Origin of the sequence: Halanaerobacter jeridensis (genome assembly GCF_016908315.1) — a bacterium.
GTDB lineage: Bacteria > Bacillota > Halanaerobiia > Halobacteroidales > Halobacteroidaceae > Halanaerobacter > Halanaerobacter jeridensis.
The window spans coordinates 173015-215706 of record NZ_JAFBDQ010000006.1 but is presented as its reverse complement, the minus strand read 5'-3'; the positions used below and the strand labels follow the sequence as shown (position 1 = coordinate 215706).

Genomic DNA, 42692 nt, shown 5'->3' with positions numbered 1-42692 from the left:
AGGCGAGTTGAACGTGGGTTATACGTTGATGATGTAAATGATTTAGCAATAAACTCTGATATTAATGGAGCAAGAAATATTTTAAAATTAAGTCCTAACTATCAAGAGCAGAAATGTACTAATTTTTCTAAACTCTGTAACCCAATTAAAGTAAATAGTGATTACGAGTTTGCCAAACTGCTTAAAGATAGCTGGGACTATGAAATTAAGAAGAAAGTAGTCTAAAAAGCACACCCGAGTCTTTTTTAAGATAGGGTTCGTGGATAAGAACACTGTAACTTTGGTGTTAACGCTGTAATCTACTCATTTGTTAATTTTGATTAGTTTTAAGCAGATATAAATCAGCGGTCAGACATGATAATCCACTCTTTGCAATTGGAAATTTAGCAGCTAATAAAAAAGAAATTTTGAATAAATTTATTAATTTTGCCAAACAGGATAAATATCAAAGATTAGCATCAAACTATGGATTTAATAAACTGGAGCAGTATGAGCCAGAAATGGAAGAAGCAGCGGGAGATACTATTATTCAAGCCCAGAAATTATGGAAAGAAAAGAAAGATGGTAATAATGAAATTGTGTCTGTCTTTGCTGCCGATGTATCAGGAAGTATGGATGGCGAAGCATTAAATAAATTAAAAGAGTCTCTGTTAACTGCTTCGCAGTATATTAGAGAAGATAATTCAGTGGGACTTGTGACTTTCTCTTCTAATGTAAATATTAATCTACCGATTAATAAATTTGATTTAAATCAAAGATCATATTTTGCTGGGGCAGTGGAAGATATGCAGGCTAGCGGTAATACTGCGATGTTTGATGCTATTGTTGTAGCAACTGATATGCTGATCAAGGCAAAAGAAAATAAGCCTAATGCTAAGTTAATGCTATTTGTTTTAAGTGATGGAAACACGAATCGAGGCCATTCATTTAATGATATTAAAAGTATGCTGCAAGTTTTAAAAATTCCAATTTATACTATAGGATATAATGCTGATATTAAAGTACTGCAAAATGTATCTAGAATTAACGAAGCAGCAAGTATCAATGCTGATGTCGATGATGTAACTTATAAGTTACGTAATTTATTTAATGCTCAAATGTAAGAGGAAAATTTAAATTTGAAGGGAGAGATGTAAAGAGTGGAATTTTCTATGGAAGTGATGGATAAAGAATCAGTAAAAGAAGAAATTGTGGAGCAGGTTGAGCCTGTCTCAGAAGAGATGACTAAATTAAAAGAGTTAGCAGCAGAGAATGCATCAGAAATTATGGAGCTTGACTTAGATTCCTTAGAAAAAAGAAAAACAGTAATTAATTCTGTTCAAGAGTTCGGAAAAGACACATTAGAAAATTCAGCCCAAAAAAATAAGTTATTAAAAACCTCAGTAGGAGATTTATCTAAAATGGGAGGAGAAGGAGGAGAAGTTGCAGATAGTTTACTGGATTTGCAAGAAGAAATTAAAGATTTAGATCCTAGTGCAGTTGATTTTGCTAAGACAGGTCTTTTAAGTAAAATATTTAATCCGATGCGCTCTTATTTTAATAAATATCAGCAGGCTGATGAGGTAATTAATGATATTATAGTATCGTTAAAGAAGGGAAAAGCAACTTTAAAAAATGATAATACAACTCTTGAAATTGAAGAAGTAGCTATGCGTGATTTGACTAAAAAATTGCGCAAAGAAATAGAGTTAGGCACAATGATGGATGAAGAAATATCAGCTCAAATTGAAACTGCACAGGCAAATAATGAAGACCAGGATAAAATAAAATTCATTAAAGAAGAAATTTTGTTTCCTTTACGACAAAAAATCATGGATTTACAGCAGATGATAGTTGTTAATCAGCAGGGGATTATGTCAATTGAAGTTATTAGAAGAAATAATAAAGAACTGATTAGAGGGGTAGATAGAGCTATAAATGTAACTGTTTCTGCGATGCGAACTGCTGCTATTGTGGCTAGTGCGCTGTATAATCAAAAGATTGTACTAAAAAAGATTAAGCTATTGAATGAAACTACTAATGATTTAATTAGTGGCACCTCAAAGATGTTAAAAGAACAAGGAACAGAAATTCATAAGCAGTCAATGGAAGAAAACATATCGGTTGAGACATTAAAAACAGCCTTTGCTGATGCTATATCTGCTATGGATGAAATAAGCACCTACAAACAAGAAGCGCTTCCTAAAATGAAGAATACAATTGATGAATTTAAAGAATTAGCAGATAAAGGGGAAGAACAGATACAGAAAATTGAAGAAGGAGATCAGATATCTCTATCTTAGGAGAAATGATCCTGGACTTAGTGTTCAGGATTTTTTATTTTTTGCTTGTAAAATTTCTAGAAGGTTTTTAATGGAATTAGCCAAAATATAATATATGATAATTCGATAAAATATTGTATATTTTATTAAAATTAATTTTTATAAGACAAAATAACTAATTCATGATATAATATCTATATAAGTTATTATTATAATTGATTAATAAAAAAATAATGGGGTGAAATTTTATGTTCAACTTTTGGACAAATATTTCAGTTAAGGCAGTGTTAGATTCTTTGTCAGTGAACATAGCAGTTTTAGATGATAAGGGAATTATAAAATATGTTAATCAAGCTTGGATTGATTTTGCACATGATAATGGTTTAGATCCTCAAGAATGTGGTGTGGGAGCTGATTACTTAGCTGTATTGGATAATGTAACAGGACATTTAGAGGAATGTGCTAAAGCTTTAAAGGCTGCCGAAGGAATTAAAGCTGTAATTACGGGAGAAAAAGAGGAATTTGTTTTTGAATATGCTTGTGATTCTCCACAACAAAAGCGGTGGTTTGAAATGAAAGTAACTACTTTTATTGGTGGTCATGATCGTCACGTTGTAGTTGCTCATGAGAATATTACAGATCGTAAGAAACAAGAGCAAGAATTAAAGACCATGAAAAATTTTCATAATAGTATTTTAGATAATTTAGAAGAGGTAATTGTGTATTTAAAACCTGGCTTTAATTTGAAATGGGCCAATCAAGCAGCTAAAAAATACTTTTCACTTAGTTTAGAAGAGATGAAGACACAACCTTGTTATAGTAAGTTTGGATTAGATGAACATTGTTCTAATTGTCCGATTATTAAATCTGAGCAGAGTAAAAAGAGAGAAGAAGCAATTGTAGAAAAACCAGATGGTAGTACTTGGCTTATTAAGGCTATTCCAGACTGTAGTTCTAATGGAGAATTAAAAGGAATTATTGAAGTTGCTCTCGATATTACTCAACGTAAAAGAGTAGAAAGACAGATGAAACAAGTAGTTAATAGATTGGAAGAGCAATTTGAAAAGGCTGGTCAACTCCATGACCAATTTTTACCTAATAAAATGCCGCAAATTGCTGGTTTGACTTTGGGAACTTATTATGCTCCTGCAGATAGATTAGGGGGCGATTTTTATAATTTCATTGAATTAGAGGATAAACTAATCTTTTATGTGTCTGATGTTAGTGGTCATGATTTAAGTGGTTCAATGCTGAATATATTTTTAAAAGAAACTATTAATTCTTATTTAATTGCTAATAATCAAACTGAAGATTTTATCAACCCGGTGGATATAATTGAATTTATTAATAACCATTTTAATGAAGAGAAATTCCCCGATGATTATTTTATTTGTTTAATAATTGGCATTATAGACGTGAATACCAAAGAGATTAAGTTTTCTAGTGCAGGAATGCAGTTTTCGCCGTTATTAATTAAAAATGATGGGATAAGTACTTTTTCTTGTGGAGGTCTGCCGATTTCAAATACAAGTTTTGACTTTGGTTTTGAATATCAAAACTGTCAATTTAAGTTGGCTGAAAAAGAGATTTTCTTTCTCTATACTGATGGGTTAATAGAACAAAATAATAGTTCAGAAATGTATGGAGAAGAACGACTCCAAAATTTATTAAAAGAAGACCAAGATTCTAATCCTAATGATATTATTGAACAGATTAATCTTGATTTTAATGATTTTAGAGATGAAATGCCAATGCAAGATGATGTGACCTACATGTTAATTCAACATGATAATAATTAAGTATAGGAAACCGAAAACTCCGAACCAATCAAGGTCCGGAGTAGAAATAGCTAGTCATCATTTATCATTTTTTTCACTGCTTCGTAGCGCGACCGTAAAATTTCTTCATGTTTTTCTTCATCTTGAATTAATTGTTCAAATAAGGCTTTAAGCTTTTGATCATCTGCTTTTTCTTTAAGTTTTTTATATTTTTTTTGATCAGCAATTTCTTCTTCAATAGCTGTTTCGATGCCTTCTAAAATAATATCCATAGTTATTTTCTCCTTTCTAGTTAAGATGTGTAAACAGATATAATTTATTACCGTGTTTATTACACGGGAAGACTTTAATTCCTTTGTTCTGTAATTGTGATAAATTTAAATTTTCAGTGATAATTTTTTGCCAATTAATTTCTTTTTGAACCCCAGATAGTGAAATCATAAAATAATCTCTATCTGCCAATGTTGTAATGGATAAATGATGTGTTTTTTGCCAGATCAAATCACTTAAATATTCAAAAGTACTAATTAATTCTTCGGGAATAGTGCTGAAGTCACTAAGATAAGAACTGATTACTTGTTGTTTTTTATTTAAATCATCTTTTTTTTCTTCGATTGTCCACTCTTTCAATTCACTATTGAGACGGGCAATAGTTAAATAGGTAATATCATCATCACCGTATTCTGAGCCAGTAACATTAAAAAAATCATGCCTGATGTTTTCTACTAAAACAGCAGGATGAAAATAATCTAAAGTGGTTAATTCATCTTTTAATTTATTATTGTACATTCCTGCTTCAACTGTTTGTTCTAATAATCCATCAGTGGTAAAGAACATCATTTCATTTTTTTTAAATTCAATAGTAGTTTCTTCTAGCTCAATAAAAGATTTATCAACAGAAGATGAGATAGGTAATCCTCCTGTATCAAGTTCATTTAAATTACCATCTTTACTCAGTTTATAAAAGGGAAACTGAAAGCCTGAAGAAGAGTAGGTAAATTCATAGTTATTCAAATCTAAAACTCCAACTAATAAGCAGACTAAATAATCATCAGGATACCCTTCTGCTCGATATTGTGTATCGATATATTCTAAAATTCTTTTAGGTGATACTTCCTCTCCTTCATTATGTTGTAATTTAAAATAGTCTTCAATAGTGTTATTGATAAATATAGATAGCATTGCACTATCAATTCCATGGCCAGAAACATCGAACATATAAATGAAATATTGCTCAAAAAAGACGTTCATTGAACCGTGATTTACTTTAAATACATTATAATAATCACCGCCTAATTCTGCAGCAGGTTGGTAAAAGGCGGCTACAGAGAGATCAGCTTTTTCTGGTAAACTATCTGGTAATGAATTTTGATGTATTTGACGTGCTTTGGTAAAATTATCTTGCTGCTCTTGTTTCATTTTAGCAATTTCTTCTTTAGTTTTTTGTCTATAATTGCTAAAAGAGATTAAAGTTAAATAATATATTAATTCTAATAATATTAAATTTAAATGTAGTGGTGGTACTATAAGTAACAAGCTAATATTAATTAAACATGAAGTAATTATTGTTTTCCAGTAAGAATAATTACTTAGCAAAATAAAGGAAGAAATTAATATAACCCTTAGCCATATAAAAAGATTCATTAACATTTCAGCTCCTGTTACAATAAATTAATTCTTTCATTAATTATACTTTCAACACTCATCGACAAAGTCCTGTTTATTTTATTAGTTATTTCAGGAAAAAGAAGCAATTACTCAATAATTATTGCTTTTGATTTTGGTTTATATATTATATAATTAAAGTATATCCGTTCTAGAAATTATTATTGTAATTAAGGCAGGTGAAAAAAATGAAAAATATTTCTAATAAACTGGAGCTTAGATCTGCTCTTGATTCTCTTTCATCACATATAGTTATTTTAGATAGCCAAGGTTTGATTTTATATTCTAATCGCGCTTGGGAAGAGTTTGCAGAGAACAATGGCTTAGCTCCTCAGCAATGTGGTAGTGGGACTAATTACTTAGCAACTCTCACTAATGTAGAAGGTGAGGAAAAAGTGAAGGCTGTAAAAGCTAAAACAGGTATTGAGAAAGTGATGAAAGGAGAAAAAGATCTATTCACTTTAGAGTATCCCTGCCATGCTCCTGATAAAAAGAGATGGTTTAAAATGCGAGTTACTCCTTTTGAGGGAGAAAATGATCAACAAGTGGTTATTGCTCATGAAAATATTACTGAACGTAAGCTACAAGAACAGGAAATGAAAGAGACTAAAGATTTTACTGATAATATATTAGACAACTTAGAAGAATTAATTCTTTATATGGACCTTGATTTGACAGTACAGTGGGCTAATAAAGGAGCACAGGAATATTTTAATTTAGATATAGAAGAGATGAAAGATCAATTTTGCTATAAGAAATGGGGTTTGGATAGTCCTTGTAATGAATGTCCAATTATTAAGTCTAGAACAACTCAAGAGCGGGAAGAGAAAATAATGGAAAAGCCTGATGGTAGTGTTTGGTTGATGAAGGCAATTCCGGATGTCAATCAAGATGGTGAGTTGGAAGGATTTATTGAAGTTAGTCTTGATATCTCTAAGCAGAAGAAAGCTGAAAGAAAAATTAAACAAGTAGCTAATAAATTAGAAGAGCAATTTGAAAAAGCAGGTAAATTACATGATCAGTTTTTACCATCAGTAATGCCTAAATTAGATGATATTAGTTTAGGAACTTATTATGCTCCTGCGGATAGATTAGGAGGAGACTTTTATAATTTTATAAATTTAGAAGATAAGTTGATCTTTTATATTTCAGATGTGAGCGGTCATGATTTGAGTGGTTCAATGCTCAATATATTTTTAAAGGAAACCATTAACTCTTATTTAATATCTAAAAATACTCCTACTAGTATAATATCGCCAGGAAGAGTAATAGAGTTTATAAATCAACAATTTGTTGAAGAAAGCTTTCCTGATGATTACTTTATTTGTTTGATCATTGGTGTTTTAGATGTAGATACTAAGAAAATAAGATTCGCTAATGCTGGAATTCAGTTTTCACCTTTATTAATCCAAGGGGCAGATGAAGTAACTACTTTTTCTTGTGGTGGATTGCCGATATCTTATGCTAGTTCAGAATTAGAATCATCTTACCAGGAAGTTGAATTTAAAATGCAGCGTGGAGATGATTTATTTTTATATACTGATGGACTAATTGAGCAGGATAATGGTTCTGAAATTTATGGTCAAGAGAGATTAAAAACCATATTAAAAGAAGAGCGACAAAATTTTCCGCAAGAAATTATCAAAAAAATAAATAGTAATTTTGATAATTTTAGGAAGAATATAGTGGTGCAGGATGATGTTACTTATATGTTAATACAGTATGATAAGTCTTAATTAAATTAATTGGTATTGGAGGGGCAACATGTTAGAAAAAGCACAGCAAATTTTAGAAGATTATTTTGGCTATCAATCTTTTCGACCAGGCCAAAAAGAAATCATAGATAATATTTTAAAAGAGAAGAATACATTAGGAGTAATGCCGACAGGGGGCGGAAAGTCAATTTGTTTTCAAATTCCTGCTCTTTGTTTTTCGGGAACGACAATTGTCTTTTCACCTTTGATTTCGCTGATGAAAGACCAGATTGATTCTTTGCATGCAGTAGGTATTGAAGCTACATTTATTAATAGTTCTTTAGGGAGTAAGGAAATTGAAGCTAGGATTAGGCAGGTTCAAACAGGACTTTATGATTTAGTATATATTGCTCCAGAACGACTGCGCTCAGAGCGCTTTGTAGAGTTGTTAGATGCAATTGAAATTTCCTTAGTAGTAGTTGATGAAGCTCATTGTATTTCACAATGGGGGCATGATTTTAGACCAGCTTATATGTTAATTTCTAGCTTTGTTGATGGATTAGCTGATGATACAACAGTAGCTGCTTTTACTGCTACTGCAACGGAGGATGTAAGAAAAGATATTAATGATATTTTAAATGTAGAAAAATCTTTTGTGACTAGTTTTGATCGAGATAATTTAACTTTTAAACTAGTTAAAGGTGAAGATAAACGAGATTTTATTGAGGAATATGTTAAAAAAAATAGTGCTGAAGCGGGAATTATTTATGCTGGGACTAGAAAAGAAGTTGAGCAATTACATTCTTTTTTAGAGGAAGAAGGATTTGCGGTAGGTAAGTACCATGCTGGATTGAGCAAAAAAATGAGAAAAGAAACACAAGAGAAATTTTTATATGATAAGATTAAAATTGTAGTAGCTACTAATGCTTTTGGTATGGGCATTGATAAATCAAATGTTAGATATGTAATCCATCATAATATGCCTCAAGATATAGAATCTTATTACCAAGAAGCAGGTCGGGCAGGTCGAGATGGTGAAGCTAGTGAATGTGTATTGTTATTCGCTCCTGGTGATGTGAGATTACCTAAGTATTTTATTAAACAGTCTAATTTATCGACTAAACGCAGGACCTTGGCCCATAATAAATTGCAAAAAATGATTGATTATTGTTATACAGGTAGTTGTTTACGAGGTTATATTTTAGATTATTTTGGGGAAGAAAATCCACCAGAGGATTGCGATAATTGTAGTAATTGTGAAACGGAGCAAGAACTAAAAGATATCACTGTGGCTGCTCAAAAGATATTATCCTGTATTTATCGTATGGAGGAGCAGTATGGAATTACTAAAGTAGCTAGAGTATTAGCAGGCTCAAAAGCAAAAGGAATTCTAGATTTAGGGCTTGATCAAATTTCAACTTATGGAATTATGAGTGAATATACAATTAAAGAACTTAAAAACTTAATTAAATTTTTAGTAGCAGAACAATATATTGATTTAACAGAAGGTAAATATGCAGTTACTAAATTAAATGATAACTCTTATAATGTATTACAGGATAAAGAACAGGTGTTGCAGAAAGTAAGAAAGCAAACAAAGCAAATTACTAATACTAATCAATTATTTGATAAATTGCGTGATTTGAGAATGGAAATTGCTACTGAAGAAGGAGTTCCCCCATTTATTATTTTTCCTGATAGTGCCTTGCGTGATATGGTCGATAAATTGCCAGCTAATAACAAAGAAATGTTAAAAGTAAAAGGTGTGGGAACTACTAAGCTTAAAAAGTATGGGAAAGAATTTATAGAAAAAATTAATGAAATTACGAATAGAGGAACAAGTTCTAAAGATAGTATCGTAGTTAATAGCGATAAAAGTTTTGTGAAAAGCTATAAATTATATCAACAGGATAATTCTTTAGCAGAAATAGCTGAGTTAAGAGATTTAACTGTCAATACTGTTCAAAAACATATGTTGAAAGCAGCAGAAAAAGGATTAGAAATAGATTTAAAATTCTTTGTACCTGAAGAATATCAACAGGTGATTTTAGAAGAAATAAAAGATAGAGAAGATACAAGGTTAACTCCAATTAAAGAAGCGGTTCCTGATGAAGTTAGTTATTTTCAAATCAGAGTGATGAGGTATCAATTTTTAAATAATGAGGCTAAGTAATTATTACTTAGCCTCATATCATTTTAATCAGATAATCCCAGTTTATCAGCAACTTCATTAATGATTTCTTTATCGCCTGGGATGTAGGATCTGCGGTCTATAATATCATTTGTTCCGACTGATATTTCATCAGCATTGAAGAGAGAATCTCTGTCGGATAGTAAATCTTCTAGTTCGTTATTGTTTAATGGATAACCTAGTTTATCAAATGGCATTTAAATTCCTCCCTTGATTTTATTTTATCCAATTGTAAAAGAAAAATTGTAAAATTATAATTGTAGTTCAGGTAAAAATTAATAATGATAGATGAATTTTTTGATTTAATGAAGGGAATATTATATAGTTATAGTATGATTTACATAGTTAGGGGGTTCATCTATGATTGAAGGACGAATTAATAAAATTTATTATGAGAAGAATGATTTTTATATATTTTCAATTGTCAGAGAAAATCATGAACAATTAACCTTAAAAGGAAATATAAGCGGAGAGCTAGCTAATAAAATAGAAGCAGGCAATGTGGTTAAGACTACTGGACAAAAGCAGTGGAATGATAAATATAAAAACCATGAAATTAGGGTTAATAATAATAATCTTGAAATTGAGGAACAAGGAGCAGCAGAAGAAGAACTAGAAATTATTGAGGGTGAAGTGAGTAGTATTGTTTATAAGGATGATGGGTTTAATGTGTTTAAGATTGATACCGAGGATTATGAAAAGGATTTTACTTGTGTTTCTAGCTCACCAGTCTTTATTGGAACTCAACTAGAATTAAAAGGTTATTTTGAAAAGAATGATTATGGATTGAATTTTAATGTAGTGCAAAGTAAAGAGTTACCTTTTTCAGATAAGCAGGCTTTGATTCATTTTCTTAGTTCTAAATTTTTCAAAGGGATCGGAGAACATTTTGCTAATAAGATTGTAGATAGATTTGGTTTAGATACTTTGGATGTACTGCGCGAAGAACCACAGCGACTGCAGAAAATTTCTGGGATTGGTACTAAAAGAGCAGCGACTATTATTGAGTCTTTTAAAGAAAAAATGAAGATTAAAGAAGTGATTAAGTTTGCAGTAGAGTATGATATTACTGAAAATATGATTTTTAAACTATATGAGAAGTATGGTAAAGAACTGATAAATTTATTACAGCAGAATCCTTATTTAATTACTGAGTTAAGGGGCATTGGATTTAAAAAGGCAGATGAAATTGCTCAAGAAATTGGGTTAGAAAAGGATAGTAATTATCGGATTAATAGTTTTTTATCCTATTATTTATCTTCGGGAGCTGGTGGACATACTTATTTTAAATTAGAGGAATTAGTAGAGACAATAGAAGAAAAGTTAGATTTAAGTAATGCTTTTAATCAGGTTTTAAAGGCTTACTATGAATTTGAGGAGATTACTTATACTGTACAGGAAGAAGATGAGATAGTAACTAAGAAATTTAGCAAAGACTTTGTGTTATTTACGGAAGAGGATTTGGAGCCTTTAGATGAAACTGAGCAGCGAGATTTTAGTTTGTTGGCCCAGCGTGAAGAATTATGTGTAGCTACTACAAAGAGTTTTCAACAAGAAATTGATATTTATCATAAATTGAAGACAATCAATTCTAGTTCTACTTTATCTAATTTAGAAAAAGAACAAATTGAGCACTTAATTCAAGAACAGGAACAAGAACAAGGGTTTCAGTATGCTAGGCAGCAGCGGGAAATATTAGAGCAATGTTTAGAAGAGGAATTAGTTGTTTTAACTGGTAAAGCAGGGACGGGAAAATCCACTGTCTCTAAAGGAATTATTCAGATGTTTAGTGAAAATGGAGATAAAGTGCTTAATTTAGCTCCAACAGGGAAAGCTGCTAAAAGAATTATTGAGGTGACTGATAAACAAGCCCATACTATTCATAGTGCCTGTTATAATCTTGAATTCAGTAACTATGATGTAATAATGGTTGATGAAGCGGGAATGTTATCAACTGCTGTAGCTCAAATGTTATTCAAAAGATTAAATCCTCAGCATACTCTTGTTTTAATTGGTGATGTAGCTCAAATACCACCTGTACAGCCGGGGAATATTTTTAGAGATATAATTAATTTAATTATTAATAAGCAAGTTGCTGGTTTGTTTGTTGAATTAGATGAAATTAAGCGTCAAGATAGTGATAGTCATATTGCTTCAGTCTGTAATAAAATAGCTGAAGGAACTAATCCAGGTAAGATTAATTATCCAGATATTAAATCAGTAAAAAAAGATAACGAAGAAATATTAGATTTTATTAAGCGTTTAATCAAACATGAATTAGAAGAAAAAGAGTCAGATTTTAGTGATTTACAAATAATTAGTCCCCAATATAATGGGATTGTAGGGATTAATGCTATTAATGAAATGATTCAAGAAAAATTTAATGAACAGAAAACATTAATCGATACTAAATATAAAAAGATAAAAAAAGATGATAAAGTAATGCAGACGGTTAACTTAAAGGAATTAGATATTGTAAATGGTGATACGTTAAGAGTGCTGCGGACTGAAGAACAGGCTAAAGAGGATGATGCTTTAGAGCGAGAAGGAAGTTCGGGAAAAGAAGAAGTAGTAGTTTGTAAATTAGATAATGGTTTAGAAAGTAGAATTATAAATTATCCTCGGGATGAGTTTATTAAGTATACTACTTTAGCTTATTGTTGTTCGGCTCATAAGATGCAGGGTTCTGAATATCCAATAGTGGTTTATGTGTTATCAACTTCACATTATATTATGCTGAATAGGAATTTGCTATATACAGGATTAACTAGAGGGAAGCATAGGGTTTATTTGGTTGGTCAGGCTAAAGCATTTCATATGGCTTTAAATAAAGAGGTGAACCAAACTCGAGATACTATTTTAGATTTGATTAAAGAACATCAAATTCAGTTTAGCCCTCAGAAACAAGGATATATCCAAGCCCAAATAGGATAAATAAAACAGGTTATTTATTTAATTGAAAAATATTCATTATAGACTTGACTCTTCCTATTTAAATTGGTAAAATATTGTTATAAAACAAAATAATAGTTACTAAAGCTAAGAACTACAATTTTTAATTGGCCACCTGAATTGTAGGGAGCTAATGGTGAACCCACTTTCTAAAAGAAAGTGGGTTTTATTTTTTTGCTCTTGTTTACATAATATTACAATAAATACATTTTTATTAAAAAAGGGTGGTTTTATAGCATGAAAGGAAGAAGGGTTCTGACTATTTATTTTTTAGTTAGGTTATTAATTATTTTCAGTATTTAAGTCTAAACTTTGCTGAAAATATTTCATTAATAATCCTAAAGTTATACCAAATGCTAAGGCAGCACTAATATCTAGTAATAAAATATTAACTGGTGAAATATTAATTACAGATTTAATATTAAAGAATGAACCCAAAACAAGCAAAATAATATTGGTACCCAGACCTAAAGTAATTCCCTTAATAATTGGAAAGCGATAATTAGTAATGAGCAAAATATAAGAAAGAATAATCCCTGAAACTGAGGCAAAAAAGAGATGATTAATAAAACCTGCAGTGATTTCTAAAAAACTATCAGCTTTGTGATGAGTAATTACCATATATGAAAAGTCAGTTGGTCTAATCTTTAAATATTTCAAATAATAAATAGGATAATTAATTAATTCCATGATAATACCTGCAATTGTCCCTGCCAGACCACCTCTGATTAATGGATCCTGCAATAATTTTTGTAGATTCAAATTTAATCGCTCCTTAAATCATTTATGATTAGTATGTGAATAGTTACAAATTATAATTACGTTTAAAATCAAAATACTATTGGTGAAATTTGTAAAACCCTATTAGGAGTTAATAAGTTTTAGTAAAACTGGTGGGAATTAAATTATAAAAAAATGGGGGGGTAGATATGAAAAAATTTAGGTTGCTAAGTCTCATTTTAATTTTATTGTTGAGTATATCATTGTTGGGTTGTTCTGAAATGTCTACCGAAGGACAACAGGCGTACAATGTTTCAGGAGTAGTAGAGGATCAAAGCGGACAAAGGATTGTTGGTGCTAAATTGAATTATCAGAATTTACAGCAATCAGGTGTGGTAAAGACGAATGAGGCAGGAAAATGGCAGATAAATAATTTAAACGGTCCGACCAAAATTACTTTAGAAGCAACTTCAGATCTAAAATCTCAAGTTAAAGAAGTTACGGGTGCGACTACTAATCTCAAATTCACCCAAGGTATTACCCAGTATGACTCATCTCAAATTAAAATTATTAAACAAGCTTCTACTTTAAATCATTTATTAAAAGTAACAGACAATAGTTTGATATTCACGCAAATGCCAGTAGAGTTAAAAGGTTTAACTTCTAAAGAAATAATTGGGATTAAAGAAACAAATCTCACTCCTAATGGTTTAGTCAGAGAAGTTGAAGCTATAACTAAAAAAGATGATAAAATAATAGTTGAAACTACTAAGCTCAGCAAATTTATTCCCTCAAGTGGGGTTAATAATAATTACCTTTCTGCATCTGTAGCTAATCAAAGTCTAACTCTTAATCTTCCTCCAAAAATTAATACAGAAAAAACGCTAACACTAGAAGGTACGACTGCTAATCGAAACTTATGGTTTGGTGGTATTTATCAGATTGTGTTTAAAGTTGATGGTAATAATGTTGGAACTGCTTATCCTTCAAATGGTAGTTATAGTTTTGATTATCAATTTCAAACTGTTGGCGATAGTATAGAAGTTACAGCAATTGCTTATGATATTTGGGGGCGTAAAATAAGTAATGTTAAGAAAACAATTGTTGTTTCTGGAGGAAATAATAATAATCAAGATACAACTGAAACAGTAACTACATTTACAGGAGATAGATATTACAAAATCATAGCTAAGCACAGTGGTAGAGCACTTGATGTTTCAGGTGGAAGTAAAGATGATGGTGCTAATATAAAACAATGGGATTATAAGGGATATGATAATCAACAATGGCGCTTTGAAAATGTAGGCAATGGATATTATAAGATTGTAGCGAAACACAGTAATAAAGTACTTGATGTAGAGTATGGGCGTATGTCAGAAGGAACAAATGTTCAACAGTGGGAGTATAAGGGATACGATCATCAGCAATGGCGTTTAGAGAAAACTGGAAATGGATATTACAAAATTATAGCTCAACATAGCGGTCAAGTGCTTGATGTAGCAGGTGTTAGTACAGATAATGGAACAACTGTACATCAATGGAGCTATGTTGGTGGGGAAAATCAGCAGTGGAAGATTGAAGAATTAAATTCTGATAATGAAGATAATTTTGATGATGGTAATAACGATTCTAATGATGATTATAATGATGAAAACAATAATACTACACAAGTAGTTAAGATTGAAGCAGAAGATTATGAATATATGTCTGGAATAGAAACAGAAAATTGTAGTGAAGGAGGGCAAAATGTAGGCTGGATAAATAACGGTGATTGGTTATCTTATAGACTTAATCTAGCAACTTCAGGACAATATAAAGTAGAGTATCGAGTGGCAAGTAATGGTGGTGGCGGAGTAATTAATTTAGAACAAAATTCTGGCCGAAGATCATTAGGAAGGGTAGATGTACCACATACAGGAGGATGGCAGAATTGGCAGACCATATCTCATGTTGTTAATTTAGAAGCTGGACAGCAGAGTTTTGGGATTGGTGTTCCTGATGGTGGATATAATATTAACTGGATTAAATTTAGCAAAATTGATGGTCAGCATGATGATAACAATGATGACCATAATGATAATAATGGACAATGGAGACTTGTGTGGAGTGATGAGTTTAATTATCATGGACTACCTGATTCTAGTAAATGGGGTTATGATGTTGGTGCTGGAAAATGGGGTAACAATGAATTACAGTACTATACAGAAAATCGTTCGGAAAATGCTCGGGTTGAAAATGGTAAATTAATTATCGAAGCCAGAAGAGATTATTATGGAGGTAGAGATTACTCTTCCGCTCGTCTAGTAACGGAAAATAAAGCTGATTGGAAGTACGGACGAATTGAAGTAAGAGCAAAGTTGCCTAGTGGACGGGGAACCTGGCCTGCAATTTGGATGTTGCCAACTGATTGGGTTTATGGAGGATGGCCTGACAGTGGAGAAATTGATATTATGGAGCATGTAGGCTATAACCCGACTAAAATTTATGGTACTGTGCATACAGCAGCTTATAATCATATGAAAGGAACTCAAAAGAGTGGTAATGTTGATGGCGGAAGTTGGGAAAGTTCTTTCCATACTTATGCTATCGACTGGTATAGAGATAGAATTGATTTCTTTGTAGATGATAATCTTTATTATTCATTCTCTAAGCATGGTGGATCAGCAGAATGGCCTTTTGATCAACGTTTCTATTTAATTTTAAATATTGCAGTAGGCGGTGATTGGGGTGGAGTCGAAGGAGTTGATCCTAATATTTGGCCTCAAAGAATGGAAGTGGATTATGTGCGAGTGTATAAACAAAATTAGTTCATAAATAAGAGTGAACTAGATGTCATCTAAAAGTTAGTAATAAATAGTAAATATGATTTTTAGATGGCATCAATTTTTACTTTTAGCTAGATGAATTGCAATAAATAATTATCTATAGATACGGGGGGCCAACTATGAAGAACAATAAAATATGGATTGTGTCGGTAATTTTATTGTTGCTTTTTTCTGTAGTAGGTTGTTCTGATGATGGTCAGGGCCAAGGAAAATATAGTGTGTCAGGGATAGTGCTAGATTAGTCAGACCAAGGAATTGCTGATGCTAAATTAAGCTATCATGGAGTAAATAACGAGCCATTGCAAGTACCATGGGGCGAAGTAAAAGGATACGCTGAGCAGGTAATTCCTGTTATTAGAAGTCATTCTGATAATTTGATAGTAGTGGGAACTCCAACTTGGTCACAAGATGTTGATAAAGCAGCAAATAATCCAATCAATGCCCATAATATTGCTTATACCCTACATTTCTATGCTGGAACTCATGGACAATATCTCAGAGATAAAGGTAATTATGCAATGAGTAAAGGTTTAGCTCTATTTGCTACAGAATGGGGTACAGTCAATGCTAATGGTGATGGTGGAGTTAACTATGGTGGTACAGAAGAATGGTTAAATTGGATGGACCAAAATAATATTTCTTGGTGTAACTGGTCAATTCATGATAAGAATGAAGGAGCAAGTATTTTCAACCCGGGAGGTAGTCTTTCAGAATCAGGGAAATATCTAAAAGATATTTTACATGGTTCAGCACCTTATGCTCCCTGGCGCTAAAGAGAAGATTAAAAGTTAGGAAATGAAAATTAAAATGATAGATTTTATTTAAGTGGTTTAGTATGACTAGACCACTTGTTTATTTATTACTTAGTCACTTATGACTATAAAATAAAAAAACAATAAAAAAAGGAACTAAATTATATACAAGTAATTAATGATATATAAGCTAGAATTTTATTTTTTATCAAAGTAATAATGGAGGTATTATAATGAATGAGAAAATTGCGGGAGTAAATTTGGAAATAAAACAAGGAGATATAGCTAATCAGTCTGATATGACTGCTATAGTTAATGCTGCTAATGCCCAATTAAAAACCGGTGGAGGGGTTGCTGGAGCTATTCATCGTCAAGCAGGACCAGAATTAGAAAAAGCGTGTCGCCCATTAGCACCTATTGAACCAGGAGAAGCAGTGATTACTAAGGGTTATAATCTACCTAATGATTATGTAGTTCATTGTTTAGGCCCCGTTTATGGGCGAGATAAGCCAGAAGATAAGTTATTAGCTAATTGCTATAAGAATGCTTTAGAATTAGCTGAAGAAAATAATATAGCTTCGATTGCATTTCCGGCTATTTCTACAGGAGCTTTTGGTTATCCACTGCGGGAAGCTACCAAGATTGCTGTCAAGAGTGTAGTGAATAAGGCACAAGATCTAAAAAATATTGATAAAGTTAGATTTGTGATATACACTGATAATGATTTGCAAGTATATCAAGAAATTATTAAAAATATCTAGTTAGTTATGATTAAAGGGAGGGGTAATATGGCAAAATTACCAAGTAATATTAGACAAAAAATAAAAGAATCACAAAAAGATGAAATTACTGAATATCATATCTATTCTAAATTAGCTGAGATAGTTTCTGATGAAAAGAATAGTCAGATTTTATATGAAATTGGTCAAGATGAATTAGAACATTATAATTTTTGGACTAATAAAATGGATCAACAAGTAAAACCTATTCTTTTTCAATGGCGGCATCTGAATATTTATCTGAAAAGTCAGAGGGAAAAGTGGAAACTGCTTTAACATCATCTTTATATACTGGTTTAGCCTATGTTTTTACAGTAGTAGCCTTAATAATTCCATTTTTAATTACTAGTAATTATTTGTTAGCCTTAGGTAGTACTTTAGTTGTTGCTGTCTTAATTATCTTTTTCTTTAATTATTATGTCTCAGTAGCTAAAGATTATTCTTTTAAGAAGCGTTTTACAGAAATGGCTGTATTAAGTATAGGAGTAGCTTTGATTAGTTTTATCATCGGCTATCTAATTCGAGTTACTTTAGGAGTAGAAATTTAAAATTGAAGGAGTGATAAATCTAATGAATAATTTAACTGAGAAGACTTTAGGGGTTGAAGATATTTATCAAGGGCAGGTAGTAAATCTAAAAGTGAAAGAAGTTGAATTGCCAGATGGTCAAATAAGTACTAGAGAAGTAGTAGAACATAATGGAGGAGCAGTAGTTATTCCTTATCATCAAGGGCAAGTAATTTTGATTAAGCAATTTAGAAAAGCTGCAGAAGAAGTATTATATGAACTTCCAGCTGGTATGTTAGAAGAAGATGAAGAACCTTCAAATTGTGCGCAACGAGAACTTGAAGAAGAGACTGGGTATAGAGCTACATCGCTTGAAAAAGTATCTCAATTTTATACTAGTCCTGGTTTTACAAGTGAAGAATTACATCTTTATTTAGCAACTGATTTAACTGAGTATGAACAGCAAATGGATGAGCATGAATTTGTAGAAGTAGAAGAAATCTCCATAGAAAAAATAGAAAAGAAATTAGCTAGTGGTCAATTTAAAGATGCTAAGACAATTATTGGTTTGCAATATTTATTACAAAATTATAAAAAAATAAAATAGTAAATTAAAAATATTAATTTCTCCTTGCAATGACCAGAAAAAAATGTTAGACTATTAGTAACAATAATTATTATCAGTTAATAAGGGAGGAATTAATATGTTTAAACAGAATTATTATGCGCAAAAGAGTGCTAGCCATGATTTTTATGGAGAGAATAAGGTCAATAATAATGAGGTGATGTCTTCTTATTATGCTGGATTAGAAGCTAAGCATAGAGAAGATTATTATAAGACAGTGGGCCTTAATAATGAAGAAGATTGTTATACTGGATGTCAAATTGAACTTAACTATAATAACGTAGCAGTTTCTATGTAGTTAATAAATAAAAAATTCATGTTGGATAAATATAAGTACTTACTAACTGAGTCTATTTAGGCTCAGTTTTTCTTTTGGAAAATATTAAAAAAATTGACTTTAAAGTCCTAACAGGATAAAATTATAAATGAGAGAAAAGATAATCTTTTAAAGTGTGGTTGAGTCACGAAATAAGAGAAGGAGTGGATTAGATGAGAACTAAGAAATTAGTATTAATTTTAAGTATGATAATTGGCTGTTTATTTATTTCTGTGTCAGGAGTTGCCCAGCAAGAACATGATTTAAGCTTAGATTTAAAATTAGGGCAAAGTTATAATTTAGAAATAAAAGCAGTACAGCAGATTCAACAAGATTTTTTCGGTAATCAAATGACAATCAAACAAAATTATAACAGTAAAAATAATTATCGGGTTAAAGCTATTGATAAAGAAGATAATTATATCTTAGCTGTAAAGTATGATGATTTAAATTTGCAAATACAAGAATTAGGTGGGAACTTTGGTGGAGTTCAAGAGAATCAATTTAAAGCTAAATTTAATAATAGTATGAGCAAAGCAACTAAGACTATTTTAGACCAAGAATTTACGATGAAGATTTCTCCTCAGGGAGAGTTGATTGAATTAAAAGGATATAGAGAACTTTTATCTCGGTGGCAATCTGCAGTTAAGAAATATCAAAAAGAAAACGATTTAATGATGAGATCAGGAATTGAAAATTTTTTTGATGAAAGATTTATGAAACAATTGTGGAAGAATCTTTTAGCTTATATTCCCCAACAGTCAGTAAAAGTAGGTGATAGTTGGGAAAGTAATTTTAAATTAACTGCTCCGTTATCAACTACTATTAATAATAAATATATTTTAGAGCAAGTAGGAAAGAAGCAAATTATAATTGCTACTGAAGCTCCAATAAATATTAATGATTTAGAATTAACTCAATTGCAAGGACAGGGGGTTTCCTATAATTTAACTGGTCAACAACAAGGGCAATTAATATTAAATCCGGATAGTAATTGGATTCAGGGGGGGAAGCTAAAATTTGATGTATCAGGAACAATGGAAGTTGAAAATTCGATGCTTGAACAAAAATTATCAATGCCGGTAAGTAGCTTTATAGATATTACATTAAATACTTATTAACTATAAGTCATTTGTGAGGTGTAGCCTAATTATTAGTTGGTGGTACATCTTTTTTTAAACTATCTATTTCCAAAAAAATACTTTTAATACTTTAAATAACTGGTAATTAATGGTATAATTTATTTAGTAAAAAGGGTAGCCTTTAAAGAGTGAGGTGAAAGTATGATAATTAAATGGAAATATGAAAGTAAAGGTAGAATTGAAGCGGGGGCAGCAATAGATAATGATACTATTTATATAGGTGATAAGCAGGGTTTTTTATATGCAATTGATACCTCTGGACAGTGTAAGTGGAAGTTTGATAGTGGAGGAGAGATAATTTCTACTCCGGTAATTGCTAACAATGGTGATATTTATATAAAAGTTAATAAATTAAATGATTATCAATTACAAGCAGTTACAGCAGCAGGGAATTGCAAATGGCAGTTAAGTGTAGGTCTAAGTGGGAAAGATAGTCCAGCAATAGGAAAAGAGGGCACAATTTATTTAGAGGGGTTTAAGTTGCATGCTATTAGTCCTGAAGGGCAACAACTATGGGCAGTAGAGTTGGATGCTGGAAATATTAGTAGTGCTAGTCCAGTAATTGATAAGCAGGGTATAATTTATGTTCGTAGTGACCAGCAGCCAAAGTTATATGCTGTGAATAAGAGGGGCCGACAAAAGTGGCAGTATAAGCTTAGTGAGGGAAGCTTTTGGGGAGATGCAGTAATTGACCAGCAAGGGACTATTTATGTTGGAAGTTCTAAGTTACATACACTTAATCAAGAAGGTCAAGAAAAATGGAATTATACACCTCAAAAGTGGATCACATCTAATATAGTGTTAGGGAATGATACTATCTATTTTGGTGCAGGAGAAAAATTATATGCTGTTAATCGCAGTGGAAATTTAAAATGGAGTTTTAAGACTGCTGCAGATATATTGAGATCACCAGTTTTAGCTAATGATGATTTGATTTATGTAGTGAGTGATAAATTATATGTTTTAAATAAACGAGGAAAAAAAGTAAAGGAATTAGAGACTGGTGACTTTCTAGGGGAAGCAGTGCTTGATAAAGAAGGGACTATTTATGTAGGTAGTGGTAATCAATTATATGCAGTTAGTGATCAAAATGGTGGTTTAGCTGATAGTCCCTGGCCAGTAGTAGGACAAAATTTAAAACATACTAGTTGCAATACTGATTTTTATAGAGAAGAGCAGGTAGCTTTAGATAATTAAATAATCTTTTTCAATCAGCCGCTAATAATACGGCTGATTTATTTTATTGTAAAAGATTGTTTTAATTGCTATAATAATAATATAAGATAATAATTTCTAATTCTATTAAAATTCACAAGTGAGGTGAGTTATATGTCTGCTAAAATAGTTATTTCTTTGTTAATATTAGGACATTTGTTAAATGATTTTGTACTGCAAAGCCGTCATGTTGCTTATAATAAAGGAGAAGATATTAAATTATTAATCCAACATTGTGTATCTGGAATTGTAGTTTCTATTATTTTGACTTGGTATTATTTATCTTGGTGGCTGATTGGAATTGAAATTTTAATTTATGTTTTTCATTTTGTGATTGATGGTTATAAGACTAAATTAAGAGAATTGAATTGGGGAATAGTAACGGAAGTGAGATTATTTATAATTGATCAATTAGCCCATTTAATAGTTATTACTGCTACTTATCCCTTATTAAAATTAGCTAATATAAGTTTAGAACCGTGGGGCGAATTCTTTAATAACCAAGTTTTATTTAGAATTTTTCCTATTTTTGATACCTTAAATTTAGGACAGAAAGATTTGTATATTATGATATTAACAATTATAGCTTATGTTTTTGTTTGGCGACCAGCTTCATTTTTAGTAGATAAAATTTTGCTTAACTTAAAAGAATATGCTAGTGAAGACGAAGAGGAACACAATCTGAGAGAATTGATTGCTAAGTTAGAAAGAACTATATTGTTGACTTTAGTTTTGAGTCATAATTTTCTCGGATTAGTTATAGTATTTGCTGCTAAGTCAGTAGCTTGTTTTGATAATTTCAGCAAAAAAAGTTTTGCTAGCTATTATATAGTAGGAAGCTTGTCTAGTTTGTTGATTGCGATAGTAATCGGTACTTTATTGAATTTAATTATTTATTTAGAAGGATATCAGGCCCGTTTCATAATTTATAAACTTTTTTAACATTTTATGGAAAAAGGCTTGACTTTTAACTAATTTTTTAAGATAATTAAAGTAGGATAGAAAAAGAAAAAAATTCCAAGAGATAAGATTAAGTTATACGGAGTGATTATTATTAATAGTAAAGATAGAATTTTAGATGTAGCATTACAGTTATTTATTCGTAATGGTTATCGTGGAACTTCTCTCAATGATATAGCTGATCAAGCTGGATTGACTAAAGGAGGAGTCTATCATTATTTTTCTAGTAAAGATGATTTATATTATCAAGCTGTAAAACGTTTCTTTGATTTTAGTCAACCTGGCTGGTTAGATAATACCGATGTGGAGATTAAAGAATTAATTTGGCAAGGTTTTCAATCAATTAAAGATCGTAAAAAGTGGATTAAAGATTTAGTAGGTGTAGATAGTAATGATGCTATTCTTCATTTTTATATGTTTTTATATGATGCAACGCGAAGATACCCAGAACTGCAAAAAGATATTGATCAACATGATGAAGCTAAACGTAAAAAATTGGCTAAAGTTTTTAGACAAGCTCAGCAAGAGGGTAAAATCAGAGAGGATGTTAACCCTGAAGTAATTGCTTTTGAGTTAGATGCTTTATTACAACAATTAGAATATTTAAGTTTTGTTAATCCTAATATCTATCAAGATTCGAATATGTATCAAAGATTATTTGATAATTATTGGTTGCGATTAAAAAAATAAATTTTTTGCTAAAAACATACCAACCGGTAGGTATCGAATTTTGTTGAAATTTGGTATTTTTTAAAGTTGTTGCTAATAATTTGGAGGAGGAGTTAAAAATGAAAACCATGATGCAGGGATTTTATTGGAATTGTATGCGTAATCTTGAAACTAGCTGGTATCAATTAATGAATAATCGAATCCCTGAATTAAAACAGGCTGGAATTGATATGATTTGGTGTCCTCCCCCCTCGTTAGGAATGGACAAGCGGGGTATGGGTTATGATATTAAAGAACATTATAATTTAAATAGTGCTTTTGGTAGTCAGGAAGAATTAAAAGAATTAATTAATAAAATGAAAGAATATGAAATTATGCCTGTAGTAGATACTGTTATGGCTCATATGATTGGTGGTTTTAAAGAATATAACCCTTATTATGAAGATATAAAATATAAAAGAGCTTATAGTTATACTAATTTTCCTGAGCCAGAATTCCCTAAAAACTACCAACATTTTTGTCGTCAATGTGGAGACTGTGAAAAAATGGAGAGTGACTTTGGAGAGAAAATTTGTCATTATGCTGATAATGCTTATATGAAAGAAGAATTAATCAATTGGGGTCACTGGTTGAGAAATGAAATAGGATTTGTTGGTTTTAGATTGGATTATGTGAAGGATATTAAAGATAAGTTTATCAAAGAGTGGACAAGTTCTGTAGAGTCAAAATTTGTAGTAGGGGAATATTGGAGCGGCAATAAAGAAGTACTTCAACAATGGGTCAATAATACTAATACTAAAGCTTTTAATTTCCCTTTGTTTTATGCTCTTAAAGATATGTGTAATAATCCGCAGAATTTTGATATGCGGCAGTTACAGGAATATCAATTACCACAGACCGTTTCTTTTGTTGACAATCATGATACTGATCGTGATGAACCAATTATTTATGATAAGAAATTAGCTTATGCTTATATTTTATTGTTTACAAAAGAAACATGTATTTTTTGGAAAGATTATTATAATTATAAATTGCAAGATGACATTAATGAATTATTAAAAGTTCGTAAGCAGTTAGAAAAACCTTTAGAAGTTGAGTATGCTGACCAAGATTTGCTAGTAGGTAGAGGTTTAGGAGTTAAAGTTTATATTAATAAGAGTAAGACCCAAAAACAGTATCAAAATAAATTGATTGAGTCACGAGATTATGAAGTTAATAGAAAAAAACGCCATTTATTCTTAACCCAAGAGTATGCTAATTGATATTTAGTGCCTAATTGATTATAATTAACATAAACAACTAATTTTAATTAATTATTTAATATGTACTAAATTCAAGTGGGGGTGATAAGGATTAGTTATAATGATTTAGATAAAGAAGAACTAGTAGTTGCTTTAGAAAACAAAGATGAAATTATGGATAAATTAGAAGAAAAATTAAAAAATTATCAAGAAATAAGTTTATATAAGAATAAATTTATTAAGGATACTGAATTAGGGAAGATATTCAAACAGATCCCAGCTGGATTATGTATTACTAATGATGAGGGATATTTTGAATTAGTTAATCCAGCTTATTGTGAGATATATGGATATTCAGAACAAGAGTTATTAGGGCAACATTTTAGTATGGTAGCAACAGAAGAGAATAAAGAAAAATTAACAAAGTTGCATGATCGGTTTATAACTGGCAAATCTGAATTGCGTGGTGAATGGGAAGTAGAAGATAAAGAAGGACAAAGAAAAATTATTTTAGCTGATGCAGTTAGAATTCAAGGACCTAATGATAACTATAAAAAAGTTACTTTTGTAATTGATATCACCGAACGTAAAAAAATAGAAGAAAAGCTAAAACAAGCTAATCAAAAGTTACAAGAAAAAGCTGTAACGGATGGATTAACGGGGTTGTATAATCATAAAGAAATTATCAGAAAATTAAAACTAGAAGTAGAACGAGCTACTAGATATAATTTAAATTTAGCTGTAATGATGGCTGATATCGATGATTTTAAAGATATTAATGATAGCTATGGTCATCAAAAGGGAGATGAAGTTTTAGAAAACTTGGCTCAACAATTAAAAAATATGACTCGACAAGAAGATATTATAGGTAGATATGGTGGAGAAGAATTTATAATCGTTTTTCCCCATACTGATGTCGAAAATGCTTTTGAAATAGGAGAAAGAATTAGACAGACTGTTGCTAAGCAAACAATTGCAGATGTAGAATTTACAATTAGTATAGGTATAGCTGATTTGAATTCTGATTCCCACCAGAAATTAATTAAAGATGCGGATTTAGCTCTGTATCAAGCGAAAAATTCTGGAAAGAATAAGGTAATTAAATCTAAAAAATAGAAAAAAATATATTTCAAGAAAACCTTTTCTTTCATTTTAGCTATTTATATTGCAATTAAGTAAAATGTCGAATATTAGCTTTACATGTAGAATGATAAAATATATAATGAAGAAGTACAACAGTTTATTATAGTTGCTAATCATTTGAATTGTAGGTGATGATATATGAAAATAGAAGTTGAAAAAAAAGACAATATAAAAATTATTCGTTTGATAGGTGACTTAGATGGGACTTCTGCGCCAGAAGTAAGAGAAGAAATAATTTCGCATATTAATGATAATAGTAAATTAGTTTTTGATATGAGTCAGTGTGAATATATTTCTAGTGCTGGCTTAAGGGTATTATTAATTATAGCTAAAAAACTAAAAGCTAAGGGCGGTCAAGGAGTTCTAGCTGGTTTAGTAGAAGAAGTGAAGGATGTGATGGAAATAACTGGATTCGATCATATGCTAACTAGTTATGAAAGTATTGATACAGCTATTAATAGTCTATAGGAAGGAAGATAACTATGGAACGTGTAGATAATTATCCAACTCATGAATATCAAGGATTAAAACTAAGACGAGGACATCCCTTACCTTTTGGAGCTACTTTAGTTCCAGATGGTGGGGTTAATTTTTCTATTTTTTCTAAACATGCTGAAGATTGTGAATTAGTTTTGTTCGAGAAAGGAGCTAAAGAACCATTTGCCGTAATTCCTTTTCCGGATGAATTTAGAATTGGGGATGTCTATACAATGATAGTGTTTGATCTTGACTATGAAAATATAGAGTATGGTTATCGAATGGACGGACCTTATGATCCCCAAAGAGGACATTTATTTAATAAAGAGAAAATCTTATTAGACCCCTATGCTAAAGCAATTGGAGGACGAGAAGTCTGGGGGGAAGAGCCAGATTATAGTGATGATTTTCAACATCGAGGTCGGATTGTAGACCATGATTTTGATTGGCAGGGAGAGCGTCCATTAGAAAAAGATATGGAAGATTTGGTTATTTATGAGGCACATGTGCGGGGCTTAACTAAACATCCTTCATCTGATGTGAAACACCCTGGTACTTTTGCTTCCATTAGAGAAAAGATACCATATTTAAAAGAATTAGGTGTTAATTGTATTGAATTATTGCCTATTTTTGAATTTGATGAATTTGAGCATTCCCGAATTTCTCCTGAAACCGGAGAACGGTTAATGAATTATTGGGGTTATAGTGCAGTAGGTTTTTTTGCTCCTAAGGCTGGTTATGCTGCTACTGGTAAGTATGGTATGGAAGTTGATGAGCTTAAAAACTTAATTAAAGAACTGCATGAGAATGGCATAGAAGTGATTCTTGATGTAGTCTTTAATCATACTGCTGAAGGTAATGAACGGGGGCCCTATATATCTTATAAGGGAATAGATAATAAAACTTATTATCTATTGACTCCACAGGGCTATTATTATAACTTTAGTGGTTGTGGTAATACTCTAAATTGTAATCATCCCGTAGTTCGTAATATGATTTTAGATTGTTTACGTTATTGGGCTTCTGAGTATCATATAGACGGATTTAGATTTGATTTAGCTTCTATTCTATCCCGAGACCAAAATGGACATCCTATTCCTAATCCTCCCATTATAGAAACTTTGGCTGAAGATCCTATTTTAGGTAATTGTAAATTGATTGCTGAGGCTTGGGATGCTGCTGGTTTATACCAAGTTGGTTCTTTCCCTTCAGGTAGTAGATGGGCAGAATGGAATGGAGAATATAGAGATGCAGTCCGTAAGTTTATTAAAGGTAATGGAGATGTAGCTGGGGAAATTGTACAAAGAATTGAGGGTTCGCCGGATATTTATGGAGAACGAGGTCCAACTGCTTCCATTAATTTTATTACTTGCCATGATGGATTTACTCTCAAAGATCTAGTTTCTTATAATCATAAACACAATAAAGCTAATGGAGAAAACAATTTTGATGGTACTAATAATAACAATAGTTGGAACTGTGGAGTTGAAGGAGAGACCGATGACCCTCAAATACAACAATTAAGAACTAAACAGATGAAAAATGCGATCACTATTTTATTATTGAGTCGCGGTGTTCCGATGATTTTGTCTGGGGATGAGTTTGCTAATACTCAGTTTGGTAATAATAATGCTTATTGCCAAGATAACGAAATTTCTTGGCTTGATTGGGATTTATTAGAGGAAAATGATAATATTTTTAATTATTTCAAGTCAATGATTGAATTTAGGAAACAGCATCCTGTATTAAGAACTGATCATTTTGATACTGATTATAATCGTACTGGATATCCTGAAATATCTTGGCATGGTTTGAATTTATGGGAATTTGATCCCTCAGCCTCCACTTTGACTATGGCGGTATTATTTGCTGAACCGAATGATAAATATGATACAGAAAGTGACCAATTTATTTATGCTGCCATTAATATGCATTGGGAAATGCATGGTTATGAATTGCCTAATTTGCCGCGCAGTAAGGAATGGCATTTAGTAGCTAATACAGGTATGGAGCAACCAGAAGACATTTGGTCTGCTGGTAATGAACCAAAAATAGATAGCCAAGATGAAGTATTAGTTGGACCACGCTCGATAATTTTATTAGTGGCAAAATAATTTTGGTGAAGGAATGATTAAAGTGCCCAGTATAAAATTACCGGCTACTATAGAAAATTTAGATCGGATGTTAGAATTTGTTGTTAATGGAGTTAATCATTTTGAAATTGCGACTGAAAATTCATTAAAGAAGTTGAGATTAGTTTGTGAAGAGATGTTAACTAATATTATTGATTATAGTTATCCTAAGCAGACAGGAGAAGTAAAAATAATATATAAGGTCGTAACTGAAGAGAAAAAAGTAATTATTAAGATCATTGACCACGGGGTGCCTTTTAATCCAGTTGAATATAAAAAGCCTAATCTATCTGCTTCGATTGAAGAACGAGATATTGGTGGCTTAGGGATTCACATTGCTAAAAGAATTGTGGATCAAATGAAATATCAACGCAACGAAGAACAGAATGTTTTAACTATAGTGAAATTTATCAATTGAACTTCAGAAGGTGATCTCTATGAAAAATAAAGAAATTGTGTTTGATTTTAATGAAGAAACAGATAATGTAGAATCAAAGTCATTATTTGAAGAAAAGAGCGGACAACTAAAATTTGCTGCTTCTGAAGGAAAGAAAGAGTTAATGATGCAAAGCCCGTGGAAAGTTTTAATCGTAGATGATCAAGAAGAAGTACATCAAGTAACTGAAATGGTATTAGATGATTTTGAATTTCAAAACCGAGGAATTAAATTTATAAGTGCTTATTCAGCAGCAGAAGCTAAAGATATTATCGCCACTGAAGATGATATAGCAGTTATTCTTTTAGATGTGGTGATGGAAGAAGATAATTCAGGATTACAATTAGTTAAATATATTAGAGATGAATTAGAAAATAATTTAGTTCGAATTATATTGCGAACTGGTCAACCAGGAGAAGCACCGGAAAAAGAAGTAATTAAAGCTTATGATATTAATGATTATAAAGAAAAAACTGAATTGACTTCTAAAAAATTATATACTACTTTGATGACTTCTTTACGTTCTTATCAAGGGTTAAAACAGTTAGCTGAAACTACTGCTGCTAAAAACAGAATTGAAAGTGAATTGAATGTAGCTACTAAAATTCAATCTAATATGTTGCCTAAAGATTTTCCTCCGTTTCCTGAACGTAAAGAAATTGATATTTTTGCCAGTATGACTCCAGCTCGTCAAGTGGGCGGCGACTTATATGATTTCTTTTTTATTACTGAAGATAAATTATGTTTTGTAATTGGTGATGCTTCAGGTAAAGGGGTTCCAGCAGCTTTATTTATGGCAATTGCTAAAAAATTAATTAAAACAGAAGCTTTAAAAAACATTCCTCTAGAAAGAATTCTCTATAATGTGAACAATGCTTTATGTCGAGAAAATGGTGAATTATTGTTTGTAACAGCTTTTATTGGAATTTTGAATGTAAAGACAGGTAAGTTAGAATTTATTAATGCGGGACATAATGCGCCTCTTATTGGACGAGATAAGTATTGGGAATTTTTAGATGTAAAAAGTAATTTTATTTTAGGAATAACTAGTGATTATAATTATCAAAAGCAGAGTTTATATTTAACTTCTGATGATATTTTATTCCTTTATACAGATGGAGTTACTGAAGCAATGAATGAGCAAGAAGAACAATATTCTTATTTGCGCTTAAAAAAAGTTTTAGAAGGAATAAAAACTACTGATGTAAGTATTATAGAAAATAAAATTAAAGGTGATATAGAAGAGTTTGTAGCTGAAAATTCCCAATCTGATGATTTAACAATGATTGTATTGAAATTTAATGGGACATAAGAGTTTATTTAATATCCAGTTGTTAGATTCACCTTAATTAGTATTAGTCTACCACAAATTGATAGCAAGATGTATGGGAGTTATTAACAATAAGCTAATATCGAATTAGCTTATTGCTGCCACAGGGCAGAGCCACAGTGGTTATTTGCGTTTGAATTTGTTTTTTGATATAATAAATGTAATAGTACAAATAATTTTATAATTTTATAAGTCTCATTAAGCTAACCCAGAAAGTTGTTTTTTAAAATTGTAAACTATGGGAGGAAATGATGATGATAAAGTCTAATTTAAGATGGGACTTAAATGAAAATGATGGTGTAGTCGAGGTGTCATTAGCAGGAGATTTAGATTCTACTAATGCGCTTGATTTTTTAAATCAGTTGAGAAATTACATGAAAAATTCAATTAATAAATTAGTCTTTTTAGTTGAAGGCTTAGAATATATTTCTAGTGAAGGAATTAAAGCGCTTTTTTATGCTGGCGAAGAAGCAGAAGTCGATGCTAAAATTGTCTTAAACAATAATGATAACTTTATCAGTGATTTGATTAAAGAAACGGGATTAGACGATTTATTTATTATTGAAAGAAGAACTAAGTAATCTATAATCTTAATCAATTAAAATAAAATTGGAATGTTGCTCCTGTTTAATTTAAATTCTGGGTTTAGGTTGTTAAGAATAATAAATGAGTATCTCATAGCTAAATAAGTTGAGTAGCAAAAAAGCTTCAGGGTAATCCTGAAGCCTTTTTAGGTTTATTAATTATTTTTCCTTTGTTTTGATTTTCAATTTTTTTAAAAGGCGGGGTTAGTGTGAAAAATAAAATTATAATTATTTTTATTATCTTATTTATAATCTCTTTTTTAAAATCTCCCGTATTAGCTAATAATGACTTACTTGATTTTAGTCAAGAATTAGAAATTAGAGATAAAATTTATAAAAGCACTTATAATTGGGGTGACCAAACAGTAGATTTTAATCAAATCTTGCCTCTCAATGACGGTTATATAGTAGTGGGGCGTCAACGTAGCAAACAGGGAGTGTTAATTAAATTAAATAATGATTTAGAGCGAATTTGGAGTTTGTCTTTTTCTTCAGTTTTACATGATATAATTCAATTAAAAAATGATCAGCTGTTAACAATTAGTACTCATCAAATAATAAAATTAGACCAACGTGGTCAAAAACAGTGGAGTAAAAGGTGTCAAGCTGATTTTAGGAGTCTAGAATTACTTGCAAATGGTAAATTTGTAGTGGCGGGTGAGAAAAGAGGGCAGGGATATTTGGCCCAGTTTTCAGCTGCGGGAGAGAAAGAATGGAGTCAAACTTATACCGAATTTAATCAAAGTATATTAAAGGCAGTGATTCAGACTAGTGATGGGGATTTAGTTGCAACTGGAGGAATCATTAATTCTAAGGATTGGCAGGTGGATTCTAAAGCATGGATTATCTGTGTTAATAATAAAGGGATTAAAAAGTGGAGTAAAACAATTAAGCGACCTAATGCTTGGGATGCGTCTTTTTCAGCAGTGCAAGAAACAAGGCAACAAGAATTAATTCTAGTAGGGGCTGATGGTTATTTAGTAAAATTAAATCAACGAGGAGAAAAGATTTGGACTCGTACTTATCCTGGCTTTACTGTTAATTATACTAGTATCCAGGAGAGTAATAATGGCTCTCTAATTGCTGTGGGACAGCAATCTGTAGGGCGCAGTTATGGTGGGGGAGCAAATGATTATCCGTATTTAGTAGTATTCGACCAATCTGGAGACCTAATGCAGGAGAAGGTATTTAAAAATGCCGTTGAAGGTGGATTGAAAGATATTATTAAAGTTAAAAATGGTCACTATTTAGCGGTTGGAAGCGCTCAAGGGCAGTCTGCTGTTCATAATACTCATGGTTTTTTAATTGAGTTTAATGTAACTGATACTCAGCATAAAAAGTTAATTAAGCCTCCTTTAAATAACAGTAACTTTATTGATTATCAAGCGCAAGAAATAACACTAGATTTAGATTTGTTGTCATTGTCAAATGAGGTATTAACAGAGGTACAATTACAACCGTGGACTGATTATTATCAACTAAAAGAATTAGCTCCTTTAGGTAGTACTTGGGAACAGGCAGGAGTGCCTATAATTTTAATCCATGGTTTTCAAGCTAAAGCAGTAACTAAAAACGATTATGAGCAAGCACTTAAATTTGTTTTTGGGCAGTTAGTTAAAAGAATTGTCCAAGATTCTAGGATAGATGCTAATGAAGTCAGGGTTTATGGTTCTATTTGGCCTACGAAAATGTATAGTATTGAAAAGAACGCTCGCTCTCTAAAAGAAGCTATTAATCAGAATCAAGATTTAAAATATCGTGATGATATTATTATAATAGCTCATAGTATGGGAGGGATTTTAGCGCGCTCTTATATCGAAGAATTTGGTGGTGCTCAGCATGTGCAGCGTTTAATCACTATTTCTACTCCGCATCAAGGAGTACCCTCGACATTAGTCTATAATTGGACGCGGTCTAATTTTTTACAAGGGATGGTTAATTTTTTGGCTGATAATCCTTTAGGATTTGACTTTTCAGGGTTAAGAGATACTTTTGCTACTGAATATTTTTATCAACTAACTACATTTCAAGAGCAGTCTAAGTTTGAAAAAAGACTTAGCAATACTTTTTTAGAACAATTAAATCAGAATTTTGCTTATTATTATGATCGTGGTCTTTATAAATTAATTGCTGCTGATGCTGCAGGTGATGAAAATATTACATTTATGTATGACCTAGTAGCAGATAATTATGCTGGAGTACAGAATGATGGTTTAGTAGCTACTGCTAGTGCTTTGTTTTCAGAAGAATATTCAGGAATTGTAAAAAAAGCTAGTCATGCTGCGATTACTGAAGATGAAGATGTAATTGAAGCTATAATTGACGATTTAGATGATTTGATTTATCATTTGCAATTAGATTCAGAATTATTAAGGAAAAATGAAGCTATAAAAGTAGAAATTTATAAAAAAATTGGAGAAGATAAATTTAGGATTTTCCAAAAAGTTGTGAAAGATGAACAGTGGAGTACAGCTAATAAAATTAAAGAGTTGACTTTACAGGGCTGGATTGAAACTACTCAACTAGGATTATCAGGACAAAATTGGGTTGAAATATATGTAGTTGATGATGCTAAAGAGAGATTAATTACTAGCTATAGTATCAATAGTAGCCAAGCTCAATAATAGTTTATCGATTATTGTTGAAAGAACTAAAGGGCTTTGATATAATCAAGGCAGTTTAATAGTTACAGGACTAGGAAATGACCAAGGAGGAAAAAAATGATTGCAATTACACCCACAGATATAGATTGGTTTCAGTTTTTGAAGAAACGGCTCAATTTTCAAGTGATTAATTTTTGGACTGATACTCCATGGAACCCGCAAAAACTAAATTTTGGTGATAAATTTTATTTTTTATTGCGTTCTCCAGTGAGAAAGATAGCGGGGTATGCTGACTTTTATTATTATCAGAATTTAACAATTAGAGAAGCTTGGCAGAAGTTTGGACGTGGTAATGGAGTTAATAGTTTATATGAGTTAGGTACTAAGGCTACTGGAGATAAAGAGCCTGATTTTAATACAGAAATTGGCTGTATTGTACTGCAAAATCCTGTTTTTCTTGATGAAGATGATTATTTTTATCCGGCTGACTATAATTTATCTTTTTCAGATGCGATAAGTAAACATAAGTATTTTCCTCAGCGAGATAAGATTCATTTTGAAAATGATTATCAGCAGGTCGGTTTTTCTTTTTCATCAATTAGTGCTGATGAGGAGTATCAATTTAATCAAGCTCCGCAGACTAGGGGGCAATCAGAGTTTCGTCAAAATTTATTCAGGTATTATAATAATCAAGGGGTAATTACAAAAGAACATAATGCAGAATTGTTAGATGCAGTTCACATTCATCCTCATTTGACTAGCAATCGCCACCATCCTAAAAATGGAATTTTATTACGTACTGACTTTCATAAGTTATTTGATGAAGGATTAATTACTATTACCCCAGGGTATCAGGTATTAGTGGCTTCGCAATTAGAGTCTGATTACTATCATGAGTATCATAATAAAGATATTTATTTGCCGGATGACCATATTTTTTATCCTGATCAGCAAGTATTAGAATTTCATAATCGTTATATATTTAGAGATAATTTTAAATCATGAGGGGGATTTGATGGCGGCTTTAAAATTCATCCATGCTGCAGATATACATTTGGGTAGTACTATTCAATTACCACAATTAGATATTTCTAAACAGCAGGAAAAATTATTAGAAAAAGCTAATTTTAATGCCTTTGCTTATATAATAGAAACAGCTATCTCGCAAGAGGTAGATTTTATAATTTTAGCTGGTGATGTTTATGATCAACAACAGCGTTCTATTAAGGCTAATCAATCCAATTGAATGATGAAACTTATCAAGAGATAATTCATGATTTAAAAGCACAAAAGAAGATTGAGCAAGGTCGGCAAAATATAAAACCATTAGCAAAAAAATATGCTCAAAAACGAGCTGCTTCTTTTATTTTAGATAAAGTACAGAGAAGATTTATTAATAAAGTACAATCTGAAATGTTGGCCCCAGCGAGTGATATCTTAGCCAACTTAACTCAAGGGGAATATCAAGAAATTATGCCGCATAATAATTTGAATAAGGTAGACTTTAAATTGAAGACCGAAGATGATCTTAGAGCAGAAACGATTGTTGATTTAAGTCGCGGAACATACGAACAGCTATTTTTAGCAGTTAGAATGAGTCGAATTGCTGAAATAGAAACCAATTTACCAGTTGTTTTAGATGATTCACTAGTTAATTTCGATTTGTTTCATCAACAGCAGGTAATTATAGAGCTAGAAAAATCAGCTCAAAATCAGCAAATTTTTATTTTGACTTGTCACCCGCAGTTGATCGAATTGTTACAAGAACAAAGTAATAAGGTTCAGTATTGGCAATTAGAAGAAGGGCACTTTAATTTAACAACAGCAGATGAGTTAATTGATCATCTTTCTCTAGTTTAAGAGAGAAAAATAATTATTTAGACTCTAGGGTTTGAATTTTTATTTATTTATCCTATAATAAATATAGGTTACTTGGTTATTCAATATTTTTCCTACCAACTATTTAACTGAGGAGGAAAAAAACATGGCACAAGTAAATGTTAATCAGGCAGATCAAAATCGATTAACTGATTTAGAACATGTTGGCCCGGTATTAGCAGAAAGAATAGCTGATTATCGCCAAGATAATGATGGTTTTGTAGACCTAGATGATTTAAAAAATGTTAAAGGTATTGGAGACAAATTATATTCTGATATTAAAGCTGACAATCAATTAAAATTAAGTCCTACTGCTGAAACAAATAAGGGAAGAATTGAAGAAGAAAATATAGAAGATACTAAAGTCAAAGAAGCAAAAATAGATCTTGATATTCCACCGGCTGAAAGAATAGATGAGCTAGAAAAAGATTGGGTTGATGAAGAAGAAAAACTAAGTACTGTAGAAGAAAAGTCAAGAGAAGAACATTGTCCAGCTCTACGGAGTTGTCCTGTTTATAAGGAAGAGTATTGTGAAGGTAATTATGAAGAGTGCGCTCGTTATAAGATAATTTCTTCATCATTAAATTCTAGTCATATTCCGGAAATATTGTTACCAACAGAGAAAGAAAGAGCTGATGCAATATTAGAAAACAATTTATAATCTAGTTATAAATACTCAGATAAAAATATAAAATCAAATAGAGATTAAAACAACAGGTCTCAGTTAACTGGGACCTGTTGTTTTACACTTATAATTTAGTTACTACTACTGCGGTATTCATTTAAATCAACTACTTTATCTCCTTGGTTATTGCTAGGATCATTTTTTTTGCTCTTATTAGCTTTTTTTATTTTTTTATTAGTACTTGAGCGATTAAAAGATAAATCATTTAATTGCTGATATAATTCTTTTTCTTCAGCAGTTAAATTTTCTACTAAATTTTTTTGCATTTTTTGTTCTTTTTCTTCAATACTATCTAGTAATGATTGTTGTTCAGGAGTTAAAGATTGATATATTTGCTGGTCTAATATATTTTCAAAGTTAGATTTAGCAGTAATCAATTCTCCTAATGTCCAACTGCCTGCTACTAATTGTTCTAACATATTAGCATGATTATCGCTTTTTACAGTAGCAATCATTTTATTGCACTTAAAATTTTCTTCACCTAAGTTAATTTCGATTTTATCCATAATAAAACCTCCTTGATATTGTGAAATATGACTTTCGACTCTATAATTATAACATAATTAACTATTATTTTTAAATAATACTCATTGATGCAAAAATAAATTTATATTATAATAGTGATAGAATGTAATGGAAATCTACTGAAAGGGGGCAAGATATGAAAGCCAAAATTATGATTTCATTTTTAATTTTAAGTTTAGCTCTGACTGTTATTGCTTGTAATCCACAATTAAAAAACAAAGGAACTTTAATCTATAAAACTTCACAAAAAATAGAAGGTCAGTGGCGGCAGGATGAATATCCAGATGCTAGTGAATTTGTGACTATTACTCCAGATAATATTCAACAGAAAAAAACGGAACTAAGAAATATTGATGGTTTGTCTTTAGATGACGGCTTAGCAGTTTATGTGGCTTTAGGTGAGTGTCCAACTGGTGGTTATAATATTCAAATTAGAGAGATTAGAAAAGCGGACCAGACTTTAGTGGTCACAATTAAAGCTATTAGTCCAGATCCTGAGAAAATGGTAACTCAAGTAATTACTTATCCTTATGATTTAGTCCGTTTATCAGCTTCAGAGGTGCAAGAAGTAAATAAAGTTTTATTTTATACAGTTGCTGGGGAAAAAATAAAAAAAGAAGAAATTTAAAGTATTATTATTTCTTCTAGAACAAATAATAATAGCAGGGGGATAAAATGAAATCTCAGCATCTAATAAGTGTAACACCAACAACCTATGAGTTATTAGAGCAAATAGCTCAAAATAAAGGGCAAACAATTAATGAAGTAATAGGGCAATTACTCAATCAACATCATGAAATGGTTGATTTGGCAACTGGTCTCGATACTGTCCCTTCTATTTTAGTTAATCAATTAGATATACCTTCTGGCTCATAAAAAAGAATTACAATTAATTGTTGAACTATGTCATTTTATTTGTTATACTTCACAGTAGCGATTAAAATTCAATATTAATGTAGAGGTTGCAGTTATCAAGAGTACTGAATGCGGAAAGGGATAACTGCCGAAACAGTTATGAACTGTTGGGGTTATGTTGAATAGGCATAATACTGTCACTTAATTAGTGGAGTGCTATTTTTAATTTAATCCCTTAGTGAAAGCACTAAGGGATTTTTTTATGCCTAAAAATAATACAGAGGAGGATAATTAATAATGGATACTTATGGATGGTTATCAATTTTACCACCGTTGCTAGCAATTATTTTAGCTTGGAGAAGTAAAGAAGTTTTGGTTTCATTGTTTGCCGGAGTTTTTGTTGGTGCTACTTTATTGGCTAACAACAATCCTTTAATTGGCTTTATGAAAACTATTGATACTTATTTAGTTGGTGCTTTAGCTGACTCATGGAATGCAGCTATTTTATTGTTTCTAATTACTTTATCAGGTATGGTAGGAATTATTACTAAGTCTGGTGCAAGTCAAGAAGTGGCAGATTTCATTGCTAAGAAAGCAAAGTCGGCTAAAAAAGCTCAGGTTTCAACTTGGTTTATGGGGTTATTAATTTTCTTTGATGATTATGCAAATAGTTTAATTGTAGGGACGACAATGCGATCAATTACAGACCGATTGAAAATATCACGTGAAAAGTTATCTTACATAGTTGACTCTACAGCTGCTCCAGTGACTAGTATGGCTTTAATTTCTACTTGGGTTGGTTATGAAATGGGCTTAATTAGAGATGCTTTTACAAAGTTAGGAATTGAGCGGAATATTTATGCTACATTTATTCAAAGTATTCCCTATCGTTTTTATAGTATATTAGCAATATTTATGGTGTTAATTATTGCTCTGAAGAACAAAGATTTTGGACCAATGTACGAAGCAGAGAAAAGAGCTAGAACAGAAGGAAAGGTATTAGCTGATGATGCTAATCCTATGGCTTCAGATGAATTAACAGATATGGAAGGTAAAAGTGACCATAGAATGAAATGGTATGATGCATTTATGCCGATTATTGGAGTTATTGCTGTTACTTTAGTTGGGTTATGGTATAGTGGCGGTGGCATGGAAGCAGGAGTTACTATTCGTAAAGCCTTTAGTGAAGCAGACTCTAGTGTTGTCTTGTTGTGGTCATCTTTTTCTGGAACTTTAATTGCTGGACTGTTAGCAATAGTTAAAGGTAAATTATCCCTTGATGAAACAATGGAAGGTTGGATTGATGGTGCCAAGGCTTTAGCTACAGCCTGTGGAATTTTGATTTTAGCTTGGGCATTAGGTGATGTTATTGAAAAGTTAGGTACAGCTCAATTTATTGTTAATACAACTAAAGGATTTATTCCACCATTTATGGTACCAACTATGATGTTTATTATTCCAGGAATTGTAGCCTTTGCTACAGGAACTTCATGGGGTGCTAATGCAATTATTATGCCGATTGCAATTCCAATGGCAGTTAACTTTGGTGCACCTTTATTACCATCGATTGGAGCAGTATTAACTGGTTGTGTCTTAGGAGATCACTGTAGTCCAATTTCTGATACGACTATTATGTCATCTACTGCTTCAGCAGCAGACCATATTGATCATGTTAAAACACAAATGCCTTATGCTTTAACTGTAGGTGGAGTAGCAGTAGCTTTTGGGTTTTTACCAGCAGGTTTAGGGCTACCATATTGGGCAGTAATTCCAATGCTAGTTTTAGGAATGATAACTTTATACCTTATTTTAGAGTTATTTGGAAAAGAAATCCCAGAAGGTGATGGAGGTAATTAAATAATTTAAAATAGAAGATCATTTAAGGTGAGAACTAAATTATTTGGTTCTCACCTTTTTATAATTAAGTACAGTTAAAACTTAGTCACTTATGAACATATCATATTAAAAAAATATATCATAATAATTAGAAAAAGGAGGGGTTCTAAAATGAGATTAAAACAAAACTTAACTTTAGGTATATTAATTATAGTATTAATTTCGGGAATATTAACTATTAATATGTTAAATATATTATCTTTCTCTAAAGAAGAGAATCCAGAATTTGGTCGAGAAATAAAAGTTAATAATCAACAACTAAATATTAAAGAAGACAGTGCCTTAGAGATAATTTGGGATGTATCTGGAAGTATGTGGGGTGAGATAGACAATAAAAATAAAATTACTATTGCTAAAGAAATATTAGAAGATATTTGTGGAGAATTATCTACTAATGTTCATTTAGGGTTAAGAATCTTTGGCAGTAAGAATAATAAGGGGAATTCCTTTTTAGTATTAAAACCTGCCCCTAATAACAATCAACATCTTTTGAGTTATTTAGCTAAAGTTACTCCTGCGGGAAAATCACCTATTGGGGTTAATCTTTTATTAGCTAAAAATGATTTAATAAAATTTCAAGGTAAAAAACACATTTTATTAATCACTGATGGAAAAGATACAGGTAAGATGATGCCAACTAAAATAATAAAAAAATTAAAGCAAGCAAAAATAAAGACTCATATTGTCCATGTAGGAGAAATCAATAAAATTAATCAACTACAATTGAAAACTTTAGCTCAATTGGGAAATGGAAAATATTTTACTTATTTTGAATATCAAGAAGTCGTTCCGACAATTAATTTAGAATAATTACTAATTAAGCAGGAAGAAATAAGATTTTATAGAAATAATCCATTAAGGACATAAATTTTGTTAATAAAAAATCAGTTGTGCTATTTTTTAAAGGAGGTTTTAAATTATGAGTAAAAAATTTAAATTTATATTTGGAGCATTAGTAATAGGTTTCTTTATAATTAGTTCTTTTTTAAGTTTTGGAGTAAATCTTTATACTGACTGGTTATGGTTTGAAAGTGCTAATTTCAGCAGTGTTTTCAAAACAATTATTAGTACTAAAATTCTTATGCGCTTAGTAATATGGATGATCTTTTCCTTGTTTTTATTACTTAATCTTTACTTTACTAAAGATAAAGTAATAGAATTATTAGAAAATGCAGAAGAAAAACAACAAGAAGAAGAGAGTACAGTAGTAGAGTTGAATCAACAAGAAAATAAGTACACCCAATTTTTATCACCGCAAAGGCTAAATATTATTTATTTGCTTATTAGTGCAGTGATTGGATTTGTATTTAGTAGTATTAGCTTAGATAGTTGGAAGACTATTTTGAAATTCTTTAATGCTACTCCCTTTAATATGACAGATCCCTTGTTTAATAATGATCTTAGTTTTTACATTTTTAAATTGCCATTATTTCAGTTAGGATATCAGTTGTTTTCTTTCTTAATTATTTTAACTGCTATTATTGTGGGAGTTATTTACTTTATTACTAGTAGTGGTAATTCAGCTTTGAGAAAAATCAGTTCTAGTCATAAAGCTAAAAACCACTTTTCAATTTTAGCTGCTTTATTCTTTGCTATTAAAGCTTGGGGTTATAGATTAGATATGTTTAATCTACTTTACTCTGACCGAGGAGTAGCTTTTGGAGCTAGTTATACAGATGTACATGCTCAAATTTTAGCATTAAAAGTATTAGCAGTTGTTTCATTAGTTTTATCATTATTTATTGTAGTTAATATTTTTATTAAGAAATTTAAATTAATTGCTATTGGAGTAGCTTCTTTAATTGTAATTTCAATCTTATTAGGAAGTTTATATCCTGCTTTTGTACAACAGTATCAAGTAGAACCTAATGAATTGAATAGAGAAACTCCTTATATTAAACACAATATCAAACACACACAACAGGGGTATAATTTAGATAAAATTGTAGAAAAAGATTTCCCAGTTTCAGAGAATTTAAGTTATGAAAAAATTAAAAATAATGAAGCGACTTATAACAATATTAGGTTATGGGATCCCCGACCTTTAAAATCAACTTATAGTCAATTACAGGAGATTCGTTCTTATTACACTTTTAATGACATTGATGTAGATCGTTATGAAATTGACGGGGAGTTAAGACAAGTAATGCTAGGAGCACGAGAATTAGACCAAAAATCATTTGCAAATCAAAGTTGGGTCAATAAACGATTAAACTATACTCACGGTTTTGGAGTAGCTATGAGTCCAGTTAGTGAAAAAACACCTGGGGGAGCACCTAAATTTACAATAAAAGATATTCCACCACAAAGTGAAAAAATTGATATTACAGAGCCACGAATTTATTATGGAGAGCAAACAAATGAATATGTTATTGTTAATACAAAAGCACAAGAATTTGATTACCCAGAAGGTAATAAAAATAAATATACTTCTTATCAAGGAGAAGGAGGAGTTAAATTAAGCAATTTATTAAGAAAGATTAGCTTCTCTATTAAATATGGAACTTTAAAATTATTCTTAAATAATGATATCACATCTGAAAGTCAATTAATGTTTGACCGTAATATAAAACAGCGAGTTAAAAAAGTAGCTCCATTTTTAGAATATGATAGTGATCCTTATGTAGTTGTAGCTGATGGACAATTATATTGGATTCAAGATGCATATACTACTAGTAATATGTATCCTTATTCTGAACCACAACGATGGGGTAATTACATTAGAAACTCAGTAAAAGTTGTTACTAATGCTTATTCTGGACAAATGAAATTTTATATAGTTGATGAATCTGATCCTATAGCACAAACTTATAAAAAGATTTTCCCAAATTTATTTTTAACTAAAGATAAAATGCCACAAGAGATCAAGAATCATTTGCGCTATCCTGAAGAATTATTTAAGATACAAGCAAATATGTATGAAAAATATCATATGAAAGATCCAAAAGTGTTTTATAATAAAGAGGATATGTGGGAATTACCTAAAGAAAATTATGCAGGTCAATCTATTAATGTCGAGCCTTATTATACACTCATGAATTTGCCGGATGATAAAGAAAAAGAACGGTTCTTAACGATGCTACCATTTACTCCTAGAAATAAAGATAATATGATTGCTTGGTTAGGTGGTAAATCTGATGGAGAACTAATCATGTATAGATTCCCTAAAAGCAAATTGGTCTATGGACCGCGGCAAATTGAATCAAGAATTGACCAAGAATCAAGTATTTCTGAACAATTAAGTTTATGGGACCAGCGAGGTTCAAGTATTATTAGAGGTAATTTATTAACTATTCCTATCGATGAATCAATTCTTTATGTAGAGCCAATTTATTTGCAATCAGACCAGAGCAAATTACCTGAATTAAAAAGAATTATTGTTGCTTATGGTGATCAAGTAGTTATGGATACAACTTTAGATCGAGCTTTACTCCGCATCTTTGGAGTTGAAAATCCTGAGGAAATATTAGAAGAGGATGAACAGCAGCAAAATGTTCCAATAGGAACGCTTAATAATCAATTGCTTAATGACTTGATTTCAACTTATGAAGATGCTCAAAGTGAATTGAAAAAGGGAAATTGGGAAAGTTATGGTAATAAAATTAATGAATTAGAAGAGCTTATAGATGAATTACGAGAAAATAATCAAATAGAAAGCAAAGAACAGTCACAATAAAAATTACCACAAAGAACAGAGAGTTGTTTTACTCTCTGTTCTTTGTTATAATTTAGGTGTTGTATTTAAATCAAATCATTTATGCTAGAACATAAATAAAGGGCTGATTAAATTATGGACTCAGAAAAAATACAAGTAGTTGCAGATACACTAGAAATAGATAATGCTTCTGCAGAAATGG

Annotated in this window: 40 protein-coding genes, 2 pseudogenes and 1 riboswitch (1 of these 43 cut by a window edge); of the genes and pseudogenes, 37 read left to right on the top strand and 5 right to left on the bottom strand. The window is 31.0% G+C overall.

All coding sequences use genetic code 11. The annotated features are described in order from the left end of the window. From JOC47_RS07930 to JOC47_RS07915, 4 genes and pseudogenes are all read left to right on the top strand, one after another. Positions 1–225, top strand: a pseudogene (locus tag JOC47_RS07930) (RNA-guided endonuclease TnpB family protein); the annotation flags it as partial. A gap of 182 nt (positions 226–407) precedes the next feature. After that, positions 408–1103, top strand: a complete 696-nt coding sequence (locus JOC47_RS07925; RefSeq protein ID WP_204701524.1) for a vWA domain-containing protein — start codon at positions 408–410, stop codon at positions 1101–1103. A 36-nt stretch (positions 1104–1139) separates the two neighbouring features. Beyond that, positions 1140–2282: a toxic anion resistance protein gene (locus JOC47_RS07920; protein ID WP_204701523.1), complete on the top strand. Its 1143-nt coding sequence runs from the start codon at positions 1140–1142 to the stop codon at positions 2280–2282. 227 nt (positions 2283–2509) lie between these two features. Then, positions 2510–4060, top strand: a complete 1551-nt coding sequence (locus JOC47_RS07915) for a SpoIIE family protein phosphatase (protein WP_204701522.1) — start codon at positions 2510–2512, stop codon at positions 4058–4060. Between the two features lie 50 nt (positions 4061–4110). Here the strand turns inward: JOC47_RS07915 and JOC47_RS07910 are convergent, their stop codons facing one another. Together JOC47_RS07910 and JOC47_RS07905 are read right to left on the bottom strand one after the other, a co-directional pair. After that, entirely contained in the window at positions 4111–4311 is a 201-nt protein-coding gene (locus JOC47_RS07910) for a ferritin family protein (RefSeq protein WP_204701521.1), read from the bottom strand. Between the two features lie 16 nt (positions 4312–4327). Beyond that, positions 4328–5683, bottom strand: a complete 1356-nt coding sequence (locus JOC47_RS07905; protein ID WP_204701520.1) for a PP2C family protein-serine/threonine phosphatase — start codon at positions 5681–5683, stop codon at positions 4328–4330. Positions 5684–5892: 209 nt separating this feature from the next. Here JOC47_RS07905 and JOC47_RS07900 point away from each other — a divergent pair, with 209 nt between their 5' ends. Further along, on the top strand, positions 5893–7440 hold the full coding sequence (locus tag JOC47_RS07900) for a SpoIIE family protein phosphatase (RefSeq protein ID WP_204701519.1): 1548 nt from the start codon (positions 5893–5895) through the stop codon (positions 7438–7440). A gap of 28 nt (positions 7441–7468) precedes the next feature. Next, a complete protein-coding gene (gene recQ / locus JOC47_RS07895; RefSeq protein WP_204701518.1) occupies positions 7469–9571 on the top strand; it encodes a DNA helicase RecQ in 2103 nt (700 codons plus the stop codon). A gap of 23 nt (positions 9572–9594) precedes the next feature. On the opposite strand, the gene JOC47_RS07890 is transcribed toward recQ, so the two are convergent. Next, on the bottom strand, positions 9595–9786 hold the full coding sequence (locus tag JOC47_RS07890; RefSeq protein WP_204701517.1) for a hypothetical protein: 192 nt from the start codon (positions 9784–9786) through the stop codon (positions 9595–9597). Positions 9787–9949: 163 nt separating this feature from the next. On the opposite strand from JOC47_RS07890, the gene recD2 reads away from it, so the two are divergent. Beyond that, positions 9950–12523 (top strand): SF1B family DNA helicase RecD2, encoded by a 2574-nt coding sequence (recD2, locus tag JOC47_RS07885; protein ID WP_204701516.1) that lies wholly within the window; start codon positions 9950–9952, stop codon positions 12521–12523. Positions 12524–12823: 300 nt separating this feature from the next. On the opposite strand, the gene JOC47_RS07880 is transcribed toward recD2, so the two are convergent. Continuing rightward, the gene (locus JOC47_RS07880; protein WP_204701515.1) at positions 12824–13303 is read right to left on the bottom strand and encodes a hypothetical protein; all 480 of its coding nucleotides are present in this window, start codon (positions 13301–13303) and stop codon (positions 12824–12826) included. A 167-nt stretch (positions 13304–13470) separates the two neighbouring features. Here JOC47_RS07880 and JOC47_RS07875 point away from each other — a divergent pair, with 167 nt between their 5' ends. From JOC47_RS07875 to JOC47_RS07765, 24 genes and pseudogenes are all read left to right on the top strand, one after another. Next, positions 13471–16068 carry an RICIN domain-containing protein gene (locus JOC47_RS07875; RefSeq protein WP_204701514.1) on the top strand — a complete coding sequence of 866 codons (2598 nt, stop codon included), beginning with the start codon at positions 13471–13473 and terminating at the stop codon, positions 16066–16068. Positions 16069–16205: 137 nt separating this feature from the next. After that, positions 16206–16328: a hypothetical protein gene (locus JOC47_RS15695; protein ID WP_275579392.1), complete on the top strand. Its 123-nt coding sequence runs from the start codon at positions 16206–16208 to the stop codon at positions 16326–16328. A gap of 42 nt (positions 16329–16370) precedes the next feature. Beyond that, positions 16371–16856 (top strand): annotated as a pseudogene (locus tag JOC47_RS07870) (glycoside hydrolase family 5 protein); the annotation flags it as partial. 215 nt (positions 16857–17071) lie between these two features. Further along, the gene (locus tag JOC47_RS07865; RefSeq protein ID WP_204701512.1) at positions 17072–17599 is read left to right on the top strand and encodes a macro domain-containing protein; all 528 of its coding nucleotides are present in this window, start codon (positions 17072–17074) and stop codon (positions 17597–17599) included. Between the two features lie 27 nt (positions 17600–17626). Next, the gene (locus tag JOC47_RS07860) at positions 17627–17893 is read left to right on the top strand and encodes a ferritin family protein (RefSeq protein WP_204701511.1); all 267 of its coding nucleotides are present in this window, start codon (positions 17627–17629) and stop codon (positions 17891–17893) included. Then, complete coding sequence (locus JOC47_RS07855) at positions 17878–18165, top strand: VIT1/CCC1 transporter family protein (RefSeq protein WP_204701510.1); 288 nt, start codon at positions 17878–17880, stop codon at positions 18163–18165. Before JOC47_RS07860 ends, JOC47_RS07855 begins: the two co-directional genes overlap by 16 nt. A 22-nt stretch (positions 18166–18187) precedes the next feature. Further along, on the top strand, positions 18188–18730 hold the full coding sequence (locus tag JOC47_RS07850) for an NUDIX hydrolase (protein ID WP_204701509.1): 543 nt from the start codon (positions 18188–18190) through the stop codon (positions 18728–18730). Between the two features lie 97 nt (positions 18731–18827). Beyond that, positions 18828–19046: a hypothetical protein gene (locus JOC47_RS07845; RefSeq protein WP_204701508.1), complete on the top strand. Its 219-nt coding sequence runs from the start codon at positions 18828–18830 to the stop codon at positions 19044–19046. Positions 19047–19237: 191 nt separating this feature from the next. Continuing rightward, on the top strand, positions 19238–20185 hold the full coding sequence (locus tag JOC47_RS07840) for a DUF6263 family protein (protein WP_204701507.1): 948 nt from the start codon (positions 19238–19240) through the stop codon (positions 20183–20185). 162 nt (positions 20186–20347) lie between these two features. Next, a complete protein-coding gene (locus JOC47_RS07835; RefSeq protein WP_204701506.1) occupies positions 20348–21403 on the top strand; it encodes an outer membrane protein assembly factor BamB family protein in 1056 nt (351 codons plus the stop codon). A gap of 132 nt (positions 21404–21535) precedes the next feature. Next, positions 21536–22363 (top strand): DUF3307 domain-containing protein, encoded by an 828-nt coding sequence (locus tag JOC47_RS07830; protein WP_204701505.1) that lies wholly within the window; start codon positions 21536–21538, stop codon positions 22361–22363. 102 nt (positions 22364–22465) lie between these two features. Further along, positions 22466–23071, top strand: coding sequence for a TetR family transcriptional regulator (locus JOC47_RS07825; protein ID WP_204701504.1), 606 nt, complete (start codon positions 22466–22468; stop codon positions 23069–23071). Between the two features lie 98 nt (positions 23072–23169). Further along, the gene (locus tag JOC47_RS07820; RefSeq protein WP_204701503.1) at positions 23170–24312 is read left to right on the top strand and encodes an alpha-amylase family glycosyl hydrolase; all 1143 of its coding nucleotides are present in this window, start codon (positions 23170–23172) and stop codon (positions 24310–24312) included. A gap of 81 nt (positions 24313–24393) precedes the next feature. Next, positions 24394–25407 (top strand): diguanylate cyclase, encoded by a 1014-nt coding sequence (locus JOC47_RS07815; RefSeq protein WP_204701502.1) that lies wholly within the window; start codon positions 24394–24396, stop codon positions 25405–25407. Between the two features lie 165 nt (positions 25408–25572). Then, entirely contained in the window at positions 25573–25902 is a 330-nt protein-coding gene (locus tag JOC47_RS07810) for an STAS domain-containing protein (RefSeq protein ID WP_204701501.1), read from the top strand. A gap of 14 nt (positions 25903–25916) precedes the next feature. Further along, entirely contained in the window at positions 25917–28025 is a 2109-nt protein-coding gene (glgX, locus tag JOC47_RS07805; protein ID WP_204701500.1) for a glycogen debranching protein GlgX, read from the top strand. A 22-nt stretch (positions 28026–28047) separates the two neighbouring features. Continuing rightward, positions 28048–28461, top strand: coding sequence for an ATP-binding protein (locus JOC47_RS07800; RefSeq protein WP_204701499.1), 414 nt, complete (start codon positions 28048–28050; stop codon positions 28459–28461). Positions 28462–28480: 19 nt separating this feature from the next. Then, on the top strand, positions 28481–29791 hold the full coding sequence (locus JOC47_RS07795; protein ID WP_204701498.1) for a PP2C family protein-serine/threonine phosphatase: 1311 nt from the start codon (positions 28481–28483) through the stop codon (positions 29789–29791). Positions 29792–30063: 272 nt separating this feature from the next. Next, positions 30064–30390: an STAS domain-containing protein gene (locus JOC47_RS07790; protein ID WP_204701497.1), complete on the top strand. Its 327-nt coding sequence runs from the start codon at positions 30064–30066 to the stop codon at positions 30388–30390. 212 nt (positions 30391–30602) lie between these two features. After that, entirely contained in the window at positions 30603–33017 is a 2415-nt protein-coding gene (locus JOC47_RS15905; RefSeq protein ID WP_204701496.1) for an alpha/beta fold hydrolase, read from the top strand. A gap of 96 nt (positions 33018–33113) precedes the next feature. Further along, positions 33114–34001: an HNH endonuclease gene (locus JOC47_RS07780; protein WP_204701495.1), complete on the top strand. Its 888-nt coding sequence runs from the start codon at positions 33114–33116 to the stop codon at positions 33999–34001. 10 nt (positions 34002–34011) lie between these two features. Then, the gene (locus tag JOC47_RS07775; protein ID WP_204701494.1) at positions 34012–34242 is read left to right on the top strand and encodes a metallophosphoesterase; all 231 of its coding nucleotides are present in this window, start codon (positions 34012–34014) and stop codon (positions 34240–34242) included. Then, entirely contained in the window at positions 34239–34856 is a 618-nt protein-coding gene (locus tag JOC47_RS07770) for an ATP-binding protein (RefSeq protein ID WP_204701493.1), read from the top strand. Before JOC47_RS07775 ends, JOC47_RS07770 begins: the two co-directional genes overlap by 4 nt. Positions 34857–34980: 124 nt before the next feature. After that, positions 34981–35535 (top strand): helix-hairpin-helix domain-containing protein, encoded by a 555-nt coding sequence (locus tag JOC47_RS07765; protein ID WP_204701492.1) that lies wholly within the window; start codon positions 34981–34983, stop codon positions 35533–35535. Between the two features lie 95 nt (positions 35536–35630). On the opposite strand, the gene JOC47_RS07760 is transcribed toward JOC47_RS07765, so the two are convergent. Beyond that, positions 35631–36065, bottom strand: a complete 435-nt coding sequence (locus JOC47_RS07760; protein ID WP_204701491.1) for a hypothetical protein — start codon at positions 36063–36065, stop codon at positions 35631–35633. A gap of 155 nt (positions 36066–36220) precedes the next feature. Here JOC47_RS07760 and JOC47_RS07755 point away from each other — a divergent pair, with 155 nt between their 5' ends. The 6 genes from JOC47_RS07755 to JOC47_RS07730 all read left to right on the top strand — a co-directional run. Continuing rightward, positions 36221–36712, top strand: a complete 492-nt coding sequence (locus tag JOC47_RS07755) for a protease complex subunit PrcB family protein (protein WP_204701490.1) — start codon at positions 36221–36223, stop codon at positions 36710–36712. Between the two features lie 47 nt (positions 36713–36759). After that, entirely contained in the window at positions 36760–36960 is a 201-nt protein-coding gene (locus JOC47_RS07750; protein ID WP_204701489.1) for a hypothetical protein, read from the top strand. A 72-nt stretch (positions 36961–37032) separates the two neighbouring features. Next, a riboswitch (Lysine riboswitch) is annotated at positions 37033–37166 on the top strand. A 70-nt stretch (positions 37167–37236) separates the two neighbouring features. Then, on the top strand, positions 37237–38796 hold the full coding sequence (locus tag JOC47_RS07745; RefSeq protein ID WP_204701488.1) for a Na+/H+ antiporter NhaC family protein: 1560 nt from the start codon (positions 37237–37239) through the stop codon (positions 38794–38796). A gap of 150 nt (positions 38797–38946) precedes the next feature. Next, positions 38947–39645 carry a vWA domain-containing protein gene (locus tag JOC47_RS07740; RefSeq protein ID WP_204701487.1) on the top strand — a complete coding sequence of 233 codons (699 nt, stop codon included), beginning with the start codon at positions 38947–38949 and terminating at the stop codon, positions 39643–39645. A gap of 109 nt (positions 39646–39754) precedes the next feature. Next, a complete protein-coding gene (locus tag JOC47_RS07735) occupies positions 39755–42511 on the top strand; it encodes a UPF0182 family membrane protein (RefSeq protein ID WP_204701486.1) in 2757 nt (918 codons plus the stop codon). A gap of 114 nt (positions 42512–42625) precedes the next feature. Next, positions 42626–42692, top strand: partial view of a hypothetical protein gene (locus JOC47_RS07730; RefSeq protein WP_204701485.1) — the start only. 971 nt of this gene lie beyond the right edge of the window; 67 of the gene's 1038 nt are visible here — the first part of the coding sequence; the start codon lies at positions 42626–42628; the stop codon falls past the right edge of the window.

Excerpts from the sequence above, each read along its gene's own strand:
- JOC47_RS07915 (WP_204701522.1), top strand. The coding sequence starts at position 2,510 with ATGTTCAACTTTTGGACAAATATTTCAGTTAAGGCAGTGTTAGATTCT.
- JOC47_RS07910 (WP_204701521.1), bottom strand. The coding sequence starts at position 4,311 with ATGGATATTATTTTAGAAGGCATCGAAACAGCTATTGAAGAAGAAATT.
- JOC47_RS07905 (WP_204701520.1), bottom strand. The coding sequence starts at position 5,683 with ATGAATCTTTTTATATGGCTAAGGGTTATATTAATTTCTTCCTTTATT.
- JOC47_RS07900 (WP_204701519.1), top strand. The coding sequence starts at position 5,893 with ATGAAAAATATTTCTAATAAACTGGAGCTTAGATCTGCTCTTGATTCT.
- recQ (WP_204701518.1), top strand. The coding sequence starts at position 7,469 with ATGTTAGAAAAAGCACAGCAAATTTTAGAAGATTATTTTGGCTATCAA.
- JOC47_RS07890 (WP_204701517.1), bottom strand. The coding sequence starts at position 9,786 with ATGCCATTTGATAAACTAGGTTATCCATTAAACAATAACGAACTAGAA.
- recD2 (WP_204701516.1), top strand. The coding sequence starts at position 9,950 with ATGATTGAAGGACGAATTAATAAAATTTATTATGAGAAGAATGATTTT.
- JOC47_RS07875 (WP_204701514.1), top strand. The coding sequence starts at position 13,471 with ATGAAAAAATTTAGGTTGCTAAGTCTCATTTTAATTTTATTGTTGAGT.
- JOC47_RS15695 (WP_275579392.1), top strand. The coding sequence starts at position 16,206 with ATGAAGAACAATAAAATATGGATTGTGTCGGTAATTTTATTGTTGCTT.
- JOC47_RS07865 (WP_204701512.1), top strand. The coding sequence starts at position 17,072 with ATGAATGAGAAAATTGCGGGAGTAAATTTGGAAATAAAACAAGGAGAT.
- JOC47_RS07860 (WP_204701511.1), top strand. The coding sequence starts at position 17,627 with ATGGCAAAATTACCAAGTAATATTAGACAAAAAATAAAAGAATCACAA.
- JOC47_RS07850 (WP_204701509.1), top strand. The coding sequence starts at position 18,188 with ATGAATAATTTAACTGAGAAGACTTTAGGGGTTGAAGATATTTATCAA.
- JOC47_RS07845 (WP_204701508.1), top strand. The coding sequence starts at position 18,828 with ATGTTTAAACAGAATTATTATGCGCAAAAGAGTGCTAGCCATGATTTT.
- JOC47_RS07840 (WP_204701507.1), top strand. The coding sequence starts at position 19,238 with ATGAGAACTAAGAAATTAGTATTAATTTTAAGTATGATAATTGGCTGT.
- JOC47_RS07835 (WP_204701506.1), top strand. The coding sequence starts at position 20,348 with ATGATAATTAAATGGAAATATGAAAGTAAAGGTAGAATTGAAGCGGGG.
- JOC47_RS07830 (WP_204701505.1), top strand. The coding sequence starts at position 21,536 with ATGTCTGCTAAAATAGTTATTTCTTTGTTAATATTAGGACATTTGTTA.
- JOC47_RS07820 (WP_204701503.1), top strand. The coding sequence starts at position 23,170 with ATGAAAACCATGATGCAGGGATTTTATTGGAATTGTATGCGTAATCTT.
- JOC47_RS07810 (WP_204701501.1), top strand. The coding sequence starts at position 25,573 with ATGAAAATAGAAGTTGAAAAAAAAGACAATATAAAAATTATTCGTTTG.
- glgX (WP_204701500.1), top strand. The coding sequence starts at position 25,917 with ATGGAACGTGTAGATAATTATCCAACTCATGAATATCAAGGATTAAAA.
- JOC47_RS07795 (WP_204701498.1), top strand. The coding sequence starts at position 28,481 with ATGAAAAATAAAGAAATTGTGTTTGATTTTAATGAAGAAACAGATAAT.
- JOC47_RS07790 (WP_204701497.1), top strand. The coding sequence starts at position 30,064 with ATGATAAAGTCTAATTTAAGATGGGACTTAAATGAAAATGATGGTGTA.
- JOC47_RS07780 (WP_204701495.1), top strand. The coding sequence starts at position 33,114 with ATGATTGCAATTACACCCACAGATATAGATTGGTTTCAGTTTTTGAAG.
- JOC47_RS07775 (WP_204701494.1), top strand. The coding sequence starts at position 34,012 with ATGGCGGCTTTAAAATTCATCCATGCTGCAGATATACATTTGGGTAGT.
- JOC47_RS07765 (WP_204701492.1), top strand. The coding sequence starts at position 34,981 with ATGGCACAAGTAAATGTTAATCAGGCAGATCAAAATCGATTAACTGAT.
- JOC47_RS07760 (WP_204701491.1), bottom strand. The coding sequence starts at position 36,065 with ATGGATAAAATCGAAATTAACTTAGGTGAAGAAAATTTTAAGTGCAAT.
- JOC47_RS07755 (WP_204701490.1), top strand. The coding sequence starts at position 36,221 with ATGAAAGCCAAAATTATGATTTCATTTTTAATTTTAAGTTTAGCTCTG.
- JOC47_RS07750 (WP_204701489.1), top strand. The coding sequence starts at position 36,760 with ATGAAATCTCAGCATCTAATAAGTGTAACACCAACAACCTATGAGTTA.
- JOC47_RS07745 (WP_204701488.1), top strand. The coding sequence starts at position 37,237 with ATGGATACTTATGGATGGTTATCAATTTTACCACCGTTGCTAGCAATT.
- JOC47_RS07740 (WP_204701487.1), top strand. The coding sequence starts at position 38,947 with ATGAGATTAAAACAAAACTTAACTTTAGGTATATTAATTATAGTATTA.
- JOC47_RS07735 (WP_204701486.1), top strand. The coding sequence starts at position 39,755 with ATGAGTAAAAAATTTAAATTTATATTTGGAGCATTAGTAATAGGTTTC.